The sequence below is a fragment of the Ruegeria sp. CG8 genome (assembly GCF_056537165.1).
On the sequence record NZ_JBQFRA010000006.1, the window covers coordinates 53776 to 106363 of the forward strand.

The following is a 52588-nucleotide window of genomic DNA, read 5'->3' on the forward strand; positions in this document are numbered from 1 at the left end:
CGAGGCCGTGTTCGATTACCTGTCGTTCCGGCGCGACATGGAAGGGTTGGCGGCCGAACGCGCCGCGCGGCTGGGTTCGGACAGCGACCTGAAAGTGATCCAGGCGATTTTCGACAAGATGGAGGCCGCCCATGCCCGCAACGCGGCCGATGACGAGGCCCATCTGGACGCGCAGTTCCACATGGCGATCATCGAGGCCAGCCACAACGTGGTGATGCTGCACATGATGCGGTCGATGTTCGATCTGCTGCGGCAGGGGGTGTTCTACAACCGCCAGATCATGTTCCACCAGCGCACGACGCGAGATGCAATCCTGAACCAGCACAGGGCGATCAACGCAGCCCTTCAGGCCCGCGACCCCGAAGCCGCCCGGCAGTCGGTGGAACAGCATCTTAGCTTTGTCGAACGCTGCATGGAAGACCAGCAGAAGGCCCGGCGCAACGAACTGATCGCGCGGCAGCGGCTGGAACATGAGGTTGGCAACTCGGACGGTTGAGGCCCTCCGCCTCTCACTGTGCCTTCGACCCCAGCGTTTCATAAAGGCGCCTGTACTGCTCGGCCACGATTGGCATCGCGTAGCTCTGCAGGGCATGTTTGCGCGCGGCATTCCCGTCGCGCTTCTGTCCTTGAACGTGGCAGGAACGCTGATCATCGATCACCCCCTTTAGGCAATCCGCCAAGTCCCGCGCATCAAACGGCTCGGCCAGCCGCCCGCACCCGGGGTTCGGGACCAGATCGGGCAATCCGCCGATCTTGAACCCGACGATCGGAATACCGCAAGAAAGCGCCTCGACGCCGGTGTTGGGTAGGTTGTCTTGTCGGGACGGCAACGCAAAAACGTCCGCGCACGCGTAAACAGACCGCAGTTCCTCGGGCACTGAATGTTGTCCAGTGAAATGAGCCGGAAAGGGCAGATCTACCTCATGCGCATCCGCGCCGAATATCAGAACGCGGATATCAGATCTTTCCTGTTTCAGAATCGACAAAGCTTCCTTGAGGTGCCGAAATCCTTTGCGCGGATCGCTGTCGCCCCCCATGGCCCCAAAACCGATGACAGCAGAATCGCGTGGCAGACCCAATCGGTCTCTGGCCGCGTCTCGGTCGGTGGGGCGCCAGACGTCGGTGTCGATTGCGTTGGGAATGACTGAAACGGGCCATTCCTGCGTCAAGGCGCTTTGCCGGGCGCAATCCGCCAGCCAGCGGCTGGGTGCAACAAGATGGAAAGGCCGCGTCCAAAACCGCTGTTTTGTTTTCCAAACACGGCGGTTCAGCCTGCTCGCTCGGCTATCCTGCTCGGTCGCGTAGCCGTTTTTCCAGTCATCGCCCTCAGAGTAATGCTCCACCCCACAGAACGGCCACATGTCATGCATAGTCCATACAACCGGATGAGACAGGTTTCCGATCTCGCGGATCGACATCAGATCCGAATTGACCCAGTGCAGGTTCAGAATTTGCGAGGGCTGTTTGTTCAGGTACTGCGCCAAACCCGAACGGACCTGACCCAGCGAAATCAAACCCGAGAAATCCGCTTCATGCCGGCGCCGGATACTGCGCGCCATTTCCCGTTGGATCATTCGTCCCAGACCCTTGGTCGGCTTGAACGTCGTGATGCCCGGCCCTTCCTGACCTCGCGCAACGGTCATGATCGAATTCACGCCGCTGGCGTTCAGGGCCATATGCAGCCTGTGCGCCGCAATCGCCGCGCCCCCCTCAGAACTACTGAAACTGATGTGATTTACGCGTTCCAACTCTTGTGCCTGAATTGATGCCCCAAATCTGGATTGATCCAACCGACAACGCCGTATTTTTGCGAATTCAGCGGGAACACTTGCAACACTGTCTACTGTGCCGCATAGCAGACACAACCCTTAAGACGCCAAAGTCACTGAATACATGCTCTCGTTTCTAAAACTCATCCGCCGCAAACTGTACATGGCTATCGCCCGTCCGATCGCCAAAAGGCTTCCCTATTCGGACAGAGGCGACAGGTGGTTCTACTGGCACCATTTCTTCACGCAGCACGACCGGTGGCCCGGCAAGCGCATGCTTTTCAACGATGTGCTATACCGCATCAAGTCAGGGCCGGAAATCGTGTCGCCCTTGCGGTTAAAAACAACAGACAAGGAACTGGCAAAGGAATTCATCGCGGAACGTGCAGGAGCGAAATACAACGTCCCCACGATTGCCGTGCTGCGCAACAAGGAAGATATCGACAAATTCGACTTTCCCGAAGAATGCGTCATAAAGCCAACGCATGGTTGCGGCGGCGTGACGATCCTGCAAGGCGGGGCGCAGCCGGACCGGGCCGCGTTGGCAGAACAGCTTATCAGCAACTACTACTATGCTGCGCGGGAACGGAACTATCGCGACTTGACCGGGAAACTGATCGTTGAACCTCTTCTGTTTCAGGGGCATGACGTGCACGACTTCAAAGTCTTTTGCTGGAAGGGCAAGGCTCGCTGTATCCTTTACGTCAACGACCGCAACGTGGCCTTCTATCGTCAGCTCTACGACACCAACTGGTCGCTCCTTCCGATCGAGCTGTCCCCCTACGGGATAGACAAACCCACCGTTGACCGCCCTCTCGTTCTGCAGGAAATGCTGGAGGTCGCGGAAAAGCTCTCGGCGCCATTCGACTTTGTGCGGATCGACTTCTACATCGACGACAAAACCCTACTGGTCGGTGAAATCACCCATTGCCACTGGGGGGCCAACGACAGATTTCTCAGCCTTGACGATGAGAAAGCGCTTTCTCGACTGATTTTCGACGAGACCTGACTGTCAATCGGTTCATTACCCAAACAGCTTGCGGGTAAGTTTTCGCAGCTTTCGGGCAAGACGCCGGTGCAACGAAGGCCTACGGGTATAATAGTCCTTCAACTGCCCCAGCGCCGCGGCGTCTTCAACAGTCTTGGCCGGCCATATCGGATCTATCGAGGTGTTCAGACCCGCTCGGCCATACGAGCTGTTGACCACGCCATGACTGCCAGAGCCGTCAAATCCGATGTTTTCGACGTAGGAGAATTGGGGGGACAAGCAAAGCCCCCTATTGCGGAAGATCGTGGCGTACCAGAACACGGCCCAAGTCTTCAGTTCCCCACTCTTATTGGCAAGAACCTGAGCCCAGAAGTCATTTGCTCCGTCCAGGTTGAAACGGTGGATGTCTTCATCCGTAAACAGACTGACCAACTCGTCCGGATCGCGCGAGTAATGGGTCCATCTATCAGCCCACGTCGCCCAGCCCCAACAACTCATGAACCGCCACAGACTCGCATGGTTCGAGCCTCTGTTCTGCGGAATATCCTCATTGTACCCGGCTATATGCCAGACATCTGGGGTATCCTTGTAACGCTCAAGAGCAAGGTTCATATATTGGAGAAAGGCTGGCGAAGTGAGGATATCATCCTCGAGAATGATCGCACGGCCATGCTCGGCCATCATCTGCGAAACACCCTCCTCGATCGATACGGCCAGCCCTGCATTCCGGTCACGTCGGCGCAGCTCGATACTTGCGAAGCCCTGCTGCGTTTCGGCGACCTGCGCAACAGCGTCGACAATCGGCTTCTCGGCATCATTGCGGGGGCCGTCGATGAATACGGTCAAGGATGTCGACGCGGCCAAGGGCGATTGGGCCAGGGCATCCAACGTCCGCCGCGTGTGTTCGGGTCGGTTGAACGCGAACACGCACACAGGGGCGGGATCAACAATCTTGGTATGTCCGGATGTCATCGTACCTCACCGAAACGCCACAAGCTGACTGCCCTGAATCAACAGACAATGACACGGGCTACAAGCAAAAAAACCCGAAAGCAGGTAGCTTTCGGGTTTTGGAAATTGAGATTGGCTCACGCCGAACAGCTCAGTGCAGCTTGTCACCGACCTCGGAGATCGCCGAGTCAATCAGCTTGTTGGCTTGCGCCGCAGTCATCTGCTTGGCCAGCACGGACTTGGCCGCCGCAACGGCCGCAGTAACAGCCTGGTCGCGCACTTCCTTCACCGCCGAGGCCTCGGCCGATGCGATTTGATCCTGTGCGGCAGCCAGACGACGCGCGATGGATTTCTCCAGATCCGCCTTTGCCTGTTCGGCAGCCAGCACCGAATCTTCCTTCGCCGCGGCCACGATGGCTTCGGCCTGAGTCTGCACTTCGCGCTGCTTGCGTTCGTATGAGGCCAGCAGGCTGCGCGCTTCTTCATGCAGGGCACGGGCCTCGTCCAGCTCGGCCTTAATGCCTTCGGCGCGGTTGTCCAGCGCCCCGCCAATCATCGAGGGAACCTTGAAATAGAACAGGACCGCGATAAAGACGATGAAGCCCAGCGTCACGACGAAATCAGTGTTCGCCAGCGAGAAGAACGGACCGCTTGCGGCCAGCGCCGGGCTGGCGAAGCCTGCGGTCAGGATAAGAGCAAGTGTATTCCGCATGTCACTTATCCTTTCATCTGCGCGCTGATGGCACTGCTGATGGCTTTGGCATCCGCCTCGCCGCCCAGCGCAGTCACCAGTTCGGCCGCCGTATCGTTGGCAACCTGTTGAATGCTTTCCAGCGCTCCGGCACGGATTTCGGCAATTGCCTTCTCCGATTCTGCCGCCTTGGCCGCGATTTCCGCGTCTGCCTTGGCAATCGCGTCATCCAGGTCCGCCTGGATTTCGGCACGCGCTTCGGCTGCGATCCGCTGAGCCTCGGCACGAGCATCGGCCAGCGCCTTGTTATAGGCCTCTTCGGCCTCGACCGCCTTGGCCTTCAGATCTTCGGCCGCAGCCAGGTCATTTGTAATGGTCCCCTGACGCTCGGCCAGGATCGCCGCGATGCGCGGCAGGGCCACGCGGGACAGGACCAGAAAGATGACGACCAGCGTAATGACCAGCCAGAAGATCTGGTTGGGGAACCAATCGAAGCAGAGCTGCGGCATCCCGATGGCCGAGCCATGGGAATCGACGCATTTGCCGACTGCTTCTGCAGCTATGGGTTCTGTCGCCATGATGTCCTCCGTCGGAACGTTGTCTTTACAACAGGTGGGCCGCTATGGCTTGGGCCCACCTGCGCGTAAGGATCAGGTTCCGCAGATTAAACGGCGAACATCAGCAGCAGCGAGACCAGGAATGCGAAGATTCCCAGGGCTTCTGCGAATGCGATACCGATGAACAGGGTTGCGGTCTGCGAAGCAGCCGCCGAAGGGTTGCGCAGAGCGCCGGCCAGGAAGTTGCCGGCCACGTTGCCCACCCCGATTGCGGCCGCGCCGGAACCGATTGCTGCCAGGCCTGCGCCGATGTGTGCGAGATCGCCTTCCATGATGTATCTCCTTACGAATTGGAAGTTTCGATTTTGGGTTATCGTTCCTGTGCTCAGGGTCGCCCCTGATCAGTGATGCGGATGCAGAGCGTCCTTCAGATAAACACAGGTCAGAATGGTGAATACGTAGGCCTGGATGAAGGCCACCAGGACCTCGAGGCCGTACATTGCGGTGATCGCCAGAACGGACACGGGCGAGATCACGGCGACCGCGGCGAAGCCGGCGAAAACCTTGATCACGGCGTGGCCGGCCATGACGTTACCTGCAAGACGAATGGAGTGGCTGACCGGGCGCACGAAGTACGAGATCAGCTCGATGATCGCCAGGATCGGGCGCAGCGCCAGCGGCGCGCTGGACACCCAGAACAGGCTGAGGAACCCAGCACCGTTCTTGACAAAGCCCAGAACGGTCACGGTCAGAAACACGGCCAGCGCCAGCGGAATGGTGACCGCGAAATGCGATGTCGTGGTAAACGAGGTCGGGATCAGGCCGAGGAAGTTCGCGGTGACGATGAACATGAACAGGGTCATGACATAGGGGAAGTATTTGACGCCTTCCTTGCCACAGATGTCTTCCAGCATCTTGTAGATGAAGCCGTAGGCGAGCTCGGCGATCGACTGCATGCGGGTCGGGACGATTGCGCGCTTCGAGGTGCTCAGCACCAGCAGGCCGATGATGGCCAGAACCGCGAAGAACAGCCACAGGGTCACGTTGGTGGGCGTGTACCAAGCCATCTCACCGCCGAAAAGCGGCTTGACGATGAACTGGTCCATCGGATGGAAAACCAGGCTGCTGCCTTCTGCTGCGGTGGTCTCGGTCGCCACGTTCAGTCCCTCTCGTCCTTCTCGGCCTGTGTCGAGGCCGCTTGTTTCTCTTGAGCTTCTTGCGCGCTGCGGAGCATGACCTTCACGCCCGCGACAAGGCCCAGCAATGTGAACAGCACCAGGAAGATCGGGATCGTCCCGAACAGGCTGTCCAGCCCGTACCCGATGCCAAATCCGATCCCCAGACCGGAAACCATCTCGATGACCATCCGCCAGGCCAGTTCGCCCCCGGATATGTCAGCGTCCGCACGAGGTTTCGGCGCTTTGGCCTTTTTTGCCGCGTCGATCTTGGCCTCAAGCTGCGTCAGGCGCTGCTTTGGGTCGTCATCGGTCACGGGCGTTTCCCTCGCACAGTCTTGGCGCAGTTGCTATGCGGCCTCGCGCGCAGAGTCAACGCTGTTGATGACTCCAATTGACGCAGCTCAAACCTTTGTTTTCTAATGTATATTAAGGGAGCACGTTGTCTGCCGATCGGGTCACTGGCAATCCATTCCGCTGGAAGCACCGGATTCCGCATATTCAACCAAATGGTTGACCAAACTTTCCCGCTGTGGTTCAGCGGGATCATGTCCGATGACCTCGATACCGTCTTTGCGGCCCTGGCCGACCCCACGCGGCGCGCCATCCTGGCGATGCTGCTCGAGGATGACATGGCCGTCACCGACGTGGCCGAGCCGTTCGAGATGTCGCTGGCGGCGATCTCGAAACACCTGACGATCCTGACCCGGGCCGGGCTGATCAGCCAGGAAAAGCGTGGCCGGGTGAAATGGTGCAAGCTGGAACCCGACGCGTTGCGCGCGGCCTCGGTCTGGATGCAAGGGTTCGGGCAGTTCGAACCCGTGAATCTGGACGCGTTCGAGCGGTTCCTGGAAAACCAGCTTTCCGCGGGGGACGAGGTCTAGCGCACTACGAAGACCGACATGCTGGCATGTTTGGCCAGATATCCGGCATGGCTGGACAGTATAAAGTCGGTAATCCGCGGCGCATGGGTGCCCACCACGATCAGGTCGGCACCGATCTCTTCAGCGGTGCGGGCCAGGTCACCATCCACTTCGACCGCCACATCCACCGAATGAATGTTGCGGAAATCAACTTGCGCTCCACTGGCTTGGGACAACTCGTCCGCCAGATCGGACAGATGGTCCTTGATCGCGGATTCGGTTTGCGTGGGGTCGCCGGGCTGATTGCTTGTCACGCTGACGATGGTTATCCGCGCCCCCTGCCACCGGGCGACCTGTGCCGCAACCTCGGCCGCCTTGCGCACTTCGGGTGGCAGATGCAGATCGACGGGAAACATTATGTGTTTGAACATCAGTCCCTCCTTTCACGCCGACAGCTTAGCGGGTTTGACACAACCGGCCCTTGATGTGGCTCAACCCAAGAGGATCAGCCTTGCTGGCTGTACTCGACCCCTGTGACCACGCCGCTGGGATCGGCGCGGCACAGCCAGGGTGCCTGAGCGCCGGCCACTGCGACCTGCGTGACGGTTCCCGCCGGTTCGGCAGTTGTAGACAGAGCCTGGACATCCGCGGGGCTCCGGTTTGCCTCAGCAGCCACCAATGCCTCGCAGCTGGCTTGAAGGGTTGAATTGTCGGCGGTGTCCTGCGTACATCCAAAAACCAACATTAGCGTGGCCGAGGCAATCAATCTGTGCATGTTCCGGTCCTTTCGGAGTTTGCCTCACCCTGCCACGAACGGGCGCTTTGGCAAAGGTCAGTCCGGCGCGGTTTGTTGCCGAGCCATCCCTAGGTCATCCCCTTTCAGCAGCAGCACGAGGGCAAGGATCGTCAGCCCTATTCCCACCAGGACCAACAGGCCCGGCGCCGGCTGGCCCAGCGCGATCTGCCAGATGATCACCCAGCTGGGCGTCAGGTAGGTATAGGCCATGACCTTGGCCGATGGCAGCAGCAGCGTGGCGTACTGCAACAGAACGAAGGTGGCCGCGCTGGCGCAGATGGCGACGTAGAACAGGCCGATCCAGACGATCGCCGGCAGGTTGGCCCAGTCGGTCGCGCGGATGTCGGACCAGCCGAACACCGTCAGCACTGCGCACCCGGCCACCAGCGTGCCGAAGGTGAACACGACCGGCGGCTCGCCCCGGTTCAGCTTTCGCACCATGGGCGTATAGATCGCATGGGCCACACAGCCCCAGAAATAGATGATCTCGCCCCGCCCGATCTCAAAGGCGCGAAAGGCCAGCCAATCGGCGCGGAACACCACCCACAGCGCACCAACCGCGCCCACGCTCAGCGCGAGGGCCATGTGCGGGGTGGTGATCTGGCGCAGCAACACCCACCCCGCCACCGCCGACAAGATCGGCGTCAAGGTGAACACCGCCGCCGCGCTGACCGGCGGCGCGGTTTTCAGCCCGTAGAACATCAGCACGAAATAGGCCGAGAACAGCCCGCCCAGCACCAGATAACGCCACGGCGCGCGCGCCGCGCTGCGCGGCAGGCCGGTCGTCATCAGCGCCGCGATGCCGATCACCACGCCGGCAATCGCGAACCGCGCGGCGTTCAACGCCGCCGGCGCGATCTCGTTGGCGATCATCGAACCCAGCGAGAAACTGCCCGCCACCAGCGCCGAAAACACCAGCATGGCCAGATGGCCACGCGCCTGCGGGCTCATGGCAGCCAGTCCTTGGCCTGCTCCTTGAGGAATTTAAGAAAGGTCTGTACCTTGTTGGTGCGGTGCAGATCCACATGGGTCACCAGCCACAGGTTGCCGGCCCATTCCGGCAGCGGCTCCATCACCTCCTGCAACTGCGGATGGCGGGCGGCCTCCCACCGGGCCATGAAGCCGATCCCCGCCCCGGCCAGTACCGCCTCGGCCACGGTGAAGTTGTTGGAACAGCGGAAGGTGATCGCCTCGGCCGGGACATTGGCGCGCAGCCAGCGCGAAAAAGGCGCGCGGCTGTTTTCATCATCCGCCCCGACGAAGGCGTGGTTGGGGAAATCCTCGACGCCCGCGGGCAGGCCGCGCCGCGCGATGTAGTCCTGACTGGCATAAAGCCCCACCTCTTGCGTCATGAAGGGCTGCACCACGTTGTCCGGCTGGTCGGGGGCCGCACCGGCGCGGATCGCCACATGCGCCTCGCCATATTCCAGGCGGAACAGGCGGTCGCCGGTCAGATAGCGCACGATCAGGTCGGGATGGTCCTGCTGGAACGCGGTCAGCGTCGGCACCACCAGCGGCGCCAGCGAGGCCAGCGAGGTCACCACCAACTCGCCCGAGACATCGTCTCCACGCCCCTTCAGCCGCCCGACCAGTTGGTTGAACTGATCCTCGGTGGCCTGAGCCACGCGCAGCAGATCCTCGCCCGCCTCGGTCGGGGTGTAGCCGCGCGCGTGGCGCTGGAACAGCTTGACCTTCAGCCGGGCCTCGATCGCGTCGATATGGCGGATCACCGTGGCATGGTGCACCCCCAGAACCTCGGCCGCGCCGCTGACCGTGCCCATGCGCGCAACCTGATAGGCGGTGCGGACCTCGTCCCAATTGTCCATAACAAAACCAATTCTGTGCAATTTCCAACAATGCCTGTTGATTTATCCCAGTTTCGTTCGCTCACGCAATACTCATATTGGGCTCAGACGCAAAATCCGAACCTTTAGAAGGAGCCATGCCATGACAAAGACCATCCTGCATATCGACGCCTCAGCCCGCCGCACCGGCTCGGCCACCCGCGACCTGTCGGCCCGCATCGTTCGACACCTGGGCGCCAGCCGCATCATCCGCCGCGACCTGGCCACACCCCTGCCCCTGCTGACCGAGGACTGGATCACCGCCAACTTCACCCCCGCCGATCAACGCGACGCCACCCAGCGCGACCTGCTGGCCCTGTCGGACGAGCTGGTCAAGGAACTGCAGCAGGCCGACACGGTGGTGATCGGGCTGCCGATCTACAATTTCTCGGTCCCCGCCGCCTTCAAGGCCTGGATCGACCTGGTCGCCCGTGCGGGCCTGACGTTCTCGTATACCGAGAACGGCCCCAAGGGCCTGCTGGAGGGCAAGCGCGCCATCCTCGCCATCGCTTCGGGCGGTACCGCAGTGGGGTCCGAGATCGACTTTGCAACCGGATACGCCCGCCATGTGCTGGGCTTCATCGGCATCCACGACGTGGATGTGGTGGCCGCCGACCGCATGGCGCTGGACCCGGAAGCAACTCTGAGCAACGCGCAGAAAGCCGTGGCCGAACTGGCCGCCTGATCCGGCCACTGGCCTTCCCCGGTCAAACCGTCCAATCTGCACCCGAACAAGATCGGCAGATTGGACGGTTGTCATGAAGAAGATCGGAATTCTGGGCGGGGTCGGCTGGGCGTCGACAATAGACTATTACCGCGCCATCGCCGAGGGCGCGGGGCGCCATTATGCAGAACGCGGGTACGGATCGCCGCTTCCTGTTCCTCCGATGACCATAGAATCCGTCACCCAGGCTAAAACCCGCGCGCTGCGCGGAACCGCCGGCGACGAAGCAAGCTGGGCCGCGTTCGATGCCGTTTTCCGCGAAGCACTGCTGACGCTTGAGCAGGCGGGATGTGATTTTGGCATCATCGCCTCGAACACACCTCACGCCCGTTTGCATGCGATCCGGCAGGGCGTGACCATGCCGATCCTGAGTATCTTTGATGCAACCGCCATGGCCACCAAAACGACAGGCGCCAAAAGCGCGCTGGTGCTGGGAACCTCGGTCACGATGCAAGCGCGCCACTATGCGGAACGGCTGGCGGCTGAAGGCATCACAGCCAATGACCGACTTCCCGAGGACCAGATCGCGGAAATGCAGGCCATGATCGACACCGAATTCTATGGCGGTGCCTCGGCCAATGCCCGCCACCGTCTGCTGGCATTCTGCAACCGGCACGCCGCCCCCGGAACCGCGATCCTGCTGGCCTGCACCGAATTGCCGCTGGCCTTTCCCCAACATCTTGATGACCCGGTTTTCGAGACCGACGGACACCTGTTCGTCAATCCCTCGGCCGCCCATGTCGCCGCCGCGTTGAAAGAGGCGCTGAGCGAATGATCAGGGCAGCCAGGTGACCTCACACCCGATCCGATCGAAGAAGGCCATCAGGTCGTCGCGCGCCATCGCCACCGTCCGGTCGTTGACCAATGGATGCATATAGATCACGTCCGCGCGCCGCGCCGCGTCGTCCATGAAGAACCGCACATCGTTGCCGACGCCGTTGATCATCGCCAGCGGGCTGACCGCGCCGGGACGGATGCCGAGGTTCTGCATCAGCCGATCCGCCGACCCGAAGGACAGGTTGCCCACCCCCAGTTCGGCGCCCAGCGCCTTGAGGTCGATCTCGCGGCTCTGCTCCAGCGTCACCAGGTAGTTCCGCTTTTTCTTGTCGCGCAGATACAGGTTCTTGAGCCGCAACGCGTTTTCGCCCGGCACCATGAACTGATCCTCAACCGCCTTCGACTCTTCGACCGTCCGCAGCGGGACGTGGCTGTGCAGGCGATAGGGCAGCCCCCAATCGTCCAGCTGCGCCAGCAGTGCATCGGAACTAAGCGGCAATGTGTCCTGAAAGGCGGATGAGGCGTCCATGGTCTTCTCCCGAATATCGCGGCAGTCATGGCCGACGGGGCAAGACGATGCAACCCGGCAAGCGCGGATGGTTGACTCGGGTGGCCAATGGGCCTAAACGCCAACGCAACATCCGGAAGCGTCTGTTCTTCCGGTCCCTTGAGTCGTTCAGGGATCGCCCCCCACCAGCGAGTTTCGCCCGTGGGGGCGTTTGTGCATTGACCCGTCTGCCCCTATCTATGGGGCGCCAACCGAGAACCGGCGAAGGAGGCCGAAGGCATGTTTGAAAATCTATCCGAACGCCTCTCTGGCGTCTTCGACCGGCTGACCAAACAGGGCGCCCTGTCCGAGGAAGACGTCAAAACCGCCCTGCGCGAGGTTCGCGTGGCGTTGCTAGAGGCTGACGTATCGCTGCCGGTGGCGCGTGCGTTCGTCAAGAAGGTGCAGGAACAGGCGACCGGCCAGGCGGTGACCAAGTCGATCACGCCGGGCCAGCAGGTCGTTAAGATCGTGCACGACGCGCTGGTCGATACCCTGCGCGGCGAGGAAGACCCCGGCAAGCTGAAGATCGACAATCCGCCCGCGCCGATCCTGATGGTCGGCCTGCAGGGCTCAGGCAAGACCACAACCACCGGCAAGTTGGCGAAACGCCTGAAAGAAAAAGAGGGCAAGAAGGTCCTGATGGCCTCGCTGGACATCTACCGCCCGGCGGCAATGGACCAGCTGGCGGTGCTGGGCACCCAGATCGGAGTCGACACTCTGCCGATCGTACCGGGGCAGAAACCGGTGGACATCGCCAAGCGCGCCAAACAGCAGGCCACGCTGGGCGGCTATGACGTCTACATGCTGGATACCGCCGGCCGTCTGCATATCGACGAGGTCCTGATGGACGAGGTCGAGCAGGTCCGCAACGTGGTCGACCCGCGCGAGACCCTGCTGGTGGTCGACGGCCTGACCGGTCAGGTCGCCGTCGAGGTGGCCGAGGAGTTCGACGCCAAGGTCGGCATCACGGGCGTGGTCCTGACCCGGATGGACGGTGACGGCCGCGGCGGCGCGGCGCTGTCGATGCGCGCAGTGACCGGCAAGCCCATCCGCTTCGTCGGTCTGGGCGAGAAGATGGATGCGCTGGAAACCTTCGAGCCCGACCGCATCGCGGGCCGGATCCTGGGCATGGGCGACATCGTCTCACTGGTCGAAAAAGCCCAGGAGACCATGGAGCTCGAGCAGACCGAGCGCATGATGAAGCGCATGATGAAGGGTCAGTTCAACATGAACGACCTGAAGATGCAGCTGGAACAGATGATCCAGATGGGCGGCATGCAGGGCATGATGGGCATGATGCCGGGCATGGGCAAGATGGCCAAGCAGATGGATCAGGCCGGGCTGGACGACCGGATCCTGCGCCAGCAGATCGCCATGATCCAGTCGATGACCAAGAAAGAACGCGCCAACCCCGCGTTGCTGCAGGCCAGCCGCAAGAAACGCATCGCGGCCGGGTCGGGCATGGAAGTCAGCGACATCAACAAGCTGCTCAAGATGCACCGGCAGATGTCGGACATGATGAAGAAGATGGGCAAGATGGGCAAAGGCAAGATGCTGAAACAGGCCATGAAAGGCATGTTCGGCAAAGGCGGCCCCTCGCCCGAAGAAATGGCCGCGGGCATGGACCCCAAGGCGCTGGAAGCCGCGGCCAAGGCGATGGGCGGCAAGATGCCCGGCGGCATGCCCGGCATGGGCGGCGGCATGGCCCTGCCCCCCGGCCTGAGCGGATTCGGAAAGAAGAAGTAAGTGACCGCGCCCGTCGCATATCCCTGGGAGGCTCCGGCCACCGGCCCCGCTGCCGCGCTGTCGGCGCGGCTGGCTGCGGACTTGCCGCGGCTGGAGACCGCGCGGCTGGTGCTGCGCGCGCCGCGGATCGGGGATTTCGACACCTATGCCGACATCCTGATGTCGGACCGTGCCAAACACATGGACGGCCCGTTTAACCGGCAGGCGGCCTGGCTGGATTTCTCGCAATACGTCGCGGGCTGGCTGCTGCGCGGCGCGGGAATGTGGGCCATCGAGGACCGCGCGGGCGGTCAGGTTCTGGGTTTCGTGTCGATTGGCATGGAATTCGGCGACCGCGAACACGAGCTGGGCTATCTGCTGACCGAAGCCGCCGAAAGGCGTGGCATTGCAACCGAGGCGGCCGAAGCCGCCCGCGACTTTGCGCTGGGGTCGCAGGCTCTGCCGTCACTGGTCAGCTATGTGGACCCCGACAACGCAGCCTCGGCCCGCGTGGCCGAGCGCCTGGGCGCCCAGCGCGACCTGCAGGCCGAGGCCGGGTTCGACGAGTCGGTTCTGGTCTATCGTCATCTGCCCGGCGACGGCGATGGCGGGATGGAGGCCTACGCATGACGACCTTCGCCATCCCGACCCTTGAGACCGAGCGCCTGATCCTGCGGGCGCCGCATCCGGACGACCTGCCGGCCATGACGGCCTTCTACGCGACCGAGCGCAGCCACATGGTGGGCGGCCCCAAGGATGCGGCGGGCTGCTGGAACGGACTGGCCAACCGTCTGGGCCATTGGGCGCTGCGTGGCTATGGCCTGTGGCACCTGACCGAAAAGGCCAGCGGTACTTTCGTGGGCTGGACCGGCATGATCTATGTGCCGGGCTGGGACGAACCCGAGCTGGGCTGGACCCTCATGGAGCAGGTCGAGGGCAAGGGCCTGGGCTTCGAGGCCGCGCAGGCCGCCCGCGACCATGCGGCGCGCCATCAGGGGCTGAATGGCGTCATCAGCTATATCGCCCACGCCAATGACCGCTCGCGCGCTCTGGCCCAGCGTCTCGGCGCGACCTACGAGCGCGAGGGCGAAGTGCTGGGCAAGTCCGCGCAGATCTGGCGGCACCCGAAACTCGACACGTCAACGACCGATCTGACCACCGAAAGGACCGGCCAATGAACAATCCCGTGACGCGGGCCGCGGCCTTGCTGAAAGACCACCGCGAAAGCATCGACCGGCTGGACGCGATTCTGGTCTATACGCTGGCCGAGCGGTTCAAGCACACGCAGGCCGTTGGCAAGCTCAAGGCCGAACACGAACTTCCCCCGTCCGATCCCTCGCGCGAGGCCGCGCAGATCGCACGGCTTGAAGACCTGGCGAAAGAGGCGGATCTGGACCCCGATTTTGCCAAGGCTTTCCTGAATTTCATCATTCAGGAAGTCATCCGACACCACAAGAAACACCAGAAGTGAACCCGAGGTTCAACAAACACCAGAAATAGCCGGAACATTCCGGCCAACGCCATCCAAAGGAGATACCACAATGGCAATGAAAATTCGTCTGGCCCGTGGCGGCTCGAAAAAGCGCCCCTTCTACCGCATCGTTGCAGCGGACAGCCGCATGCCGCGTGACGGCCGCTTCATCGAGAAGCTGGGCACCTACAACCCGCTGCTGCCGAAAGACAGCGAAGAGCGCGTGAAGATGAACATGGAGCGCATCCAGTACTGGCTGGACCAGGGCGCGCAGCCGACCGACCGGATCGCCCGCATGCTGGAAGCCGCCGGCGCCAAGGAGAAAGCCGAGCGCAACAACCCTCAGAAGGGCACCCCGGGCAAGAAGGCCCAGGAGCGCGCCGAAGAGAAAGCCGCCAAGGCTGCTGAAGCCGCAGAGGCTGCTGCCGCTCCGGCCGAAGAAGAAGCTGCTGCTGCAGAAGAGTAAACAGGCGGGCGCGTGCAGGATCAGGCTTTCACCGAAGACTTCCGCACGCAGTTCGATCTGTTGATGCGGCTCCGGCGCGATGTACGCCGGTTCTGCACCGACGCGGTGGACGAGGCAGTGCTGACGCGCTGCCTCGACGCGTTTCAGCTGGCCCCTTCGGTGGGGCTGAGCGAACCGTGGCGCGTGATCCGCGTCGAAAGCCCAGCGGCCCGGACCGCGGCGCTGGAGAATTTCAAGGCGGCCAATGACGCCGCGCTGGCGGGTTATTCCGGTGACCGGGCGCAGCTGTACAGCCAGCTGAAACTGTCGGGCATGCAGGAGGCGCCGGTGCAGCTAGCGGTGTTCTGCGATGACGCCACCGACAAGGGCCAGGGGCTGGGCGCAGGCACCATGCCCGAGATGCGCCGTTATTCGGTGGTCTCGGCTGTCACTTTGTTCTGGCTGGCGCTGCGCGCGCATGGGCTGGGGCTGGGCTGGGTTTCGATCCTCGATCCCGACCGGCTGGCCCGCGACCTGTCGGTGCCCGAGGGCTGGCGGCTGATCGGCTATTTCTGCGTGGGCTGGCCCGAGGAAAGCTCGGACACGCCCGAACTGGAAACCCATGGCTGGGAGTGCCGCCGCGGCAGCCTGCCGGTGGAAACGCGGTAGGGTGGCATGTTTGGTTTGATACGCCTTCCCATCCTGCTGCTGATCGCCTTTATTGTGGGCGTGTTCTTTGAGCGCAACAATCAACGCGAAGCCTGCGACGAAATCGGTGTCTGGGAAAGTGGAATATGCGTGACAACGGAAATGCCCAATGACTGATCTGATCTGTGTCGGCAGCATCGCCGGGTCCTTCGGCGTACGCGGCGAGGTCCGCCTGAAAAGCTATTGCGCGGTACCCGAGGATATCGAGACCTACTCCCCTCTGACCGACGAGAGTGGCGCCCAGCGCTATCCGCTGATCATCACACGCGCGATCAAGAACGGATTTGCCGCGCGTCTGGGCGGGGTCGAAACCAAGGAACAGGCGGACGCCCTGAAGGGGCTGCGCCTTTATGCCCGGCGCGAGCAGTTGCCATCGCTGCCGGATGACGAATTCTATCACGCCGACCTTTTGGGGCTTGAGGTCTATGACACCGGGGGAACCCTGCTGGGGCGGGTCAAATCGGTGCAGAACCACGGCGCCGACGACCTGCTCGAACTGCACGGGCCCGGGTTGAAATCCACTGTATTTCTGCCATTCACCAAAGCGGCCGTACCCACGGTTGACCTTGAAGCCGGGCGTATCGTCGCCGACCCTCCCGAGGGCCTGCTGTGACGCGGCGCATCCTGCTGCATCTGGGCCTTCACAAGACCGGCACGACCGCCGCGCAATCCTTTCTGTTCGAGAACCGAGCGTTGATCTGGCCGCGCCACGCATTGGTTCTGCCCTATGTCACCCGCAAATCCGGGTTATCCGAAGCCGCCACGCGCCATTCGCTGTATGGGACATTCGGTACGCTGTCCGAATTCGGCAATCGCTGGCGCGAACTTCTGGCGACGCTGGATTTCGGGGAAAAGCGCGGCCTGATCCTGAGCGAGGAGAACTTCTCGGGGCTTCGCCCCAGCCGCAATCTGGTTGTGGGATACGCCGAAGCCCCTGATCTGGCCGCCTGCCTGGTCGATACGCTGCGCAACCGGCTGGTCGGGTCGGAACTGGACATCACCGTATATCTCTCGCTGCGCCAGCGCGGCAGTTGGATCCGCAGTCTCTGGGCCCATGATCTTCAGCGCACGCGGCTGGTGCAGGATTTCGACACGTTCCGCGAGAGGCTCGAAGAGCTCCCTTCGCTGCAGCAGACTGCGGACGCCGTTCGTGATCGGCTACCCTCGGTTCGAGTGCGGACCGAATGGCTGGAAGACCTGCGTGAGCATAGCTTTGGCCCCGGCACACCTTTTGCCGAATTCCTGGACCTGCCGCCCGAGAAGGCCACCCTGCTGGTCAAGCCCACTCGGTCAAACCCGGCATTGCCGCAAGAAGCGCTGTCCGAAATGCTCGAGTTGAACCGATCGGGGCTGGACGAGGCGGCGCTGGTCCGACAGAAAGCCCGCATCGTCGAACGCGCTCAAAACAGTCTGACCACGAACACATGACGGACAAACCTGCAAAGTCATATGGCCGCAAGGCCATTCGCCCCACGCTGAAACCGCGTGAGCTGCTGACGCCCACGCCGGACCTGCATGGCGTGTGGAAGGCCAAGGTGATCACGCTGTTCCCATCTGCCTTTCCCGGCGTCTTGGGCGAAAGCCTGATCGGCAAGGCGCTGCAGGAGGGGCTGTGGCAACTGGAAACGGTCGATCTGCGGCAGTTCGGTGTCGGCAAGCATCGCAATGTCGACGACACGCCCGCAGGCGGCGGTGCCGGCATGGTGTTGCGGCCGGATGTACTGGGGGCCGCCATTGATCACACTATGGATGGGGTACAGGGCAACTGGCCGCTGATTTACCTCAGCCCGCGCGGGCGCCGGATGGATCAGCGCATGATGCAGAACTTGGCCCGTTGCGATGGCATGACCCTGTTGTGTGGCCGCTTTGAAGGCGTTGATGAACGGGTTTTGGAGCACTACGGCATCCAGGAAGTCTCGCTGGGCGATTTCGTCATGACCGGAGGCGAGATTGCCGCGCAGGCGCTGATCGACGCCACCGTGCGACTGCTGCCCGGGGTTCTGGGAAATCAGGCCTCGACCGAGGAAGAGAGCTTTTCGTCCGGCTTGCTGGAACACCCGCAATACACTCGGCCGGCCGAGTGGAACGGGCGCGAGATCCCTCCGATCCTGATGTCCGGACATCATGGACGCATCGCCGAATGGCGTCACCAGATGGCGGTAGAGATTACCCGCACGCGCCGCCCGGACCTGTGGGATGCCTACCTGAAGGCGCGCGGGGAAACCGACGACTAGGGTGCGCCCGCCTTCCATCGCGCCCAGATATCAGGCGAGCCGTTGAAGGCGTTGATGTCCACCCGCCCCTGCACGCCGGGAACCAACCCGGTGCCCGTGTACTGCCAGAACCGCCAGACTGCCTTGGGATAGACATTGCGCGGATGCCCCGCGACCGAGCGCAGCCAGAACTCGGTCTTTGGCAGACGTCCGATACCTGTGTCCTCGTAGAAATCGACCGTGGTGTAGACGATCGGCCGGCGGCCATAATGTCGCTCCAATATGTCGAGGAACCTTTCCGCCTCGGCCCGCACCGTTTTGCCATCGGGGCGCAGGGTGCAGGTCTTGGAATGGGGGGTCCATTCCATGTCCAGCACATGCGGCAGGTCGGCCCCTCGGGGAACGTTGCGAATGAACCAACGGGCCTGTTCGGCCGCGGGGCGGCAGAAGTAGTAATAGTGATATGCACCCCACGGAACCCCCGCCGCCCGGGCGCCCTGACTGTGATCCTGGAACATCGGATCGGCCACGTCGCCCCCTTCGGTCGCCTTAATGAACACGAAACTGACCCCCGAGGCCTTGGCCTGACGCCAGTCGATCGGTCCCTGCCAGCGCGAGACGTCGAGCCCATGCACGGGATAGTGCTCGGGCCGCCGCCGCTCCCAGTCATGCGGGTCGGCATCCGCAAAGGCTGGGTACAGAACCGAAGGTCCGGAAAGTCCCGCGACCACCGGTTGGTCTAAGATTTGGGGCGCCGGCGCACGACGCCCGCAAGACATCAGTGCCAGCGCAAGAACCACGCAGAAAATCGCTTTGCTCATCGTGTTGCTCTGCCTCTAAACCTGCCCTCAAATTATGACCCAGAATGCCCGATCCCCGGCACAAGGCAACGCCGCGGTACGGGTGACGGCGGATTCCCACCAAATCCACCGCGATTTGGCCTGAAAACCGGCGATTTGGGCTTGATATGCTCGTCCGACTTCCCTAAACGGGCGCAATCCGGTGCCGCCTTTGGGGCGACTCCGGTGTTTTGGGTTGATCGCAGGAACGCACCTGCCCTTCTTCGGATCAGGGAAGCTGTGGAATAACCCGGACCAAAAGGAACATTCGACCTGACCTCTGGCGGGCTGCAGATCGCGGGACCCGGAGAAGACCAAGAGCTCTCAGATCGTGCCCAACTTCGTGGACCAACCACGAGCAGATAGGAGTAACTGCGATGGACCTGATCGCACAGCTTGAGGCGGAACAGATTGCCGCCCTCGGGAAAGACATCCCCGACTTCAAAGCCGGTGACACCATCCGTGTCGGCTACAAGGTGACCGAAGGCTCGCGCACCCGTGTGCAGAACTACGAAGGTGTCTGCATCGCGCGTAAAAACGGCGACGGCATCGCCGGATCGTTCACCGTTCGCAAGATTTCGTTTGGCGAAGGCGTGGAGCGTGTGTTCCCGCTGTATTCGACCAACATCGACAGCATCACCGTTGTCCGTCGTGGCCGCGTCCGTCGCGCCAAACTGTACTATCTGCGTACCCGTCGCGGTAAATCCGCCCGTATCGCAGAAGTCACCAACTACAAGCCCAAGGCTGGCGCCGAGGCGTAAGGAGCGGAAAGATGAAAAAAGACATCCATCCCGACTACCACATGATCGACGTCAAACTGACCGACGGCACCGTGATCCAGATGAAATCGACCTGGGGCGCCGAAGGCGATCAGCTGGCCCTGGAAATCGACCCCTCCTCGCACCCCGCGTGGACCGGTGGCTCGTCGCGCCTGATGGACGCCGGCGGTCGCGTGTCGAAGTTCAAAAAGAAATACGAAGGCCTGGGTTTCTGAACCAGCGCCTTTGCGGAATTTCCAAGGCCGTCCCAGAGGGGGCGGCCTTTTTTCGTTGGCCGCTTCTATTGCGCGTCCGGCACGTCTAGGTCAAAGACGACGATCCCGTCGGCACCATTCTGACACAGATCACATAGCTGACCGCCCAACCGGCGGTGTGTCGGGTGTTCGGCGTAAGCCTTCACGGCGGGTCGATCCGCAAAGCGGATCACGAACCCATCGCGATAGTCCTGCGTCTTTCCTTCGAAATCGAGATTTGGGCCGCGTTCAAAGGCCAAGGCCCCGTCCAGATCAGCGCATAGCTCGGCCAAGCCGGTCAGAACGGCGCGGCGCGCGTCCTGCGGTGCATCTGATCGGAAAGTGAAGAACACGCAGTGCAATATCATGATGTCGGTTCCTGGTTGGGCAAAGTCAGATCCAGTAGGCCAAGGCGAGCGGCAGCACCAGGATCGTCGTCAGGGTTGAGACCATGATGTACCCGGCCACTTCCGGGCCATATTCCGGAACATGCTGGTCGATGAACAGGTATGTCGCAACCGAGGACGGCATCAGGCAGCACAGGATCAACGCTCCGCGTTCGACCCCGGTAAAGCCGAACAGCCAGACAAGCGTGGTGGCGATCCCGGTTGCCAGAACGAGATGCAGACATGTCAGAACGACTGCCCGGCCAAGGCTGCCTGTCCGAAGCGTGGCCAGCGTGTGACCCAGTGTCAGCAACATCAGCGGGATCGACAGCCCGCCCAGAATGTCAAAGGATTTGGCGATCGGTTGCGGCAGGGCAAAACCCGTAGCCATCAGCGTCAGCGCGATGACAACCGCATAGATGATTGGAGACGTTGCAAGCTTGCGGGCCGAGAACTCTCCGGCCGGAATCCACATGCCGACCGTGAAAATGCTCACCAACACCACGACGACAAAAGCCATCGTATAGGCCATGCCCGCATCGCCCAGTGCCAGCAGAGTGACCGGCAATCCGATATTGCCCACATTGCCATGCATCAGCGGGGTCAGAAACGCCCGCACCGGCCAGCGCAACAGCCGCAACGCCAAAAATCCGAGCACGCCGAATGCCGCAATGGCGAGGGCAGCAGCCGCCATCGTGTCCAGAAACGTGGCAATCTGGATCTTGGTGGCGGACAGATGAGAGATGATCAGTGTCGGATATCCCACCTTCGAGACAATCCCGCCAATCACCTTGTTGTCGAACGGTGCGCGCGCGACCGCCAGCCCGTACCCCACACCGGCACAGATCAGCACCGGCAGAACGATGTTCAATACGTTCAGGAATACGTGCTCCAAGCCGGGTCCTTGCGTCCAAGTCAGTTTGCAGACTGTGGCGGCGCACGCCCCGTTTGGCAACAACCAAGCGTCAAGCTGCGGGTATCGCGAAAAAATCCAATTTAGACACTGATATTGTCCCGCAGACCCTACAGGACCGCTTTTCTTCGCGGATCACACAACATATAGTGGGTTCAAACAACGTGTAGGCAAACACGGCGCGACTTGGGAATACAGGTATGGCACATATCATCGTTGTGGGGAACGAAAAGGGCGGCGCAGGCAAGTCGACGGTTTCCATGCATGTTGCAACCGCGCTTGCGCGTTTGGGCAACAAGGTCAGCACCCTGGATCTGGACCTGCGGCAGCGCAGCCTGGGCCGCTATTTCGAGAACCGCCGCAATTTCCTGTCCACGGAAAAGCTGGAGCTGCCCAGCCCGCGTCACCATGACCTGCCCGAGATCGACGCTAGCAAGCTCAAACCCGGCGAGAACATCTATGACCACCGTCTGTCCGCCGCCGTGGCCGAGTTGGAGAGCGACAGCGATTTCATCCTGATCGACTGCCCCGGCTCGCACACAAGGCTGAGCCAGGTGGCACATTCGCTGGCCGACACGCTGATCACGCCGCTGAACGACAGTTTCATCGATTTCGACCTGCTGGCCCGGATCGACTCGAAGGGCGAAAAGATTCTCGGCCCCTCGGTCTATTCCGAGATGGTCTGGAACGCGCGGCAATTGCGGGCGCAGGCCGGGCTGAAACCGATCGATTGGGTGGTGGTGCGCAACCGCGTGGGCACCCAGCGCATGGTCAACAAGGAAAAGATGCAGCGCGCCATCGAGATGCTGTCGCAGCGCATCGGCTTCCGCGTCGCCTCGGGCTTTTCCGAGCGTGTGATCTTTCGCGAGCTTTTCCCGCGCGGGCTGACCCTGCTGGATCTCAAGGATATCGGGGTGAAACAGCTCAACATTTCGAACATCGCTGCCCGTCAGGAGTTGCGCGACATGATGCGCGAACTGAACCTGCCTGGGGTCGAGATCGACTTCTAGGCCGTCGGCGCGTAGATCGTGAACAGCTCTTTGGGTTCGGGCACGCCGCGCAGCATATAGCGCCCGACCGAGATCAGGTCCTGTTCGCAGGGCTGAGCGGCGCGGGCCACGTCATCCGAGATCAAGATACGCCGGTCCAGCGAGCGGTGCATGCCTGCGATACGCGCGGCCTGGTTCACCGCCGGTCCGATCACAGTGAAATCCAGCCGGCTTTCAGCACCGATATTGCCATAAAGGATCTCGCCCGAATGCAAGGCAAGTGTGAAATTGGCGACCGGCAGGCCGGCGGCGGCCCGTTCCGCGTTGAGCTCGGCCATACGCGTCTGCAGAACACCAACGGCGGCCAGCGCGGCGCGGGCGTCCTCGTCGATCTCGCCCACGTCGAACATGGCCATCAGCCCGTCGCCCATGAATTTCAGGATATTGCCGCCACAACCCTGAACGACCTCGACCGCCACGGCCAGATAGTCGTTCAGCATGGCGATGATGTCCGACCCGGGAAGGCGTTCGGCCAGGCCGGTAAAGCCCTCGAGGTCGAAGTTCCAGATCACGGCGTCGATCTGCTGCAACGATCCGCGCCGGATTTCCCCCGACAGCACGCGCCGACCCGCATCCCGCCCCAGATAGACGCGCAGCAGATCCTGCGCCATTTTCCGGTTCGAGGCCGATTTCAAGGCCAGCCCCAGATGCGGCAGAGCATATCGGATCAGATCCAGGTGAATGTCGTCGAACCCCTCGGCATGGTCCGTCGTCCACGACATCAAGACCCCCTCGGGCATCTGATCCAGGGCAATCCGGTTTTCGGGCTCGACCTTCTGCAGAACCAGACCGGATGCAAAGTAGTCGGTGGCACCTTTCTGATGCAGCTCGTTCAAAAACGGAAATCGGCTGGGTTCGTTCTGGTCTTTCAGCCTTTCACGCAGCTCCTTCGCGCCGGACTGCAGCATCGCATAGAGCGGGCTGGAAACCCACTGATCAGGCAATTCCTCGCGGTGCTCATAATTCTCGACACTGCCCCCTTCGTCCCGGTACCAGTTGAAGCCGGTGCCGCCGTAAGTGGGGTGATAGGCGCTCTGGGCGGCGTGAAACCGCATCAGAGGAACGCCCGCATCCACAAGCCGCAGGCAATAGCCTTCGAGTATTTCCGACTGTTCCGCCCCTTCCAGCCCTCGGTCCAGCAACCATCCAATCAGGTCATCGGCGCGGGATTTGGGGTCGGTGGATGGCATCTTGGGGCTCCGTCTGGTCTGCACCCCACTTGGGGGCTGCGGGGCCAGATTACCAGAGGTCAGTCCATCCCGGCCAGCCGCCGCAGCATCATCCTCAACAGCGCCGCCTCGCCCGTCGTGAACATGCCCGCCAGCCGGGCGTCATAGTCGCGGGCGATGTCGCGCAATTCGCGGTACACCGTCAGACCGGCGGGGGTCAGGGTCAGCCGCTCCATCCGGCGGTCGTTTTCATCGCGGGTGCGCCGCAGGTATCGGCGCTGTTCCAGCTTGTGCACCGCGCGGCTGATCTTGGTCTTGTGCATCTTGGCACGTTCCCCGATCTGCTTGGCGGTCATCTCTCCGTAATTGCCAAGGTGGAACAACACGCGCCATTCGGTGCGCAGCATCCCATAGCGGTTCTTGTAAACCTTCTGGAAATCCAACGAGCTTTCCTCGGCCGCCTGGTTGAGCAGGAAGGGCAAGAAATTTCGCAGGTCGAAGTCATCTTTTTCGGCGGAATCTGGCTGTGTCATGGTTGTTAGTTACAAAATCAACTATTATCCGACAAGCAGCAAACGGAGGAACCCCGATGAATCGTCCGACTGACCCGCACGCTCTGACCCAAGCCAGCACGCCCGTTGGCACCCATGCAGGCTATATGCCCGGCTTTGGCAATGACTTTGAAACCGAGGCGCTGCCCGGCGCGCTGCCGCAGGGCATGAACAGCCCGCAGAAATGCAACTATGGCCTATATGGCGAACAGCTTAGCGGCACCGCCTTCACCGCCAACCCGCCCGAGCGCACCTGGTGCTATCGCATCCGGCCGTCGGTCAAGCATTCGCACCGCTATGAAAAGATCGACCTGCCCTATTGGAAAAGCGCCCCGAATGTCGATCCGGACGTGATCAGCCTGGGCCAGTACCGCTGGGACGCGGTGCCCCATTCCGACCAGCCGCTGACCTGGCTGACCGGCATGCGCACCATGACCACCGCCGGCGACGTGAACACCCAGGTCGGCATGGCCAGCCACATCTATCTGGTCACCGAATCGATGGTGGACGACTATTTCTTCTCGGCCGATTCCGAGCTGCTGGTGGTGCCACAGGAAGGCCGCCTGCGCTTTGCGACCGAGCTGGGCATCATCGACCTGGAACCCAAGGAAATCGCCATCATCCCGCGCGGGCTGGTCTACCGCGTCGAGGTGCTGGAAGGCCCCTGCCGCGGTTTCGTCTGCGAGAATTACGGCCAGAAATTCGAGCTGCCGGGCCGCGGCCCGATCGGCGCGAACTGCATGGCCAACCCGCGCGACTTCAAGGCGCCCGTGGCGGCCTTCGAAGATCGCGAGGTGCCCTCGACCGTGACGATCAAGTGGTGCGGCCAGTTCCACACCACCAAGATCGGCCACAGCCCGCTGGACGTGGTGGCCTGGCACGGCAACTACGCGCCCTACAAATACGACCTGCGCACCTACTGCCCAGTCGGGGCGATCCTGTTCGACCACCCGGATCCGTCGATCTTCACCGTGCTGACCGCGCCTTCGGGCGTGCCGGGCACGGCCAATATCGATTTCGTGCTGTTCCGCGAACGCTGGATGGTGATGGAGGACACGTTCCGCCCGCCGTGGTACCACAAGAACATCATGTCCGAGCTGATGGGCAATATCTACGGCCAGTATGACGCCAAGCCGCAGGGCTTCGTGCCGGGCGGCATGAGCCTGCACAACATGATGATCCCGCATGGCCCCGACAAAGAAGCCTTTGAAAAGGCGTCCAACGCCAATCTGGGGCCGGACAAGCTGGACAACACCATGTCCTTCATGTTCGAGACCCGCTTTCCGCAGCACCTGACCGCCTTTGCCGCGAACGAGGCGCCGCTGCAGGATGACTACATCGATTGCTGGACGGATCTGGAAAAGAAATTCGACGGCACGCCCGGCAAGAAATGACACCGGTGGCCCCACGGCCACCGCACCGCACAAGGAAACGCAATGCCTTTGATGAAATCCTGGGTGGCCTCGGCCAATGACGCGAACCACCCGTTTCCGCTGAACAACCTGCCCTATGGCGTCTTTTCGACCGCAGGGTCCGAACCGCGCTGCGGCGTGGCCATCGGGGACATGATCCTCGACGTGTCCGCCGCCGAGGCCGAAGGGCTGATCACGCTGGGCGACGAGCCGCTGTTCGACCTGCCCTTCTGGAACCCGTTGATGGAACAGGGACCGGCCGTCTGGGCCGCGCTGCGCGAGCGACTGACTGCCCTGCTGGCCAAAGGATCAAAAGAACAGGACAAGGTCGAACCGCTGCTGGTTCCGCAGGCCGAGGCCCAACTGCACATGCCCTTCGCCGTCAGCGAATACACCGATTTCTACGCGGGCAAGCACCACGCCACCAATGTGGGCACCATGTTCCGCGGCCCGGAAAACGCGCTGCCACCCAACTGGCTGCACATCCCCATCGGCTACAACGGACGGGCCTCGTCGGTGGTGGTTTCGGGCACCGATATCCGCCGCCCGTGGGGGCAGTTGAAATCGCCCGACCATGACCGACCCGCCTTCCTGCCCAGCCGCCGCTTCGACATCGAGCTGGAGATGGGGGCCATCGTCGGCACCCCGTCCGACGGCCCGATCACCGTGCAGGAGGCAGACGACCACATCTTTGGCTATGTCCTGCTGAACGACTGGTCGGCGCGCGACATCCAGGCCTGGGAATATCAGCCGCTGGGCCCGTTCCAGGCCAAGGCCACCGCCACCTCGATTTCGCCCTGGATCGTGACCAAGGCCGCGCTGGACCCGTTCCGCTGCGACACGCCCCCGCGTGAGGTCGAGTTGCTGGACCACCTCAAGGACTGCGGCCCGATGCTCTATGACATCGAGCTCGAGGTGACGATGGCGCCCGAGGGCAAACCGGCGTCCACCATCGCCCGCACCAACTACAAGGAAATGTATTATTCCTCGGCGCAGCAACTGGCGCATCACACCACCTCGGGCTGCCCGATGAACGTGGGCGACCTGCTGGGTTCGGGCACGATTTCGGGTCCGACGAAAGCCAGCCGCGGCTCGCTGCTGGAACTCAGCTGGGGCGGCAAGGAACCGATCACGCTGGACACCGGCGAAACCCGCAGCTTCATCGAAGACGGCGACACGCTGACCCTGAAGGGCGCGGCCCGGGGCGACGGCTACACGATCGGGTTCGGCGACTGCACCGGCACGGTGCTGCCTGCCCTCGAAGACCCATACGCACGATAAGGAGCGCCAAATGGCCAAGGCATTCGCGTCCCAGGGGGACATGACCGAAAAGAAGATCTCGTTCACCGAGGTGGGCGAAGGGCTTTATGCCTTCACTGCCGAAGGCGACCCGAACTCGGGCGTGATCATCGGCGATGACAGCGTGATGGTGGTCGAGGCCCAGGCCACGCCGCGCCTGGCGCAGAAGGTGATCGACTGCATCCGGTCCGTTACCGACAAGCCGATCACCCATGTGGCGCTGACCCATTTCCACGCGGTCCGCGTGCTGGGCGCCAGCGCCTTCGGCGCGCAGCAGATCGTCATGTCGGACATGGCCCGCGCCATGGTCGTCGAACGCGGGAAAGAGGACTGGGACAGCGAGTTCCAGCGCTTCCCGCGCCTGTTCGAAGGGCATGAGAGCATCCCCGGCCTGACCTGGCCCACCACCACCTTCAACGACACGATGACGATCTATCTGGGCAACCGCCGGGTCGATCTGATGCATCTGGGCCGGGCGCATACGGCCGGTGACATCGTCATCCACGTGCCCGACCAGAACGTGATGTTCACCGGCGACATCGTCGAATATCACTCGGCCTGCTATTGCGGCGACGGGCATTTCAGCGACTGGGGCGATACGCTGGATCAGATCCAGTGGTTCGACGTCGACGCCATCGCGCCGGGGCGCGGCGATGCACTTGTCGGCAAGGAAATGGTGAACGCCGCCATCGAGAACACCCGCGATTTCGTCGAAAGCACCTATCGCCCGGCGGCCAAGGTGGCGGCACGCGGCGGCAGCCTGAAAGAGGCCTGGGACGCGGTGCGTGCGGAGTGCGATCCGAAATTCTCGGACTACGCCATCTATGAACACTGCCTGCCCTTCAACGTGGCCCGCGCCTATGACGAGGCGCGCGGCATCGACACCCCGCGCATCTGGACCGCCCAGCGCGACCTGGAGATGTGGGAGGCCCTGCAGGGCTGAGAAATAGCCCGGCAACTTGATCCAGATCGTGTTGCCGGCCTGAAAACGATGCAACCATGGAGGAGAGCCATCGGCGCCCCGCGCCGGTGGGCAGGGAATGTGCGCCCGGCGCACAGAACTTGGGGAGAGAGCCCATGAACAAGATTTTTGAACAGCCGCTCTATGCCTATGCCCGCAGCCCCGATCAGGATGCCCCCGCCCCGGTGCGGCATCAGGTGATCGTGATCGGTGCGGGCCCGGTCGGGCTGGCCGCCGCCATCGACCTGGCCCAGCAAGGCGTCGAAGTGGTGGTGCTGGACGACAACGACAAGGTCAGTTTCGGCAGCCGCGCCATCTGTTTCGCCCAGCGCACGCTGGAAATCGCCGACCGGCTGGGGTGTGCCCGGCCTATGGTGGACAAGGGCGTGCTGTGGAACACCGGCAAGGTGTTTTTTGACGACCGCAAGGTCTATGAATTCAACCTTCAGCCCGATGAGGGCTATGCCCATCCGGCCTTCATCAACCTTCAGCAATACTACTTTGAGCAGTTCATGGTCGAACGGGTCCGCGCGTTGCAGGCCCAGGGCGCGCCGATCGAGATCCGTGGCCGCAACAAAGTCGAGGCGATCGGTACCCATGACGACCACGTCAAACTCGAGGTGGAAACGCCCGAGGGGTCGTACACCGTCGAAGCCGACTGGCTGATCGCCTGCGACGGGGCCAATTCGCCCACCCGCCGGATGCTGGGGCTGGATTTCGTGGGCCGGGTGTTCGAGGACAACTTCCTGATCGCCGACGTGATCATGGAGGCCGATTTCCCGTCCGAGCGCTGGTTCTGGTTCGACCCGCCCTTCAACCGCGGCCAGTCGGCGCTGCTGCACAAACAGCCCGACAATGTCTGGCGCATCGACCTGCAACTGGGCTGGGATATCGACAAGGAACGGGAAAAGCGCCCCGAAAACGTGATCCCACGCCTCAAGGCGATGCTGGGCGCGGATGTCCAGTTCGAGCTGGAATGGGTCAGCATCTATACCTTCCAGTGCCGCCGGATGGAGAAATTCCGCCACGGCCGCGTCCTGTTTGCCGGCGACAGCGCGCATCAGGTCAGCCCCTTCGGCGCGCGCGGGGCCAATTCGGGCCTGCAGGACACCGACAACCTGTGCTGGAAGCTGAAGATGGTCCTTGACGGCACCGCGCCCGACAGCCTGCTGGACAGCTGTGATGTCGAGCGCATCCACGGCGCGGACGAGAACATCCTGAACTCGACCCGCTCGACCGATTTCATCACGCCGAAATCGGAAATGTCACGCATCCTGCGCGACGCGGTTCTGGACCTGAGCGAACATTACGACTTCGCCCGCCCGCTGGTGAATTCCGGGCGGCTGAGCGTGCCCTGCACCTATGGCGGATCGCCGCTGAATTCGGCGGATGCGCTGGGCGGCCCGGCCGAAACGCGCCCCGGTTCGCCCTGCCCCGATGCGCCGCTGGGGGATGAATTCCTGTTGCCCAAGCTGGCAGGCAAGTTCACCCTGCTGACCATCGACGCCGACGCCCCGGAAACGATTGAGGAAGAGGGCGTGACGGTCGAGCGGCTGGCGCTGTCGGTCAAGGACGACCGGACGCTGGCACTGAAGCGGCGGTATCTGGGCGACGCGGAAGGTGCGGTCTATCTGATCCGGCCCGATCAGCACGTGGCGGCACGGCGCGACAGCTTTGAAGACAACGCGTTCCGGCATGCGATCCGCCGGGCCATCGGCAAGGAGTAGGCACAATGGATGAACTGATCCTCACCCCGAATATCGACGGCGCGGATGATTTCTATGCCGATCTGCTGGCCGCGCACGACGGCTTGGACAAGGCCGAAAGCGATGCGCTGAATGCGCGGCTGGTGCTGGTACTGGCCAACCACATCGGCGACCGGACCATCCTGAAACAGGCGATCGACGCGGCCAAAGCCCGATGAGTGACGTCGTCCTGTATGACTATTGGCGATCCTCGGCCAGCTACCGGGTGCGCATCGCGCTGAACCTGGCCGGGATAGACTATCGGGCGCTGACCGTCGATCTGGTCAAGGGCGAGCAGACCGCGCCCGCACATCTGGCGCGCAACCCGCAGGGCTTTGTGCCCGTGCTCGAGATCGACGGCGTGCAATTGACCCAGTCGCTGGCCATTCTGGACTATCTCGACCGGACGCGGGGTCTGAACCTGCTGCCGGAAGAGCCGGTTGCGCGGGCCAGGGCGCAGGCGCTGGCCCATGCCATCGCGGTGGATCTGCACCCGGTCTGCAACCTGAAGGTCGCCCGCCACGCCACGCAGTTGAGCGGCGGAAAGGGCGACATGCCCGGCGACTGGATGCGCCATTTCATCCGCCCCGGTCTGCTGGCCTTCGAGGCAATGCTGGACGGGTTCGAGCAAGCCCCCTATTGCACGGGATCGGCGCCCGGTTTGGCCGATCTGTGCCTGATCCCACAGATGTACAACGCCCGGCGCTGGCAGGTCGATCTGTCGGACATGCCGCGCATTCTGGCGGTCGAGGCGGCCTGCGCCGACCACCCTGCCTTTGCAGCGGCCCACCCGGACACCCACGCGCCGGGCTGAGCCGCGCACAGGGTCTGTGTGCCGATGCGTCTGTGCACCGGCGCCGATCGGGCCTAGCCTTGTGCCGGAAATCACCGCACGAGGCCCCCGATGCCACAGATCACCGGCTATCACGCCCATGTCTATTTCGACGCCGAAACGCAGGAGACCGCCCGCCGTGTCTGCGAAGAGGCTGCCCGCCTGTTCCCCGTCCAGATGGGCCACATGCACAGCCGTAATGTCGGCCCCCACCCGCGCTGGAGCTGCCAGCTGAGCTTTGCCGCCGATGCCTTCGACAAGGTGATCCCATGGCTGATGCTGAACCGGCAGGGACTGACTGTGTTCACCCACCCCGAAACCGGCGAGCACCTGCCCGACCACCGCGACAGGGCGATCTGGATGGGCGAAATGCTGGACCTGGACCTGTCGATCTTTGACCGGCTGGGCGCCTAGCCCAGCGCCCGCGCCTGTTCCCTAAGCTTGAATTTCTGGATCTTGCCCGTGGACGTCTTGGGCAGCGGCCCGAACACCACCGTCTTGGGCGCCTTGAAATGGGCCATGTGGTCGCGGCAGAACGCGATCAAATCGGCCTCGGTCGCTTCGGCGCCCGGCTTCAACTCGACAAAGGCGCAAGGCGTCTCACCCCACTTCTCATCCGGTTTGGCGACCACGGCGGCCTCCATCACGGCGGGGTGCTTGTAGAGGATATCCTCGACCTCGACCGACGAGATGTTCTCGCCCCCCGAGATGATGATGTCCTTTGACCGGTCCTTCAGCGCGACATAGCCGTCGGGATGCATCACCCCCAGATCGCCCGAGGCGAACCAGCCGCCGCGGAACGCTTTCTGCGTGGCCTCGGGGTTCTTGAGATACCCTTTCATCACGATGTTGCCCTGCATGAAGATCTCGCCCATGGTCTCGCCATCGGCCGGCACCGGCTCGAGAGTTTCGGGATCAGCCACCATCAGCCCCGACAGGGCAACGTATTTCACCCCCTGCCGCACCTTGAGCGCGGCGCGTTCCTCGGCGGGCTTGTCGTTCCATTCGTCCTTCCAGGCGCACACGACCGACGGCCCGTAGGTCTCGGTCAGGCCATAGACATGGGTGACCTCGATGCCCATTCCCTCCATCGCGGCGATCACCGCGGCAGGCGGCGGGGCGCCTGCGGTCATCACCTTGATTTCATGATCGAAATCTCTGAGGTGATCGGGCGCGTTGGCCAGCATGTTCAGCACGATGGGCGCGCCGCAGAAATGGGTGACCTTCTCATCCCGGAACGCCTTGTAGATCGGCTCGTCCCGCACCGCGCGCAGGCAGACGGACGTGCCCGCGTTCGCGGCCATGGTCCACGGAAAACACCAGCCGTTGCAGTGAAACATCGGCAGCGTCCACAGATAGACCGAATGCTGCGGCATGCCCCAGGTCAGGATGTTCGAGGTGGCGTTCAGCGCCGCGCCACGGTGGTGATAGACGACACCCTTGGGGTTGCCCGTGGTGCCCGAGGTATAGTTCAGCGTGATCGCGTCCCATTCATCGGCGGGCAGAGACCAGTCGAATTCCGGGTCGCCCTCGGCCAGCAGGTCGTCATAGGTCAGCGCGCCCAGCTTCTCGCCGCCGTCGAAACTCGGGTCCTCGATGTCGATCACCAGAATGTCGTGATCCACCTGCTCCAGCGCCTGATTCACCACGCCCGAGAATTCGGGATCGACCAGCAGCACCTTGGATTCGGCGTGGTTCAGGATGAAGGCGATGATCGGGGCATCGAGCCTTGTGTTGATGGTGTTCAGCACCGCGCCTGCCATGGGCACGCCGAAATGCGCCTCGTACATTTCGGGGATGTTGGCGGCAATGATCGACACCGTATCGCCCACACCCACCCCACGCGCAGCCAGCGCGCTGGCCAACCGGCGGCAGCGAGCATAGGTCTGCGCCCAGCTATGGCGCCGGTCGCCATAGACCACGGCCGGATAGTCAGGGTAAACGGCCGCCGTCCGCTCGATATAACTAAGCGGGGACAGGGCCGTGAAATTGGCCCGGCCTTTGTCCAGATCGCGCTGATAAATGCTGTGGGTCGCCATCCGCCTCTCCTCCCCAATTCGTCGGATTTTTCGTATTGAGCACAAAGGTTGCCGCAAAACAAACCCGTAAAAATACGCGAGGCGAATATACTGGAGCTACGCGATCGGGTAATCTGGCCCTACTGCGTACCGGGCTTTCGGGCTGATCTGCGGTATCTGGTTCATCCGCGCCTGCCGGGCATCGTGATTCCCGCGCGTCGCGTCTTACTGAAAGGACATGTCATGGACGGCACGTTCAACGAAAACGATCTTTCCCGCGTGGTCGAGGCCGACCGCGCCCATATCTGGCACCATCTGATCCAGCACAAGCCGTTTGAGACGAACGATCCGCGCATCATCGTCGAAGGCAAGGGCATGCGCGTCTGGGATCAAAAGGGCAAGGAACACCTGGATGCCGTCTCGGGCGGCGTATGGACGGTGAACGTGGGCTATGGCCGCGAATCCATCTGCAAGGCGGTTTACGACCAGTTGATGAAGCTGTGCTATTTTGCGAACTCGGCGGGCTCGATCCCCGGGGCGCTGTTTGCCGAAAAGCTGATCGAGAAGATGCCGGGCATGAGCCGGGTCTACTACACCAACTCGGGGAGCGAGGCGAACGAGAAGGCGTTCAAGATGGTCCGCCAGATCGCCCACAAGAAATACGGCGGCAAGAAGACCAAGATCCTGTATCGCGACCGCGATTATCACGGCTCGACCCTGGCGGCGATGTCGGCGGGCGGTCAGGATGAGCGCAACGCGCAATACGGCCCCTTTGCGCCGGATTTCGTGCGCGTTCCGCACTGCATGGAATACCGCAAGCACGAACTGGACGGCGCGCCCGACGAGAACTTTGGCGAATGGGCCGCCGATCAGATCGAAGCGGTGATCCTGCGCGAAGGTCCCGACACCGTAGGCGCGCTGTGCCTTGAGCCGGTGACCGCCGGCGGCGGCGTGATCGAAGCGCCTGAAGGCTACTGGCAGCGCGTGCAGGAGATCTGCAAAAAGTACGACATCCTGCTACATATCGACGAGGTCGTCTGCGGCGTTGGCCGCACGGGTACCTGGTTCGGGTACCAGCAATACGGCGTGAAACCCGATTTCGTGACCATGGCCAAAGGCGTGGCCTCGGGGTATGCCGCGATTGCCTGCATGGTGACCACCGAGGAAGTCTTTGACATGTTCAAAGACGATGCCGCGGACCCGATGAACTATTTCCGCGACATCTCGACCTTTGGCGGCTGCACCGCCGGGCCGGCGGCGGCGATCGAGAACATGCGCATCATCGAAGACGAGAACCTGCTGGGCAATTGCGCAGCGATGGGGGATCGCATGATGGGCAACCTGCAGGCACTGATGGACAAGCACAAGGTCATCGGCGACGTGCGCGGCAAGGGCCTGTTCCTGGGTGCCGAACTGGTCGCGGATCGGGCGTCCAAAGAACCGGTGGATGAAAAGCTGGCCCAAGCGGTCGTGGCCGATTGCATGGCGCAAGGGGTAATTATCGGTGTCACCAACCGCTCGGTCCCCGGCCGCAACAACACGCTATGCTTCTCTCCGGCTTTGATCGCCACGGCGGACGACATCGACCAAATCACCGATGCGGTTGATGGCGCACTGGGGCGTGTGTTCGGGTAAACCCAGCGCGGGATAAAAGACCAAGTGAAGCCGGCGTTCTTCGCGCCGGTTTCTTTTTTTAGCTCCATTTGCTCAGGCAATAGCCTTTGTTTGAGTCAATCAGCGCATCCAGACCAAAGTCTAGGATTTGCGCCCGCTGATGACAAAATGAGTTAGCGAAAAGAAAAACCGGCCCCTCGCGGCCAAGGATCTCTGCTCATCCGCCCATTCCTTGGCTTCCTGATCCGGAACGAGCTTGTTGGACTCGGCAAACCTTTTCATCAGGGTGATCATCATATTGGCCAGCCCATCTGGCCGGAGTTCGTTATCGCAAATCGTGATCGGCGTGATGCTTTCCACAGTGAAACCCGCGTCTCTCAATATCGGTGGCAGTCGTGCGGGCACGTCTCTCCCGACAAAGTGCTCGTCCCAGGCTTTTATCATCTGATCCATTCTTGCCGGATCATCACTGTACCAAACCAGACTGTCGAAATGGATGTCGCCCACGACAAGCAGACCAGCCGTCCTGAGACAGCGATGGGCCTCCGCCACCGCGGCGGAAATGTCGTCTAAATACTCGTAAACCTGAACCGATACCGCCTTGTCGAGTGACGCATCCTCGACCGGAAGTTGGCCTGCCTCACCCTCCATGATCTGGACCCAGTCATATTCATGGCAGCGGTTTTTGGCGGAACTCCGCATCGCCTCACTTGGATCGATCCCCAAAACACGCCCGGTCGGACCAACCGCCCGCGCGAGCTCTGCTGTCAAAAGACCGTTGCCGCATCCAACGTCCGCAATGGTATCACCCGGGGCTGGTCGCAACGCGTCAAAAGACCCTCGCCGCCGCCGGGTGACATCGGCACCTTGATACACGCTATCGAGTAGACGCGTTGTTGCTGCATCAAATTCAAGCATGGCACTCGCAAAACCAATGTTAGTCAATTCAGCACGTGCAAGCCTAGCGGTTTTTGGTCTAATTGTCTGCCTGCGCAAAAAAGCAGGCACTCAGGCATCAAAAAAAGCCGCCCCTTGTAGCGCGGCCTTTCTTTCACTGTTTACTGAATGAGGAGGCCAGAGGGGCAAGTACCCTAGAAACCACCCCACCAAGCAGCTCCAGTTCGTGCAACCTGCGTTTTTGTGCGTCAGTTCGCCCTTTTGATTTCGACTTCATCAAATTCGAAACGGCCAGTTCCAAAGGCTGCCAGGCCTATCCCCGCACGAGCGCCCTGGCTGGAGTTCGTGGACGTTCGCTTTGAGAACAGCGTTTGAACGACCTTGGTCCCGTTGGCAAAGAAAACCACATGCGCCCCACGGACCTGGAAGGTCAGCTTGTTCGGGGCGCCGACACGTATCGCGTCATGTCTGTCCGCGTGTACCAGCCGCAATTGGCGACCGTCCTTTTGCAGTACGTGATAGCGCCCTTTGTCGTCCACAGTGAACGCCACATACTTCCCGGACTTTCCGCTGCCAACCAGAATGCCCACACCGCTTTTGCCGCTGAACTCTCCGTCCACCACGGCAGAGATTACCATGTCCTGCGTGCTCTCCAACGAATCCGAGCCGGGAAACTTCACCCACGCCACATCGTTGAACTGAAGGCTACGCGCATCCTGTCTGTTCTCCATGACGAATTTTTCATCGGCCACATAAACAGCCCAGGGCGGCTTGGCCGATTGAAAGTCGATCTGCCCACCCAGCATGAGCGTCGTGTCGTCGCCATCAAAGGTTTCAACCAAAACGTCAGGAAGGTCAGGTTCGGTGATCGTGTCCTGTGATCTTGCCACTGTCGGGTGGCAAATCGCCACTGCCGTCAAGACAAGAAGGGCTTGTGTAAGCCTTTGGCAAATAGGCATTTCAGTATTCCGCATTCAATTCATCAGTGAAACTCAGTAGATGATTACATCAAATGCGTGTAGTGACCATGACGGAATCCAATACTTGGTTTATGCGAAATCCAATCTGGTCGATCCAAAGAAAAAAGCCGCCCCGAACGGGACGGCCTTTCTTTCACTGTCTCTCGAAAGAGGATCAGGCGGTCAGAGCGGCCTGTGCCTTGGCGACGATCGCGCCGAACGCTTCCGGTTCGTGCACGGCCAGATCGGCCAGGACTTTGCGGTCCACTTCGATACCGGCCAGGTTCAGGCCGTTGATGAAGCGGGAATAGGTCAGAGCTTCGTCATGCGAACGAACAGCGGCGTTGATGCGCTGGATCCACAGGGCGCGGAAGTTGCGCTTGCGGTTCTTGCGGTCGCGGGTTGCGTACTGGTTGGCCTTGTCGACGGCCTGACGGGCAACCTTGAAGGTGTTCTTGCGGCGGCCATAGTAACCTTTGGCGGCCTTGATGACCTTCTTGTGACGGGCGTGAGTTACGGTTCCACCTTTAACGCGGGACATATCGGTATCTCCTCTTAGCGGTCGTAGGGCATGTAGCCCTTGACGATCTTGGCGTCGGGGGCGGACAGGGTGGTGGTGCCACGGGCGTCGCGGATGAACTTTTTGGTCCGCTTGATCATGCCATGCCGCTTGCCGGCCTGAGCCGACATGACCTTACCGGTCGCGGTCACCTTGAAGCGCTTCTTGGCGCTCGATTTGGTCTTCATCTTGGGCATTTCCGTCTCCTTTCAGGGTTCGGTACGAAACGCGACTCGGCATGCCACATCGGCCGGTCGCGCGATCAGATGCGCCGTTTACGCAAGTTCGGTCATGCTGGCAAGGGGTTTTTGACCCGTTCGGGTGCTTTTTGCACCGGGGTCGGGAACCGGGGCAGCGGTGCCGCCCCGGTTGGTGTCATCAGTCGGCGAACTTGCGGATTTCGCCGCTTTTCAGTCGCGCGCTGTACGAGGCCAACTCCTGGCGCACCACTTTCATCAGGAAGTAGAGCGCAAAGACGTTGACCACGGCCATGGCAAAGATCGCCGCGTCCGAGAAGTCGATGACCGGACCCAGGTTGGCCGCAGCCCCGATCACCACGAAGACGCAGAAGATCAGCTTGAACGCCAGCTCCTTGGTGTGGCCCTCGCCGAACAGATAGGTCCAGGCCTTGAGGCCATAGTAGGACCAGCTGATCATGGTCGAGAAGGCGAACAGGATCACCGCGATGGCCAGGATGTAGGGGAACCAGCTGAAGGCGCTGCCGAAGGCGGCCGAAGTCAGGCTGACGCCCGAGTTGCCATCCACGGTTGCGATCGCCGTGCCCGCTTCGTTCAGCACGTACAGGCCGGTTGCCGGGTCGATCACCAACTGCTGGGTGATGATGATCACCAGCGCGGTCATGGTGCAGATCACCACGGTGTCGATGAACGGCTCAAGCAGCGAAACAAAGCCCTCGGTGATCGGTTCCTTGGTGCGGACGGCCGAGTGTGCAATGGCCGCCGAGCCAACGCCTGCCTCGTTCGAGAAGGCGGCGCGCTTGAATCCCTGGATCAGAGCACCGACCATGCCGCCGGCGACACCCAGACCGGTGAAGGCACCAGCGAAGATCTGACCGAAGGCCCAGCCGATCATGTCGGCGTTCATGATGATGATGACCAGAGCAGTGGCGACATACAGGATGCCCATGAACGGCACGACCTTCTCGGTCACGCGGGCGATCGACTTCAGGCCGCCCACGATGACCATGAACACCACGGCCGCGAAGACCAGGCCGGTGATCCAACCGGGATAGTCACCGACAATACCCGCGATCTGCTGGTGCGCCTGGTTGGCCTGGAACATGTTGCCCCCGCCCAGCGCGCCAAGGATACAGAAGATCGAGAACAGGACCGCCAGGATCTTGCCGCCGGGCAGACCCAGCTCGGCAAAGCCCTTGGACATGTAGTACATCGGGCCGCCCGAAACGGTGCCGTCTTCGTACTCGTTGCGGTACTTCACACCCAGCGTACATTCGGTGAATTTCGACGCCATGCCCAGAAGGCCGGCGAGGATCATCCAGAAGGTCGCACCGGGTCCGCCGATGCCGACCGCCACCGCGACGCCCGCGATGTTGCCCAGGCCGACGGTACCGGACAGGGCCGTTGCCAGCGCCTGGAAGTGACTGACCTCGCCCGCATCGTTGGGGTCGGAATAGTCACCTTTGACCAGGCTGATCGCATGGCTGAAGAACCGCATCTGCACAAAGGCGAAATACAGCGTGAACACCGTCGCGGCCACGACCAGCCACATCACGATCCAGGGAAAGCTCGTCCCCGGAAAAGGTGCGAAGATGAAGCTGACGAAGGGGCCCGTCAGATTCGCGAAGGCCTGGTTGATCTTTTCATCCAGACCGGGGGCCTCCTGCGCAAATGCGGGGTTGGCCAGCAGGGCCGCGGCCGCACCGGACAGGCCCAGGGTTTTGATCGATTTCATGTCTGCTCCTCCCGTCAGTTCACGACTGTGACCGGAACGTCGGCGTGCATGACCAAATTCTGGGTCGAACTGCCGAAGATTCGCTTTTTGATGCCGTCAGCCGAGGATCGTCCCACGACGATCTGCGATCCGCCGTTTTCGACCGTGATCGCGTTCAGCGTTTCGGCCACATCGCCATGGCGGACAATACCGCGGGCGCTGAAGCCTGCGGCCTTCAGGGCCTCGACGGCGGGTTCCACCACGCGGTTGGTGGCAAGCGCGATCTCCTCCTCGCGCCGCTTGTGCCGCAGGGCGTTTTCCTCGGGAGTTTGGAAAGTATAGGGCGACCATTCGATGACATAGGCAACCAGCAGTTCACACGATCCAATCCGACTTGCCAGATCTTTGGCAAAGCCGACCGCGCGATCCCCGGTTTCTGTCCCGTCCAGTCCTATGACAATTTTCGTTGTCATCTCGTTCCTCCGTTTTTGTTGATTTGGCCGGGGCCCGTGCCCCCGGCAGGGCAGCCGGAACCTGGAACTCGTTTTACAAGACTGCCCTTCGGTCAAGTATCAGGAAAAATCACTAGGAAAAGGAGATTTTTTCGGTCTATTTTCAGGAAAATATGCCGCCAGACCTCAAAAACGCAGGGAAATTGCCTGATGGACAGGGATTTGGATAAGATCGATCAACGGATATTGGCCGAGCTTGAGGCCAATGGACGCCTGCCAATAGTCGAACTGGCGGCCCGAGTAAACCTGACCAACACGCCGTGTTCGGAGCGGGTGAAACGGCTGGAAAAGAGCGGGTACATCACCGGCTACAGCGCGGTGATCGACAAGGAGAGGCTGGGACTGGGGCATTTGACGGTGGTGCAGGTTTCGCTGACGGCCACAGCCGAACACTCGCTGGATCGTTTCAACGAGGCCGTGCGACGGGTACCTGAAATCGAAACCTGCCTGATGGTCGCCGGATCATTCGACTACATGCTGACCGTGCGGACACGCGACATCACGCATTTCCGAACGGTTTTGGGCGACAAGATCAACAAGCTTCCGGGGATACACCAGACAAGCTCTTTCACGGTGATGGAGACCGTAAAAGAACCCGTCGGCGCCAAAGCAAGACCCGGCGGACCGGGTGGCTGATCCTATTCGGGATCCGTCGAGTAGATCAGACGCTCGTCGCAGGGGGCAACGCGCAGGATGTTTGTCGAGCCTGGCACGTTGAACGGGACACCGGCGGTCACCACGATCTGATCCGAGGCGCCGGCAAATCCGCTGGCACGCGCCGCGCGCGCCGCATTGACCACGGCGCTTTTGAACCGCTCGAGCTCGGGCGTCATCACGCAGTGACAGCCCCAGCTGAGGCACAGACGCCGCGCGGTACCCCGCAGAGACGTCATGGCGATGATCGGGACACCGGGACGCTCGCGGGCGGTGAGCAGTGCGGTGGTGCCGCTTTGAGTAAAGCAGCAGATCGCCTTGATGTCGGTCTTTTCGGCAATTTCACGGGCTGCGGCCACGATGCCGTCGGCAACGGTCGTTCCCTTGGTCTGGCGCGAGGCGTCGATGATCTGTTTGTATGTTGGGTCGGCTTCGACCTCGATCGCGACCTTGTTCATGGTCTGAACGGCCTCGATCGGATACGAGCCCGCGGCCGACTCGGCGCTCAGCATGATGGCGTCGGTTCCCTCATAGATGGCGGTGGCGACGTCCGACACCTCGGCGCGGGTGGGCATCGGGCTTTCGATCATGCTTTCCAGCATCTGGGTGGCAACGATCACCGGCTTGGCGGCGGCGCGGCACTTGCGGACCAGTCGCTTTTGAATCGGAGGCACGGCCGAGACCGGGAGTTCGACCCCCAGATCGCCACGGGCGACCATGATGCCGTCCGATGCGTCGAGAATTTCGTCGAACGCCTCGACCGCGGCGGGTTTTTCGATCTTGGACAGGATGGCGGCGCGGCCGTCGGCCAGGGCGCGCGCTTCGTACACGTCCTTGGCCCGCTGCACGAAGCTTAGCGCAAGCCAGTCGACACCCAGCTGGCAAACGAACTCCAGATCGTCCCGGTCCTTCTCCGACAGGGCCGCCAGCGGCAGTACTACGTCGGGCACGTTCACACCCTTGCGGTTCGAGATGGTCCCGCCGATTTCAACTTTGCAATCCGCGAAATCGGGGCCGCATTTCTCAACCACAAGCCGGATCTTGCCGTCGTTGACCAGCAGATGCGCCCCCGCTTCCAACGCCTGAAAAATCTCGGGATGCGGCAGGCAGACCCGGCTCACATCGCCCGGAGTTTCGTCCAGATCCAGACGGAACGCGGCACCTTCGACCAACTCTTCTGCATCATTCGCAAACACACCGACCCGCAGTTTCGGGCCCTGAAGGTCAGCCAGAATGGCGATCGGACTGTCGAGATCCTTTTCGATCTGACGAATGATCCGGTGGCGTTCACGGATTTCGTCGTGGCTGCCATGGCTCATGTTCAGGCGGAAAACATCGGCGCCGGCCTCGTGCAGAGCACGGATCATATCATAGTCGTTGGACGCCGGGCCCAGCGTCGCCACGATTTTCACATTTCTCAGGCGTCGCATCGATCTTGCTCTCCTTGATGGTCGAATGTTACCGCAAACAATGGTCGGTTTGCTTATTGCGCAATTCCCTTTCCGAGGCAACTGTCCTACACCTGCGGCAAACTAGATGACAGGCTCATGACATACACTCCGTTTTATGTGCACGGGGCGGATCGCCCGACCCGCTGGCTGATCACGTGCGACCATGCCACCAACACCGTACCGCCGCAGATCAATGGCGGCGACCTTGGCCTCCCGCGCGAGGACATGGAGCGCCACATCGCCTATGACGTGGGCGCCTACGAGGTGTCGAAACATCTGGGCGAGATCCTGAACGCGCCGGTGATCGCGGCCAATTTCTCGCGGCTGGTGATCGACCCGAACCGGGGCGAGGACGACCCGACCCTGCTGATGAAACTGTATGACGGGTCGATCATTCCGGCCAACCGTCACGCCGACGCCGCCGAGCGCGAACGGCGCCTGAACCTGTGCTATCGCCCCTATCACGAGGCGCTGGCCAAGATGGCCGCTCTGCCCCACGCCGTTGTCGTGTCGATGCATTCCTTCACCCGCCAGTTGCGGGGCCGCCCGCCGCGCCCCTGGCATGTCGGCATCCTGCACACCGCGGACGAGCGGTTCTCGGCCCCGCTGATCGACCGGCTGCGGGCCGAGGAGGATCTGTGCGTTGGCGTCAACGAACCCTATACCGGCGTGCTGCCGGGGGATGCGATCGACCGGCACGCCACCGCCTTTGGTCGCCCCAACGCGCTGATCGAGCTTCGCAACGACCTGATCGCCGATCATGCCGGGCAGCGCGCCTGGGCCGAGCGGCTGGCCCCAATCCTGAACGATGCGCTGGCCGCAAGCGGGCTGTAACGCTGGAAAAATCCGCGACCAAACGACGCCCGCGCCCTTGCGCGGCCCACGGGCAGCCCCCATTTTCCGGGGTGAAAGGAGGCCGTCATGACACCTGAAACCCTGACAGCCTTTTTTGGCTGGATGACCGTTCTGAACTTTGCGGTCCTGCTGCTGTCGACTCTGATGGTGGTGGCCCTGCAGGACCGCATCGCCGCCATTCACGGCCGCATGTTCCAGATGGACAAGGCCGAGGTCAGAAAGGCTTATTTCAAGTATCTGGCGAACTACAAGATCCTGACCCTGATCTTCTGCCTCATGCCCTGGATTGCCCTCAAGCTGGTCTGAACCGGCGCGCGTTGTGCAATGGCCCCGCGCTTGCTAGGTCTGGACCAAATCCCTTCAAACCGGAGCCCGCCCATGGACCGCCAGACCGAGATCGAACTTCAGGCCGCCGCTTTCCGCCGTCTGCAGAAACACCTGATGCAGGACCGCACCGACGTTCAGAACATCGACATGATGAACCTGGCCGGGTTCTGCCGAAACTGCCTGGCGCGGTGGTATCAGGAGGCGGCCAATGAAAAAGGCATCGAAATGGGCAAGGACGAAGCCCGCGAGATTTTCTATGACATGACCATGGATGAGTGGAAATCCAAATACCAGACCGAGGCCAGCCCCGAGAAACAGGCCGCCTTCAAGGTCGCGTTCGAAGAGAACGTGGGCAAAACAGACTGACGCCTTAACGAAAAGGCCCGCCAGATCGGCGGGCCTTTGCATTCAGATCGCTGCCTTCAGGCTTTCGTCCAGATAGATCTCGCGCAGCCGCGTGGCGATCGGGCCCGGCGTGCCGTTGCCCAGCACCACGCCGTCGATCTCGACCACAGGCATTACGAACGCGCTGGCCGAGGTGGTAAAGGCCTCGTCGGCTTCTTTTGCTTCGTCGATGGTGAACAGGCGCTCCTCGACTTCCATCTGCGCCTCGGCCGCCATTCGCAGTACCGCCTTGCGGGTAATCCCGTGCAGGATGTCGTTCGACAGCGGGCGGGTAACGATCTTGCCGTTCTTGACGATATAGGCGTTGTTGCTGGTGCCTTCGGTCACATACCCGTCTTCGATCATCCAGGCATCATCGCATCCTGCGGCCTTGGCCATCATCTTGCCCATGGAGGGGTACAGCAGTTGCACCGTCTTGATGTCGCGCCGGCCCCAGCGGATATCCTCGATCGAGATGATCTTGGCCCCTTTCTTCGCCGCCGGGTTGTCAGCCAGCCCGGGCTTGTTCTGGGTGAACAGCACCAGCGTCGGCTTGGTGTCTGCCGAAGGGAAGACAAAATCGCGGTCCCCATCGCTGCCGCGGGTGACCTGCAGATAGACCAGCCCCTCGTTGATACCGTTCAGCTCGACCAGCTTGCGGTGGATTTCGAGCAGCTCGTCCTTGGTGCAGGGTTCGGCCATCTGTAATTCGTCCAGAGACCGCTTCAGGCGCACCGCGTGACCCTCGAAGTCGATCAGCTTGCCGTCCAGCACGCTGGTCACCTCATAGACGGCATCCGCCATCAGAAAGCCTCGGTCGAAGATCGAGACCTTGGCTTCGGTCTCGGGCAGGTATTCGCCGTTCACGTAAACGGTGCGGGTCATGTCATATCCTTCTCGTCCTTGGTCTGCGCCCATTCCTCGCCTCAGCGCGTCACCCCCAGAGCGCCGCCTGCGGCGGGTGTACTCCGGCCTCGTCGAAAACCAGCGGGGTGTCGCGGTCTTCGGCCAACAGAAGCGGGCCGTCAAGGTCCGTCACCAGCGCACCCTGCGCCACCAGTGTCGCAGGTGCCATCGCCAAAGAGCTGCCGACCATGCAGCCTACCATGATGCCATAGCCCTCGGCCTGCGCTGCGCGGCGCAGTTCCAGCGCCTCGGTCAGACCGCCGGTCTTGTCCAGCTTGATGTTGATCACGTCATATTTGCCCTTCAGACCGGGCAGGCTGGCGCGATCGTGGCAGCTCTCGTCGGCGCAGACCGGCACCGGGCGATCGAGTCCGATCAGCGCCTCGTCATCGCCGGCGGGCAGCGGCTGTTCGACCAACGCGACGCCTAAACGCACCAGATGCGGCGCCAGATCGGCATAGACCTCGGCCGACCAGCCCTCGTTGGCATCCACGATGATCTTTGCATCCCGTGCCCCGGCTCGCACGGCCTCGAGCCGCGGCATGTCGTCGGGCGTGCCCAGCTTGATCTTCAACAGCGGACGATGCGCGTTCTTCGCCGCCTGCGCCCGCATGGCGTCGGGCGTGTCCAGCGACAGGGTATAGGCAGTGATCTCGGGTTTGGGCGCGGGCAGGCCGGCCAGTTCCCAAGCGCGCTTGCCCGCCCGCTTGGCCTCAAGGTCCCACAGGGCGCAATCGACCGCATTGCGCGCGGCACCGGCGGGCAGCAGGTCCATCAGCGACTGGCGCGTGAAGGCCTCTGGCAAACCGCGGATCTCGGCCTCGACCGACTCCAGCGTTTCGTCATACCGGGCATAGGGCACACATTCACCCCAACCCTGATGCGTCCCATCCGTCAGGCGCACCGTCAGTACTTTGGCCTCGGTCCGCGACCCGCGCGAGATGGTGAACACCTGCGCCAGCCGGAACACATCACGAGAGACGTCGATCTGCACGCGCGCCCTCCTTTGTTTTTGCAGTTTCCAGCGCCGGAGGCAGGTATCCCCGCCATCGGCGCCCCGGTTGGATCACATCGCGGCCAGCGCGTCCACCAGCTTGCCCGCGCCGAACCGGTACGGATCCGTGGTCGGCAGGCCCATCTCGGCCTCGACCTTGGCGATGTAGGCTTTCGCGTCCTCCTCGCTCAGGTGCTGCGTGTTGATCGACACACCCGCGACCTGACAGGCGGGGTTCGCCACGCGCGCCAAAGGCAGAGCCGTGTCGCGCAGTTGTTCCAGCGTCGGCAAGGAGTATTCCGGCAGACCGCGCATATGGGTGCGTGTCGGTTCGTGGCACAGAACCAGAGCATCCGGCTGACCGCCATGGATCAAAGCCATGGTCACGCCGGAATACGAGACATGGAACAGCGACCCCTGCCCCTCGATGTGATCCCAGTGATCGGGATCGTTCTCGGGCGTCAGGTATTCTACGGAACCGGCCATGAAGTCGGCCACCACGGCGTCAAGCGGAACGCCCTGCCCGGTGATCAGAATGCCGGTCTGGCCGGTTGCGCGGAAGGTCGATTTGTTGCCGCGCTTGCGCATCTCGGCATCCATCGACATGGCCGTGTACATCTTGCCCGCCGAACAATCGGTGCCCACCGCCAGACAGCGCTTGCCGCTGCGCTTGCGCCCGTTGGCGATCGGGTAGCCCACCGTGGGCACGCGAACGTCATGCAGCGTGCAGCCATGGGTCTGGGCCGCGGCCACCAGATCGCCTTCGTCGCGCAGCAGGTTGTGCAGGCCCGAGGCCAGGTCATAGCCCATTTCCAGCGCGGCGATCAGGACCTCTTTCCAGGCCTGGCTGATGACGCCACCGCGGTTCGCGACACCGATCACCAGAGTCTTGGCGCCGGCCGCCTTGCCTTCGGCCAGGGTCATGTCGGTCAGGCCCAGATCGGCCTTGCAGCCCTCCATCCGCAGCTGACCCACGGCGTTTTCCGGGCGCCAGTCCCGAATGCCGATCGCGACCTTGGCGGCCAGTTGGTCGGGGGCATCGCCCAAAAACAGCAGATACGGTGTCTCGATCATCGCGCACTCTCCTTTTCTTCCGCCCCAACCTATTGAAGGCCGTCAACGAGCGTTTCTCGTTTTCCTCCGACCTCCTGCATCTCGACCGGAGAATTTTGCAAGATTCCCCCGAACGGCGCAAAAAGCTTCGAAATTTTCAAAACGATGAAACTTTGACCCCCGCGTTCCGGGGGTTGCGCACAGCTTTCTGCAACAGCATTGCCGCAACTGCACAATCAGGCTTGCGCAGGGTCGCGCAATTTAATACCCAATTGCCAACTGAAATCGCAATTTCATTACCCAGCGAGGTGCCGATGAGCTTTCGTATCCAACCCGCCGCCCCGGCGCGACCAAACCGCTGCCAACTGTTCGGCCCCGGATCAAACACCAAGCTGTTCCCCAAGATGGCCGCCTCGGCCGCGGACGTGATCAACCTCGACCTCGAGGATTCGGTGGCCCCGTCCGACAAGGACACCGCCCGCGCCAACGTGATCGAGGCGCTGAACACCGTGGACTGGGGCAACAAGTACATGTCGGTGCGCATCAACGGGCTGGACACGCCCTATTGGTACCGCGATGTCGTTGACCTGCTGGAACAGGCCAGCGACCGGCTGGATCAAATCATGATCCCCAAGGTGGGCTGCGCCGAGGATGTCTATGCGGTTGACGCTTTGGTCACTGCGATCGAACGCGCAAAGGGCCGCACCAAGCCCATCAGCTTTGAAGTCATCATCGAATCCGCCGCCGGCATCGCCCATGTCGAGGACATCGCGGCCTCCTCTACACGCCTGCAGGCCATGAGCCTGGGCGCGGCCGATTTCGCCGCCTCGATGGGGATGCAGACCACGGGAATCGGCGGCACGCAGGAAAACTATTACATGCTGCGCGAGGGCCAGAAATACTGGTCGGACCCGTGGCACTGGGCGCAGGCTGCCATCGTGGCGGCCTGCCGCACCCATGGGGTGCTGCCGGTCGACGGTCCGTTCGGCGACTTCTCGGACGACGAAGGCTATATCGCGCAGGCGCGCCGTTCGGCGACGCTGGGCATGGTCGGCAAATGGGCGATCCACCCCAAGCAGATCGCGCTGGCCAATGAGGTCTTCACCCCGTCGGACGAGGCGGTGGCCGAAGCGCGCGAGATCCTGGCCGCGATGGAGCAGGCCAAGGCCAATGGCGAAGGCGCCACGGTCTACAAGGGGCGGTTGGTCGACATCGCCTCGATCAAGCAGGCCGAGGTAATCGTGGCGCAAGCCGAACTGATTGCCGCAAACGGCTGATGGGGAATTATGAGAAAAGGCGCCCGTTTTGTGCGCCTTTTCCTGACTTCGGTTGGCCTCAGCGGCCGAACACGTTGTTTGGGGTCCAGGTAAACTTCTCACCCTGCTTGCCGGATTTCATCATCAGGCAGGACGTTCCCAGCTTCTGGAAATAGATGATCTTCAGAGGGTACCAGCCCGCCTTTGGAACTTCGACTTCCGTGCGCTGGTTGGCTTCACACCCCTGGATCCCAGTGACTCGACCGATCTGCTGGCCACCGACATAGGCCTCGATCCCGTCATTGGACCAGGTTTCAAGCTCGTAAATTCCCGGAGAATCAAAGCGCATGTACCCGGTGATTTCAGCGGCAACATTGTAGGGGTCCGTGAATGTCAAAACCGGCTCGCCCTTGTTGGTGTCGGCATAGTCCAACCCGCGCAGTGGCTTGCCCGGCTTGGCCTTGGACAACACGCTTTTGGCCTGGCTCAGATCGCGGATCTTTCTCTGAGTACCCTGCCCCACATATTTCACGTTCAACCCCGCCTTGGGATTGGGCTGCGGGTTGGCGGGCTGCAATTTCAAAGGCGCGGCAAATGCGGCACCGGCGACAATCGCCATCACGGTCGCCAATGCGCCTGTCCGAACAAAACTCATGATCGTGTCTCCCTGACATCGCGCCCTGTTCGATCTGGTGCCGAATTTCTGGCGCTTTCAGGCTGACGATATTCCGGGATACATATGCCTGCAAGGTCCTTGCGGCAGTGGGCTCAAGCTCAGGCCCGCAGGTCTTTCGGGGATCCCATGACCACGTAAGACGTGATCGAAGTGACATGGGGCAAGGTGCCCAATACGTCGGTATGGAAGGTCTTGTAGGCCGACAGGTCGGCGCATTCCACCCGCAACAAGTATTCGATCGTACCGGTGATGTTGTGGCATTCGACCACTTCGGGCGCCAATTGCACCGCTTTTTCAAAACCTTCCTGGGCGGTCTTTGTATGCTCACCCAGTCCGACGCCGATATAGGCGACAAAACCGACACCCATCGCCGCAGGGTTCAAAACGGCGCGATACCCGCTGATAATGCCCGACCGCTCAAGCTCTTGAACCCGGCGCAGACAGGCTGACGGCGAAAGCCCTACGCGGTCCGCCAGTTCAAGGTTGCTGATCCGGCCATTCCGGGCCAGCTCTTGCAATATTTGCTGATTCTTGAGGTCAATATTCGCCATTTGTTGCAAGCTTTATGCAATCGAGCGCGAAATCGCAATTTCATTTGAGAAAACCTGGGCGATCTTTGCGCCATGACTTACGACATTCTACTTGCGCTGGTCGCCTTTGCCTTTGTCTCGTCCATCACGCCGGGACCGAACAATCTGATGCTTATGGCCTCAGGGGCGAATTTCGGGTTCCGGCGGACAATCCCCCATATGCTGGGTATCGGCCTGGGTTTCATGCTGATGGTTTTGTTGGTCGGCGCAGGGTTGGTGCAGGTGTTCGAAGCCTATCCCGTCAGCCACGTGATCCTCAAAATCGCGTCGGTGGCCTATCTGCTATTCCTCGCGTGGCGAATTGCCAATGCGGCTCCTGCCAAGGGCCCGGGACACGCCGGACGACCCATGACGTTTCTGCAGGCGGCGGCGTTTCAATGGGTGAACCCCAAAGCCTGGGCCATGGCGTTGACGGCAACGACCGCCTATGCCCCGGGCCAGACCCTGCAAGCCATTGCGCTGGTTGCCATTGTATTCGGCTGCGTGAATCTGCCATCTGTCAGCACCTGGACGGTTCTAGGCCAGCAGATGGCGCGCGTGCTGACCAACCGGCGACGTCTGACCGTGTTCAACTGGTCGATGGCGGTTCTTCTGGTGATTTCCTTGTACCCGGTGCTGTGGCCAGACTGAGGTCGCCTGACCGCGTACCTTTTCGCCACGCGCGGGAAACGCACCCCGACATGCGGTGCCGAGTTGCATCCGGGGCGACCTCGGGTCATATAGCGGAGAACTTTCGCGTTGAGAGGCGTCATGACCCAGTATCTGGATTTCGAAAAACCGCTGGCCGAGATTGAAGGCAAAGCCGAAGAGCTGCGCGCCCTGGCCCGCGCCAACGAAGAGATGGACGTTGCGGACGAAGCCGCAGCGCTGGACGCCAAGGCGGCCAAGCTGCTGGACGAGTTGTACAAGGACCTGACGCCCTGGCGGAAATGCCAGGTGGCCCGCCATCCCCAACGTCCGCACTGCAAGGATTATGTCGAGGCCCTGTTCACCGAATTCACCCCGCTGGCTGGCGACCGCAATTTTGCCGACGATCTGGCGGTCATCGGCGGCCTGGCACGGTTCAACGACCAGCCGGTGATGGTGATCGGCCATGAAAAAGGCTCGGACACCAAATCGCGGATCGAGCGCAACTTCGGCATGGCCCGCCCCGAAGGCTATCGCAAAGCCGTGCGCCTTATGGAAATGGCTGGTCGGTTTGGTCTGCCGGTGATCACCTTGGTGGATACCGCCGGCGCGTATCCGGGCAAGGGCGCGGAAGAACGCGGGCAATCCGAAGCGATCGCCCGTTCAACCGAGATGTGTCTGAAAATCGGTGTGCCGCTGGTGTCTGTCATCATCGGCGAAGGCGGCTCGGGCGGCGCGGTGGCCTTTGCCACGGCCAACCGGGTGGCGATGCTGGAGCACTCGATCTATTCGGTGATTTCGCCCGAGGGCTGCGCGTCGATCCTGTGGAAAGATGCCGAAAAAATGCGCGAGGCCGCCGAGGCGCTGCGCCTGACCGCGCAGGACCTTCAAAAGCTGGGCGTCTGCGACCTGATCATCCCCGAACCCAAAGGTGGCGCGCATCGCGACCGCCCGGCCACGATCGAATCCGTGGGCAAGGCGATCGCCAAGATGCTGAAGGATCTGAACGGCAAGGATGCCGCCGCGCTAATCAAGGACCGGCGTCAGAAGTTTCTGGACCTCGGATCCAAAGGACTGGCGGCCTGATCCGTCAACCACCCAAAGAGCGCAACAAGCTGACCGAGGGCACGCCCGTAACGGGCAGGCCCTTGGCTTGCTGATACGCGGTTATGGCCGCGGTGGTATTCTTGCCAATCACCCCATCAGCGCCTTGCGTGTCATACCCGGCAGCAGTCAGACGACGCTGCAACTCTTTGCGATCTTCCAGCGTCAGGCCGGTTTCGTCGGGCCCGAAAGACGCCTGAAAGGGTGCGCCACCGGCGATCCGATCCGACAGGTGCCCAACCCCGATCGCGTAGCTGTCCGAGTTGTTGTAGCGTTTGATCACCTGGAAATTGCGAAACACCGCTATGCGCGGCCCGGGTTTCTGCGGCTGCAGAATTGCAACCGGTGTGCCCGAATTTGCCGCTGCAGATCCGACTTCACCTCCCCAAGGCTGGCCCCGCACCCAACCCGCCCGCGACAGGTAGGCAGCCGTCGAAGCCAGCGAGTCCGTCGGATCGTCGGACCAGATGTCGCGTCGGCCGTCTCCGGTGAAATCCACTGCGTAGGCCAGATACGAGGTCGGGATGAATTGCGTATGCCCCATGGCACCGGCCCAGCTGCCGGTCATGTTCGCCGGCGACGTGTCACCGTTCTGAAGGATCTTCAACGCCGCAATCAGCTGGCTTTCGAAGAACGCCCCGCGACGCCCGTCATAGGCCAGCGTGGAAAGGGCCGAAATCACGGGCACATCGCCCCGCCGCTGCCCATAGCGGCTTTCCAGCCCCCAGACCGCCACCACGACCTCTTTGTCGACGCCATAGCGCGACTCGATCTGCGTGAGGGTGGCGTTGTGGCGTTGCAGCATCTGCTTGCCGGTACTGATCCGCTCGTCTGACGCGGCGATGGCCAGATAGTCTTCGAGCGAGCGCTTGAACTCGACCTGGTTGCGGTCGCGTTCGATCACATCTGGCAGGTAACCGGCCCCCTGAAACGCCCGGTCGATCGTCGCTTGCGAAATACCCTGCCCCGCCGCGCGCGCCTTGAAACTTGCAACCCAAGAATCCCAGCCGGCATTGGGCACTGCCCGCATTCGCGACGCAGTTGTTCCGGTTGGCGCGGACCCGCCCGCGCAGGCGCTCAGGAAACCTGCACCGAGGCCCAGTGAGAATGTGCGTCGATTGATCATGGCTGAAATCTGCTCTTGTTTGTTGTTGGCAGCAGCGTAGCGCAGCAAATGCCTTGAGGCTAGCTTCGCAACCGCCGCCCGTTTGGATTTCACACTTTGAGCAAAGGCCCGCTCAGCTGACCAGCAGGCGCAGACCCTGGGTCACATCCGATCGCACCGCCAACCGCAAACCCGGTTCGTCCCCCGCCTTCAGAGCGGCGATGATCAGCTTGTGGTAATGCGGCGGCTCGGTCCGTCGCAGGCGGCCATAAAGAGCCCGCATGGTCGGACCAAGCTGCAGCCAGACTGTTTCGGCCATCGCAAGCATGGCCGGAGCCTGCGCCCGCAGATAAAGCGTGCGGTGAAACTCGAGGTTCGTTCGGATGTAGCCGACCGCATCGCGCTTGGTCACCATTTCGGCCACGGTCATGTTGATGCTCTGCAACCGGTCGATCAGAGCCATATGCGCCCGAGGCAGCGCACGGCTGGCCAGCTCGACCTCCAGCAGGGCCCGCAGCGCGGCCAATTCTTCGATCCGGTCGTTGCTGAGTTCGGGCGTGGAGACCCGACCCGAGTTGGACAGAAACAGCGCCCCTTCGGCGGCCAGACGGCGAACGGCTTCGCGCGCCGGCGTCATGGACACACCGAACTCCTTGCCGATGCCGCGCAAGGTCAGCGCCTGACCGGGCGGGATTTCTCCATGCATGATTCGAGACCGCAGGGCGCGGTATACCTGATCATGGGTCGCGATCTGGGAGTCGGAGCTGCGGGTGGTCAACATCCCCTCATGTGATCACAAATCCCCGCGACGTCAACCGGCGGGCGCATCGAACCTGTAACGGTGCAGTTCGGCCCCATTGTCGCGCAGCCAGTGCCGGGCCGCTTTGTACGGCCCGAACAGGCGCTCGACCTGCGCCCAGAACGCCGCCGAATGGTTCATCTCGGCCAGATGCGCAACCTCATGAGCGGCGACATAGTGCAGGATTTCGGGGGGCGCCAAGATCAGCCGCCACGAAAACATCAAACCTCCCGCTGCACTGCACGACCCCCACCGCGACCGTGTATCGCGCATCGTCAGGCTAGAGTAGCCCCGCCCCAGCATGGCCGCATAGTCGTCGCAGGCTTCGGTCAGGCGATCACGCGCCAACTCTTTCAAAAAGCGGGCGAGGCGCCGCGCCTCGGCCCCTTCGGGCACCGCAACCTGATCGGCGTGTAAACTGACCCGGCGCCCCTCCGCCGGTACGATTCGCCTTGGCACACCTTCGACCGGCAGGGTTTCCCCGAAGCCGACCGACGCCGGAACGGGCCGCGCGCCAAGATGCTGGCGGATCCAGTCCTCCTTTGAGCGCGCAAAGCCGATCGCCTCGGATTCGGACACACCCTGCGGATAAGTCAACGTAACCCGGCCATCCAACTGGGAAATCCGCAGGCTTATGCGGCGTGCCCGCGCCGATTTGCGCAAGGTCAGCGCAACGGGAGGCTGTCCGGGCAATGAATGTCGCCCCATGGTGCGATCTCCTTGGCGCAAAGGCTTTGACAGTACCCGCCGCATGTGGCAGGTGACCTGAATCGTTGATACGACTCACCTGATATCAAGGGGAATTGACATGCCCAAGGAAGAATGGGGCGTAAAGCGCGTTTGTCCGACCACTGGCAAGCGGTTTTATGACCTGAACAAGGACCCGATCATCAGCCCCTACACCGGCGAGATCGTGGAATTG

67 protein-coding genes (2 of these 67 running past the window's edge) are annotated in these 52588 nt (G+C 61.9%); 34 read left to right on the forward strand and 33 right to left on the reverse strand.

The window, feature by feature from the left end; genetic code table 11:
- On the forward strand, positions 1 to 496 hold the 3' portion of the coding sequence (locus ACR0EF_RS17150) for an FCD domain-containing protein (protein WP_170343398.1). It extends 281 nt beyond the left edge of the window; 496 of the gene's 777 nt are visible here — the last part of the coding sequence; its start codon lies off the left edge, out of view; its stop codon occupies positions 494 to 496.
- A 13-nt stretch (positions 497 to 509) separates the two neighbouring features.
- On the opposite strand, the gene ACR0EF_RS17155 is transcribed toward ACR0EF_RS17150, so the two are convergent.
- Entirely contained in the window at positions 510 to 1865 is a 1356-nt protein-coding gene (locus ACR0EF_RS17155; RefSeq protein ID WP_367646429.1) for a glycosyltransferase, read from the reverse strand.
- 67 nt (positions 1866 to 1932) lie between these two features.
- On the opposite strand from ACR0EF_RS17155, the gene ACR0EF_RS17160 reads away from it, so the two are divergent.
- Positions 1933 to 2778: an ATP-grasp fold amidoligase family protein gene (locus ACR0EF_RS17160; protein ID WP_170372691.1), complete on the forward strand. Its 846-nt coding sequence runs from the start codon at positions 1933 to 1935 to the stop codon at positions 2776 to 2778.
- A 15-nt stretch (positions 2779 to 2793) separates the two neighbouring features.
- Here the strand turns inward: ACR0EF_RS17160 and ACR0EF_RS17165 are convergent, their stop codons facing one another.
- The 6 genes from ACR0EF_RS17165 to ACR0EF_RS17190 form a co-directional block, all read right to left on the reverse strand.
- Positions 2794 to 3729: a glycosyltransferase family protein gene (locus tag ACR0EF_RS17165; RefSeq protein ID WP_170343395.1), complete on the reverse strand. Its 936-nt coding sequence runs from the start codon at positions 3727 to 3729 to the stop codon at positions 2794 to 2796.
- 130 nt (positions 3730 to 3859) lie between these two features.
- The gene (locus tag ACR0EF_RS17170) at positions 3860 to 4420 is read right to left on the reverse strand and encodes a F0F1 ATP synthase subunit B (protein ID WP_093965218.1); all 561 of its coding nucleotides are present in this window, start codon (positions 4418 to 4420) and stop codon (positions 3860 to 3862) included.
- A gap of 5 nt (positions 4421 to 4425) precedes the next feature.
- Complete coding sequence (locus ACR0EF_RS17175; protein ID WP_093965216.1) at positions 4426 to 4977, reverse strand: F0F1 ATP synthase subunit B'; 552 nt, start codon at positions 4975 to 4977, stop codon at positions 4426 to 4428.
- 86 nt (positions 4978 to 5063) lie between these two features.
- Positions 5064 to 5288, reverse strand: coding sequence for a F0F1 ATP synthase subunit C (locus ACR0EF_RS17180; RefSeq protein ID WP_005981269.1), 225 nt, complete (start codon positions 5286 to 5288; stop codon positions 5064 to 5066).
- A 69-nt stretch (positions 5289 to 5357) separates the two neighbouring features.
- Positions 5358 to 6113, reverse strand: a complete 756-nt coding sequence (locus ACR0EF_RS17185; RefSeq protein WP_093965215.1) for a F0F1 ATP synthase subunit A — start codon at positions 6111 to 6113, stop codon at positions 5358 to 5360.
- Positions 6114 to 6115: 2 nt separating this feature from the next.
- Positions 6116 to 6448 (reverse strand): AtpZ/AtpI family protein, encoded by a 333-nt coding sequence (locus tag ACR0EF_RS17190; protein ID WP_093965213.1) that lies wholly within the window; start codon positions 6446 to 6448, stop codon positions 6116 to 6118.
- Positions 6449 to 6679: 231 nt separating this feature from the next.
- Here ACR0EF_RS17190 and ACR0EF_RS17195 point away from each other — a divergent pair, with 231 nt between their 5' ends.
- A complete protein-coding gene (locus ACR0EF_RS17195; RefSeq protein ID WP_170361571.1) occupies positions 6680 to 7015 on the forward strand; it encodes an ArsR/SmtB family transcription factor in 336 nt (111 codons plus the stop codon).
- Here ACR0EF_RS17195 and ACR0EF_RS17200 read toward each other — a convergent pair.
- The 4 genes from ACR0EF_RS17200 to ACR0EF_RS17215 form a co-directional block, all read right to left on the reverse strand.
- Positions 7012 to 7425, reverse strand: coding sequence for a universal stress protein (locus ACR0EF_RS17200; RefSeq protein WP_170361483.1), 414 nt, complete (start codon positions 7423 to 7425; stop codon positions 7012 to 7014). The two genes, ACR0EF_RS17195 and ACR0EF_RS17200, sit on opposite strands and share 4 nt — an antisense overlap.
- Positions 7426 to 7499: 74 nt before the next feature.
- Positions 7500 to 7769, reverse strand: a complete 270-nt coding sequence (locus ACR0EF_RS17205; protein ID WP_141138530.1) for a hypothetical protein — start codon at positions 7767 to 7769, stop codon at positions 7500 to 7502.
- 57 nt (positions 7770 to 7826) lie between these two features.
- Positions 7827 to 8741 carry a DMT family transporter gene (locus ACR0EF_RS17210; RefSeq protein WP_170373297.1) on the reverse strand — a complete coding sequence of 305 codons (915 nt, stop codon included), beginning with the start codon at positions 8739 to 8741 and terminating at the stop codon, positions 7827 to 7829.
- Entirely contained in the window at positions 8738 to 9616 is an 879-nt protein-coding gene (locus ACR0EF_RS17215; RefSeq protein WP_170367906.1) for a LysR family transcriptional regulator, read from the reverse strand. Before ACR0EF_RS17215 ends, ACR0EF_RS17210 begins: the two co-directional genes overlap by 4 nt.
- A 121-nt stretch (positions 9617 to 9737) precedes the next feature.
- On the opposite strand from ACR0EF_RS17215, the gene ACR0EF_RS17220 reads away from it, so the two are divergent.
- Both ACR0EF_RS17220 and ACR0EF_RS17225 read left to right on the forward strand, forming a co-directional pair.
- Positions 9738 to 10319, forward strand: coding sequence for an FMN-dependent NADH-azoreductase (locus ACR0EF_RS17220; protein ID WP_170373298.1), 582 nt, complete (start codon positions 9738 to 9740; stop codon positions 10317 to 10319).
- Between the two features lie 73 nt (positions 10320 to 10392).
- Entirely contained in the window at positions 10393 to 11133 is a 741-nt protein-coding gene (locus ACR0EF_RS17225) for an aspartate/glutamate racemase family protein (RefSeq protein ID WP_170373299.1), read from the forward strand.
- Here ACR0EF_RS17225 and ACR0EF_RS17230 read toward each other — a convergent pair whose 3' ends face one another.
- Complete coding sequence (locus ACR0EF_RS17230; protein WP_170373300.1) at positions 11134 to 11664, reverse strand: prolyl-tRNA synthetase associated domain-containing protein; 531 nt, start codon at positions 11662 to 11664, stop codon at positions 11134 to 11136.
- 258 nt (positions 11665 to 11922) lie between these two features.
- Between ACR0EF_RS17230 and ffh the strand changes: the two genes are divergently transcribed.
- From ffh to trmD, 10 genes are all read left to right on the forward strand, one after another.
- A complete protein-coding gene (gene ffh / locus ACR0EF_RS17235; RefSeq protein ID WP_170372681.1) occupies positions 11923 to 13431 on the forward strand; it encodes a signal recognition particle protein in 1509 nt (502 codons plus the stop codon).
- Positions 13432 to 14040 (forward strand): GNAT family N-acetyltransferase, encoded by a 609-nt coding sequence (locus tag ACR0EF_RS17240; RefSeq protein WP_170373301.1) that lies wholly within the window; start codon positions 13432 to 13434, stop codon positions 14038 to 14040. It begins immediately after the preceding gene.
- The gene (locus ACR0EF_RS17245; RefSeq protein WP_170372678.1) at positions 14037 to 14588 is read left to right on the forward strand and encodes a GNAT family N-acetyltransferase; all 552 of its coding nucleotides are present in this window, start codon (positions 14037 to 14039) and stop codon (positions 14586 to 14588) included. The genes ACR0EF_RS17240 and ACR0EF_RS17245 overlap by 4 nt, the downstream gene beginning before the upstream one ends.
- Positions 14585 to 14881, forward strand: a complete 297-nt coding sequence (locus tag ACR0EF_RS17250) for a chorismate mutase (RefSeq protein WP_170342735.1) — start codon at positions 14585 to 14587, stop codon at positions 14879 to 14881. The genes ACR0EF_RS17245 and ACR0EF_RS17250 overlap by 4 nt, the downstream gene beginning before the upstream one ends.
- Before the next feature lie 70 nt (positions 14882 to 14951).
- Positions 14952 to 15347: a 30S ribosomal protein S16 gene (gene rpsP / locus ACR0EF_RS17255; protein WP_093965193.1), complete on the forward strand. Its 396-nt coding sequence runs from the start codon at positions 14952 to 14954 to the stop codon at positions 15345 to 15347.
- 12 nt (positions 15348 to 15359) lie between these two features.
- Positions 15360 to 15995, forward strand: a complete 636-nt coding sequence (bluB, locus tag ACR0EF_RS17260) for a 5,6-dimethylbenzimidazole synthase (protein ID WP_170372676.1) — start codon at positions 15360 to 15362, stop codon at positions 15993 to 15995.
- A 6-nt stretch (positions 15996 to 16001) separates the two neighbouring features.
- Positions 16002 to 16151: a hypothetical protein gene (locus ACR0EF_RS17265; protein WP_170372674.1), complete on the forward strand. Its 150-nt coding sequence runs from the start codon at positions 16002 to 16004 to the stop codon at positions 16149 to 16151.
- Positions 16144 to 16647: a ribosome maturation factor RimM gene (gene rimM / locus ACR0EF_RS17270; RefSeq protein WP_093965189.1), complete on the forward strand. Its 504-nt coding sequence runs from the start codon at positions 16144 to 16146 to the stop codon at positions 16645 to 16647. Before ACR0EF_RS17265 ends, rimM begins: the two co-directional genes overlap by 8 nt.
- Complete coding sequence (locus ACR0EF_RS17275; RefSeq protein ID WP_170372673.1) at positions 16644 to 17462, forward strand: hypothetical protein; 819 nt, start codon at positions 16644 to 16646, stop codon at positions 17460 to 17462. Before rimM ends, ACR0EF_RS17275 begins: the two co-directional genes overlap by 4 nt.
- Positions 17459 to 18268: a tRNA (guanosine(37)-N1)-methyltransferase TrmD gene (gene trmD / locus ACR0EF_RS17280; protein ID WP_170372671.1), complete on the forward strand. Its 810-nt coding sequence runs from the start codon at positions 17459 to 17461 to the stop codon at positions 18266 to 18268. Before ACR0EF_RS17275 ends, trmD begins: the two co-directional genes overlap by 4 nt.
- On the opposite strand, the gene ACR0EF_RS17285 is transcribed toward trmD, so the two are convergent.
- Positions 18265 to 19068: a glycoside hydrolase family 25 protein gene (locus ACR0EF_RS17285; protein WP_170367885.1), complete on the reverse strand. Its 804-nt coding sequence runs from the start codon at positions 19066 to 19068 to the stop codon at positions 18265 to 18267. The two genes, trmD and ACR0EF_RS17285, sit on opposite strands and share 4 nt — an antisense overlap.
- Positions 19069 to 19463: 395 nt before the next feature.
- On the opposite strand from ACR0EF_RS17285, the gene rplS reads away from it, so the two are divergent.
- Together rplS and rpmE are read left to right on the forward strand one after the other, a co-directional pair.
- Positions 19464 to 19847 carry a 50S ribosomal protein L19 gene (rplS, locus tag ACR0EF_RS17290; RefSeq protein WP_093965183.1) on the forward strand — a complete coding sequence of 128 codons (384 nt, stop codon included), beginning with the start codon at positions 19464 to 19466 and terminating at the stop codon, positions 19845 to 19847.
- An 11-nt stretch (positions 19848 to 19858) separates the two neighbouring features.
- Entirely contained in the window at positions 19859 to 20080 is a 222-nt protein-coding gene (gene rpmE, locus ACR0EF_RS17295) for a 50S ribosomal protein L31 (RefSeq protein WP_093965180.1), read from the forward strand.
- Positions 20081 to 20145: 65 nt separating this feature from the next.
- Here rpmE and ACR0EF_RS17300 read toward each other — a convergent pair whose 3' ends face one another.
- Both ACR0EF_RS17300 and ACR0EF_RS17305 read right to left on the reverse strand, forming a co-directional pair.
- On the reverse strand, positions 20146 to 20466 hold the full coding sequence (locus tag ACR0EF_RS17300) for a Dabb family protein (RefSeq protein ID WP_170372669.1): 321 nt from the start codon (positions 20464 to 20466) through the stop codon (positions 20146 to 20148).
- A 25-nt stretch (positions 20467 to 20491) separates the two neighbouring features.
- Positions 20492 to 21379, reverse strand: coding sequence for an AEC family transporter (locus tag ACR0EF_RS17305; RefSeq protein ID WP_170373302.1), 888 nt, complete (start codon positions 21377 to 21379; stop codon positions 20492 to 20494).
- Positions 21380 to 21597: 218 nt separating this feature from the next.
- On the opposite strand from ACR0EF_RS17305, the gene ACR0EF_RS17310 reads away from it, so the two are divergent.
- A complete protein-coding gene (locus ACR0EF_RS17310) occupies positions 21598 to 22407 on the forward strand; it encodes a division plane positioning ATPase MipZ (RefSeq protein ID WP_093965175.1) in 810 nt (269 codons plus the stop codon).
- On the opposite strand, the gene ACR0EF_RS17315 is transcribed toward ACR0EF_RS17310, so the two are convergent.
- The gene (locus ACR0EF_RS17315; RefSeq protein ID WP_170343374.1) at positions 22404 to 23636 is read right to left on the reverse strand and encodes an adenylate/guanylate cyclase domain-containing protein; all 1233 of its coding nucleotides are present in this window, start codon (positions 23634 to 23636) and stop codon (positions 22404 to 22406) included. The genes ACR0EF_RS17310 and ACR0EF_RS17315 overlap by 4 nt on opposite strands.
- Positions 23637 to 23695: 59 nt before the next feature.
- On the reverse strand, positions 23696 to 24148 hold the full coding sequence (locus ACR0EF_RS17320; protein WP_093965172.1) for a MarR family winged helix-turn-helix transcriptional regulator: 453 nt from the start codon (positions 24146 to 24148) through the stop codon (positions 23696 to 23698).
- A gap of 56 nt (positions 24149 to 24204) precedes the next feature.
- Between ACR0EF_RS17320 and hmgA the strand changes: the two genes are divergently transcribed.
- The 7 genes from hmgA to ACR0EF_RS17355 all read left to right on the forward strand — a co-directional run bounded on the left by hmgA (position 24205) and on the right by ACR0EF_RS17355 (position 30829).
- The gene (hmgA, locus tag ACR0EF_RS17325; protein WP_149776335.1) at positions 24205 to 25560 is read left to right on the forward strand and encodes a homogentisate 1,2-dioxygenase; all 1356 of its coding nucleotides are present in this window, start codon (positions 24205 to 24207) and stop codon (positions 25558 to 25560) included.
- Between the two features lie 42 nt (positions 25561 to 25602).
- Positions 25603 to 26859 (forward strand): fumarylacetoacetase, encoded by a 1257-nt coding sequence (gene fahA / locus ACR0EF_RS17330; protein WP_170372665.1) that lies wholly within the window; start codon positions 25603 to 25605, stop codon positions 26857 to 26859.
- Positions 26860 to 26869: 10 nt separating this feature from the next.
- Positions 26870 to 27820, forward strand: a complete 951-nt coding sequence (locus ACR0EF_RS17335) for an MBL fold metallo-hydrolase (RefSeq protein ID WP_170373303.1) — start codon at positions 26870 to 26872, stop codon at positions 27818 to 27820.
- A 134-nt stretch (positions 27821 to 27954) separates the two neighbouring features.
- Positions 27955 to 29565 carry an FAD-dependent oxidoreductase gene (locus ACR0EF_RS17340; RefSeq protein ID WP_170372662.1) on the forward strand — a complete coding sequence of 537 codons (1611 nt, stop codon included), beginning with the start codon at positions 27955 to 27957 and terminating at the stop codon, positions 29563 to 29565.
- 5 nt (positions 29566 to 29570) lie between these two features.
- Positions 29571 to 29762: a DUF2783 domain-containing protein gene (locus tag ACR0EF_RS17345; protein WP_149776332.1), complete on the forward strand. Its 192-nt coding sequence runs from the start codon at positions 29571 to 29573 to the stop codon at positions 29760 to 29762.
- Entirely contained in the window at positions 29759 to 30397 is a 639-nt protein-coding gene (maiA, locus tag ACR0EF_RS17350; RefSeq protein WP_170372660.1) for a maleylacetoacetate isomerase, read from the forward strand. The genes ACR0EF_RS17345 and maiA overlap by 4 nt, the downstream gene beginning before the upstream one ends.
- 90 nt (positions 30398 to 30487) lie before the next feature.
- A complete protein-coding gene (locus tag ACR0EF_RS17355) occupies positions 30488 to 30829 on the forward strand; it encodes a DOPA 4,5-dioxygenase family protein (protein ID WP_170372658.1) in 342 nt (113 codons plus the stop codon).
- On the opposite strand, the gene ACR0EF_RS17360 is transcribed toward ACR0EF_RS17355, so the two are convergent.
- Positions 30826 to 32454 carry an acyl-CoA synthetase gene (locus ACR0EF_RS17360; protein WP_170372656.1) on the reverse strand — a complete coding sequence of 543 codons (1629 nt, stop codon included), beginning with the start codon at positions 32452 to 32454 and terminating at the stop codon, positions 30826 to 30828. The two genes, ACR0EF_RS17355 and ACR0EF_RS17360, sit on opposite strands and share 4 nt — an antisense overlap.
- 222 nt (positions 32455 to 32676) lie before the next feature.
- On the opposite strand from ACR0EF_RS17360, the gene ACR0EF_RS17365 reads away from it, so the two are divergent.
- Complete coding sequence (locus ACR0EF_RS17365; RefSeq protein ID WP_170361432.1) at positions 32677 to 34068, forward strand: aminotransferase family protein; 1392 nt, start codon at positions 32677 to 32679, stop codon at positions 34066 to 34068.
- Between the two features lie 120 nt (positions 34069 to 34188).
- Here the strand turns inward: ACR0EF_RS17365 and ACR0EF_RS17370 are convergent, their stop codons facing one another.
- The 6 genes from ACR0EF_RS17370 to ACR0EF_RS17395 all read right to left on the reverse strand — a co-directional run bounded on the left by ACR0EF_RS17370 (position 34189) and on the right by ACR0EF_RS17395 (position 38846).
- Complete coding sequence (locus ACR0EF_RS17370; protein WP_170373304.1) at positions 34189 to 34965, reverse strand: methyltransferase domain-containing protein; 777 nt, start codon at positions 34963 to 34965, stop codon at positions 34189 to 34191.
- Positions 34966 to 35192: 227 nt separating this feature from the next.
- Positions 35193 to 35834, reverse strand: coding sequence for a hypothetical protein (locus ACR0EF_RS17375; protein WP_170361428.1), 642 nt, complete (start codon positions 35832 to 35834; stop codon positions 35193 to 35195).
- 244 nt (positions 35835 to 36078) lie between these two features.
- Positions 36079 to 36444, reverse strand: a complete 366-nt coding sequence (rplT, locus tag ACR0EF_RS17380) for a 50S ribosomal protein L20 (RefSeq protein WP_170344760.1) — start codon at positions 36442 to 36444, stop codon at positions 36079 to 36081.
- Between the two features lie 14 nt (positions 36445 to 36458).
- Positions 36459 to 36659 (reverse strand): 50S ribosomal protein L35, encoded by a 201-nt coding sequence (rpmI, locus tag ACR0EF_RS17385; protein WP_039523697.1) that lies wholly within the window; start codon positions 36657 to 36659, stop codon positions 36459 to 36461.
- Positions 36660 to 36840: 181 nt separating this feature from the next.
- Positions 36841 to 38394 carry an alanine/glycine:cation symporter family protein gene (locus ACR0EF_RS17390; RefSeq protein WP_170343362.1) on the reverse strand — a complete coding sequence of 518 codons (1554 nt, stop codon included), beginning with the start codon at positions 38392 to 38394 and terminating at the stop codon, positions 36841 to 36843.
- A 14-nt stretch (positions 38395 to 38408) separates the two neighbouring features.
- Positions 38409 to 38846: a universal stress protein gene (locus ACR0EF_RS17395; protein WP_170372650.1), complete on the reverse strand. Its 438-nt coding sequence runs from the start codon at positions 38844 to 38846 to the stop codon at positions 38409 to 38411.
- 189 nt (positions 38847 to 39035) lie between these two features.
- On the opposite strand from ACR0EF_RS17395, the gene ACR0EF_RS17400 reads away from it, so the two are divergent.
- A complete protein-coding gene (locus ACR0EF_RS17400) occupies positions 39036 to 39521 on the forward strand; it encodes an Lrp/AsnC family transcriptional regulator (protein ID WP_170372648.1) in 486 nt (161 codons plus the stop codon).
- Positions 39522 to 39523: 2 nt separating this feature from the next.
- On the opposite strand, the gene pyk is transcribed toward ACR0EF_RS17400, so the two are convergent.
- Positions 39524 to 40969 carry a pyruvate kinase gene (gene pyk, locus ACR0EF_RS17405; RefSeq protein ID WP_170361425.1) on the reverse strand — a complete coding sequence of 482 codons (1446 nt, stop codon included), beginning with the start codon at positions 40967 to 40969 and terminating at the stop codon, positions 39524 to 39526.
- 117 nt (positions 40970 to 41086) lie between these two features.
- Between pyk and ACR0EF_RS17410 the strand changes: the two genes are divergently transcribed.
- From ACR0EF_RS17410 to ACR0EF_RS17420, 3 genes are all read left to right on the forward strand, one after another.
- Positions 41087 to 41824, forward strand: coding sequence for an N-formylglutamate amidohydrolase (locus ACR0EF_RS17410; protein ID WP_170373305.1), 738 nt, complete (start codon positions 41087 to 41089; stop codon positions 41822 to 41824).
- An 87-nt stretch (positions 41825 to 41911) separates the two neighbouring features.
- On the forward strand, positions 41912 to 42151 hold the full coding sequence (locus ACR0EF_RS17415; RefSeq protein ID WP_093965143.1) for a DUF6868 family protein: 240 nt from the start codon (positions 41912 to 41914) through the stop codon (positions 42149 to 42151).
- A 72-nt stretch (positions 42152 to 42223) separates the two neighbouring features.
- On the forward strand, positions 42224 to 42538 hold the full coding sequence (locus ACR0EF_RS17420) for a DUF1244 domain-containing protein (RefSeq protein WP_170373306.1): 315 nt from the start codon (positions 42224 to 42226) through the stop codon (positions 42536 to 42538).
- 42 nt (positions 42539 to 42580) lie between these two features.
- Here the strand turns inward: ACR0EF_RS17420 and ACR0EF_RS17425 are convergent, their stop codons facing one another.
- The 3 genes from ACR0EF_RS17425 to dgcN form a co-directional block, all read right to left on the reverse strand.
- Positions 42581 to 43441, reverse strand: a complete 861-nt coding sequence (locus tag ACR0EF_RS17425; RefSeq protein WP_170343360.1) for a D-amino-acid transaminase — start codon at positions 43439 to 43441, stop codon at positions 42581 to 42583.
- Positions 43442 to 43490: 49 nt separating this feature from the next.
- Positions 43491 to 44456, reverse strand: a complete 966-nt coding sequence (dgcA, locus tag ACR0EF_RS17430; RefSeq protein WP_170343359.1) for an N-acetyl-D-Glu racemase DgcA — start codon at positions 44454 to 44456, stop codon at positions 43491 to 43493.
- A gap of 72 nt (positions 44457 to 44528) precedes the next feature.
- Complete coding sequence (dgcN, locus tag ACR0EF_RS17435; protein WP_170373307.1) at positions 44529 to 45530, reverse strand: N-acetyltransferase DgcN; 1002 nt, start codon at positions 45528 to 45530, stop codon at positions 44529 to 44531.
- 293 nt (positions 45531 to 45823) lie between these two features.
- Here dgcN and ACR0EF_RS17440 point away from each other — a divergent pair, with 293 nt between their 5' ends.
- Positions 45824 to 46786: an L-malyl-CoA/beta-methylmalyl-CoA lyase gene (locus tag ACR0EF_RS17440; protein WP_170373308.1), complete on the forward strand. Its 963-nt coding sequence runs from the start codon at positions 45824 to 45826 to the stop codon at positions 46784 to 46786.
- A gap of 58 nt (positions 46787 to 46844) precedes the next feature.
- Here the strand turns inward: ACR0EF_RS17440 and ACR0EF_RS17445 are convergent, their stop codons facing one another.
- Positions 46845 to 47420 carry a PA14 domain-containing protein gene (locus ACR0EF_RS17445; protein WP_170361412.1) on the reverse strand — a complete coding sequence of 192 codons (576 nt, stop codon included), beginning with the start codon at positions 47418 to 47420 and terminating at the stop codon, positions 46845 to 46847.
- 119 nt (positions 47421 to 47539) lie between these two features.
- Positions 47540 to 47992, reverse strand: coding sequence for an Lrp/AsnC family transcriptional regulator (locus tag ACR0EF_RS17450; protein WP_170373309.1), 453 nt, complete (start codon positions 47990 to 47992; stop codon positions 47540 to 47542).
- A gap of 72 nt (positions 47993 to 48064) precedes the next feature.
- On the opposite strand from ACR0EF_RS17450, the gene ACR0EF_RS17455 reads away from it, so the two are divergent.
- Both ACR0EF_RS17455 and ACR0EF_RS17460 read left to right on the forward strand, forming a co-directional pair.
- Positions 48065 to 48661: a LysE family translocator gene (locus ACR0EF_RS17455; RefSeq protein ID WP_170373310.1), complete on the forward strand. Its 597-nt coding sequence runs from the start codon at positions 48065 to 48067 to the stop codon at positions 48659 to 48661.
- A gap of 120 nt (positions 48662 to 48781) precedes the next feature.
- Positions 48782 to 49744 (forward strand): acetyl-CoA carboxylase carboxyltransferase subunit alpha, encoded by a 963-nt coding sequence (locus ACR0EF_RS17460; protein WP_170372615.1) that lies wholly within the window; start codon positions 48782 to 48784, stop codon positions 49742 to 49744.
- A gap of 4 nt (positions 49745 to 49748) precedes the next feature.
- On the opposite strand, the gene ACR0EF_RS17465 is transcribed toward ACR0EF_RS17460, so the two are convergent.
- The 3 genes from ACR0EF_RS17465 to ACR0EF_RS17475 all read right to left on the reverse strand — a co-directional run bounded on the left by ACR0EF_RS17465 (position 49749) and on the right by ACR0EF_RS17475 (position 52374).
- Positions 49749 to 50888 carry a lytic murein transglycosylase gene (locus tag ACR0EF_RS17465; protein WP_170361404.1) on the reverse strand — a complete coding sequence of 380 codons (1140 nt, stop codon included), beginning with the start codon at positions 50886 to 50888 and terminating at the stop codon, positions 49749 to 49751.
- Positions 50889 to 51000: 112 nt separating this feature from the next.
- Entirely contained in the window at positions 51001 to 51648 is a 648-nt protein-coding gene (locus ACR0EF_RS17470) for a GntR family transcriptional regulator (RefSeq protein ID WP_093965127.1), read from the reverse strand.
- Between the two features lie 30 nt (positions 51649 to 51678).
- Positions 51679 to 52374 carry a M48 family metallopeptidase gene (locus tag ACR0EF_RS17475; RefSeq protein ID WP_254429025.1) on the reverse strand — a complete coding sequence of 232 codons (696 nt, stop codon included), beginning with the start codon at positions 52372 to 52374 and terminating at the stop codon, positions 51679 to 51681.
- A gap of 100 nt (positions 52375 to 52474) precedes the next feature.
- Here ACR0EF_RS17475 and ACR0EF_RS17480 point away from each other — a divergent pair, with 100 nt between their 5' ends.
- A protein-coding gene (locus ACR0EF_RS17480) for a TIGR02300 family protein (RefSeq protein ID WP_170342794.1) crosses the window boundary here: on the forward strand, positions 52475 to 52588 show its beginning. Its footprint extends 207 nt past the window's final position; 114 of the gene's 321 nt are visible here — the first part of the coding sequence; the start codon lies at positions 52475 to 52477; its stop codon lies off the right edge, out of view.

What these genes read in the sequence shown, in the direction of transcription:
- ACR0EF_RS17160 (WP_170372691.1), top strand. Translation starts at nt 1,933, where the DNA reads ATGGCTATCGCCCGTCCGATCGCCAAAAGGCTTCCCTATTCGGACAGA.
- ACR0EF_RS17165 (WP_170343395.1), bottom strand. Translation starts at nt 3,729, where the DNA reads ATGACATCCGGACATACCAAGATTGTTGATCCCGCCCCTGTGTGCGTG.
- ACR0EF_RS17170 (WP_093965218.1), bottom strand. Translation starts at nt 4,420, where the DNA reads ATGCGGAATACACTTGCTCTTATCCTGACCGCAGGCTTCGCCAGCCCG.
- ACR0EF_RS17175 (WP_093965216.1), bottom strand. Translation starts at nt 4,977, where the DNA reads ATGGCGACAGAACCCATAGCTGCAGAAGCAGTCGGCAAATGCGTCGAT.
- ACR0EF_RS17180 (WP_005981269.1), bottom strand. Translation starts at nt 5,288, where the DNA reads ATGGAAGGCGATCTCGCACACATCGGCGCAGGCCTGGCAGCAATCGGT.
- ACR0EF_RS17195 (WP_170361571.1), top strand. Translation starts at nt 6,680, where the DNA reads ATGTCCGATGACCTCGATACCGTCTTTGCGGCCCTGGCCGACCCCACG.
- ACR0EF_RS17200 (WP_170361483.1), bottom strand. Translation starts at nt 7,425, where the DNA reads ATGTTCAAACACATAATGTTTCCCGTCGATCTGCATCTGCCACCCGAA.
- ACR0EF_RS17205 (WP_141138530.1), bottom strand. Translation starts at nt 7,769, where the DNA reads ATGCACAGATTGATTGCCTCGGCCACGCTAATGTTGGTTTTTGGATGT.
- ACR0EF_RS17210 (WP_170373297.1), bottom strand. Translation starts at nt 8,741, where the DNA reads ATGAGCCCGCAGGCGCGTGGCCATCTGGCCATGCTGGTGTTTTCGGCG.
- ACR0EF_RS17215 (WP_170367906.1), bottom strand. Translation starts at nt 9,616, where the DNA reads ATGGACAATTGGGACGAGGTCCGCACCGCCTATCAGGTTGCGCGCATG.
- ACR0EF_RS17220 (WP_170373298.1), top strand. Translation starts at nt 9,738, where the DNA reads ATGACAAAGACCATCCTGCATATCGACGCCTCAGCCCGCCGCACCGGC.
- ACR0EF_RS17225 (WP_170373299.1), top strand. Translation starts at nt 10,393, where the DNA reads ATGAAGAAGATCGGAATTCTGGGCGGGGTCGGCTGGGCGTCGACAATA.
- ACR0EF_RS17230 (WP_170373300.1), bottom strand. Translation starts at nt 11,664, where the DNA reads ATGGACGCCTCATCCGCCTTTCAGGACACATTGCCGCTTAGTTCCGAT.
- ffh (WP_170372681.1), top strand. Translation starts at nt 11,923, where the DNA reads ATGTTTGAAAATCTATCCGAACGCCTCTCTGGCGTCTTCGACCGGCTG.
- ACR0EF_RS17245 (WP_170372678.1), top strand. Translation starts at nt 14,037, where the DNA reads ATGACGACCTTCGCCATCCCGACCCTTGAGACCGAGCGCCTGATCCTG.
- ACR0EF_RS17250 (WP_170342735.1), top strand. Translation starts at nt 14,585, where the DNA reads ATGAACAATCCCGTGACGCGGGCCGCGGCCTTGCTGAAAGACCACCGC.
- rpsP (WP_093965193.1), top strand. Translation starts at nt 14,952, where the DNA reads ATGGCAATGAAAATTCGTCTGGCCCGTGGCGGCTCGAAAAAGCGCCCC.
- ACR0EF_RS17265 (WP_170372674.1), top strand. Translation starts at nt 16,002, where the DNA reads ATGTTTGGTTTGATACGCCTTCCCATCCTGCTGCTGATCGCCTTTATT.
- rimM (WP_093965189.1), top strand. Translation starts at nt 16,144, where the DNA reads ATGACTGATCTGATCTGTGTCGGCAGCATCGCCGGGTCCTTCGGCGTA.
- trmD (WP_170372671.1), top strand. Translation starts at nt 17,459, where the DNA reads ATGACGGACAAACCTGCAAAGTCATATGGCCGCAAGGCCATTCGCCCC.
- ACR0EF_RS17285 (WP_170367885.1), bottom strand. Translation starts at nt 19,068, where the DNA reads ATGAGCAAAGCGATTTTCTGCGTGGTTCTTGCGCTGGCACTGATGTCT.
- rplS (WP_093965183.1), top strand. Translation starts at nt 19,464, where the DNA reads ATGGACCTGATCGCACAGCTTGAGGCGGAACAGATTGCCGCCCTCGGG.
- rpmE (WP_093965180.1), top strand. Translation starts at nt 19,859, where the DNA reads ATGAAAAAAGACATCCATCCCGACTACCACATGATCGACGTCAAACTG.
- ACR0EF_RS17300 (WP_170372669.1), bottom strand. Translation starts at nt 20,466, where the DNA reads ATGATATTGCACTGCGTGTTCTTCACTTTCCGATCAGATGCACCGCAG.
- ACR0EF_RS17310 (WP_093965175.1), top strand. Translation starts at nt 21,598, where the DNA reads ATGGCACATATCATCGTTGTGGGGAACGAAAAGGGCGGCGCAGGCAAG.
- ACR0EF_RS17315 (WP_170343374.1), bottom strand. Translation starts at nt 23,636, where the DNA reads ATGCCATCCACCGACCCCAAATCCCGCGCCGATGACCTGATTGGATGG.
- ACR0EF_RS17320 (WP_093965172.1), bottom strand. Translation starts at nt 24,148, where the DNA reads ATGACACAGCCAGATTCCGCCGAAAAAGATGACTTCGACCTGCGAAAT.
- hmgA (WP_149776335.1), top strand. Translation starts at nt 24,205, where the DNA reads ATGAATCGTCCGACTGACCCGCACGCTCTGACCCAAGCCAGCACGCCC.
- fahA (WP_170372665.1), top strand. Translation starts at nt 25,603, where the DNA reads ATGCCTTTGATGAAATCCTGGGTGGCCTCGGCCAATGACGCGAACCAC.
- ACR0EF_RS17335 (WP_170373303.1), top strand. Translation starts at nt 26,870, where the DNA reads ATGGCCAAGGCATTCGCGTCCCAGGGGGACATGACCGAAAAGAAGATC.
- ACR0EF_RS17340 (WP_170372662.1), top strand. Translation starts at nt 27,955, where the DNA reads ATGAACAAGATTTTTGAACAGCCGCTCTATGCCTATGCCCGCAGCCCC.
- ACR0EF_RS17345 (WP_149776332.1), top strand. Translation starts at nt 29,571, where the DNA reads ATGGATGAACTGATCCTCACCCCGAATATCGACGGCGCGGATGATTTC.
- maiA (WP_170372660.1), top strand. Translation starts at nt 29,759, where the DNA reads ATGAGTGACGTCGTCCTGTATGACTATTGGCGATCCTCGGCCAGCTAC.
- ACR0EF_RS17355 (WP_170372658.1), top strand. Translation starts at nt 30,488, where the DNA reads ATGCCACAGATCACCGGCTATCACGCCCATGTCTATTTCGACGCCGAA.
- ACR0EF_RS17360 (WP_170372656.1), bottom strand. Translation starts at nt 32,454, where the DNA reads ATGGCGACCCACAGCATTTATCAGCGCGATCTGGACAAAGGCCGGGCC.
- ACR0EF_RS17365 (WP_170361432.1), top strand. Translation starts at nt 32,677, where the DNA reads ATGGACGGCACGTTCAACGAAAACGATCTTTCCCGCGTGGTCGAGGCC.
- ACR0EF_RS17370 (WP_170373304.1), bottom strand. Translation starts at nt 34,965, where the DNA reads ATGCTTGAATTTGATGCAGCAACAACGCGTCTACTCGATAGCGTGTAT.
- rplT (WP_170344760.1), bottom strand. Translation starts at nt 36,444, where the DNA reads ATGTCCCGCGTTAAAGGTGGAACCGTAACTCACGCCCGTCACAAGAAG.
- rpmI (WP_039523697.1), bottom strand. Translation starts at nt 36,659, where the DNA reads ATGCCCAAGATGAAGACCAAATCGAGCGCCAAGAAGCGCTTCAAGGTG.
- ACR0EF_RS17390 (WP_170343362.1), bottom strand. Translation starts at nt 38,394, where the DNA reads ATGAAATCGATCAAAACCCTGGGCCTGTCCGGTGCGGCCGCGGCCCTG.
- ACR0EF_RS17395 (WP_170372650.1), bottom strand. Translation starts at nt 38,846, where the DNA reads ATGACAACGAAAATTGTCATAGGACTGGACGGGACAGAAACCGGGGAT.
- ACR0EF_RS17400 (WP_170372648.1), top strand. Translation starts at nt 39,036, where the DNA reads ATGGACAGGGATTTGGATAAGATCGATCAACGGATATTGGCCGAGCTT.
- pyk (WP_170361425.1), bottom strand. Translation starts at nt 40,969, where the DNA reads ATGCGACGCCTGAGAAATGTGAAAATCGTGGCGACGCTGGGCCCGGCG.
- ACR0EF_RS17410 (WP_170373305.1), top strand. Translation starts at nt 41,087, where the DNA reads ATGACATACACTCCGTTTTATGTGCACGGGGCGGATCGCCCGACCCGC.
- ACR0EF_RS17415 (WP_093965143.1), top strand. Translation starts at nt 41,912, where the DNA reads ATGACACCTGAAACCCTGACAGCCTTTTTTGGCTGGATGACCGTTCTG.
- ACR0EF_RS17420 (WP_170373306.1), top strand. Translation starts at nt 42,224, where the DNA reads ATGGACCGCCAGACCGAGATCGAACTTCAGGCCGCCGCTTTCCGCCGT.
- ACR0EF_RS17425 (WP_170343360.1), bottom strand. Translation starts at nt 43,441, where the DNA reads ATGACCCGCACCGTTTACGTGAACGGCGAATACCTGCCCGAGACCGAA.
- dgcN (WP_170373307.1), bottom strand. Translation starts at nt 45,530, where the DNA reads ATGATCGAGACACCGTATCTGCTGTTTTTGGGCGATGCCCCCGACCAA.
- ACR0EF_RS17440 (WP_170373308.1), top strand. Translation starts at nt 45,824, where the DNA reads ATGAGCTTTCGTATCCAACCCGCCGCCCCGGCGCGACCAAACCGCTGC.
- ACR0EF_RS17445 (WP_170361412.1), bottom strand. Translation starts at nt 47,420, where the DNA reads ATGAGTTTTGTTCGGACAGGCGCATTGGCGACCGTGATGGCGATTGTC.
- ACR0EF_RS17450 (WP_170373309.1), bottom strand. Translation starts at nt 47,992, where the DNA reads ATGGCGAATATTGACCTCAAGAATCAGCAAATATTGCAAGAGCTGGCC.
- ACR0EF_RS17455 (WP_170373310.1), top strand. Translation starts at nt 48,065, where the DNA reads ATGACTTACGACATTCTACTTGCGCTGGTCGCCTTTGCCTTTGTCTCG.
- ACR0EF_RS17460 (WP_170372615.1), top strand. Translation starts at nt 48,782, where the DNA reads ATGACCCAGTATCTGGATTTCGAAAAACCGCTGGCCGAGATTGAAGGC.
- ACR0EF_RS17465 (WP_170361404.1), bottom strand. Translation starts at nt 50,888, where the DNA reads ATGATCAATCGACGCACATTCTCACTGGGCCTCGGTGCAGGTTTCCTG.
- ACR0EF_RS17470 (WP_093965127.1), bottom strand. Translation starts at nt 51,648, where the DNA reads ATGTTGACCACCCGCAGCTCCGACTCCCAGATCGCGACCCATGATCAG.
- ACR0EF_RS17475 (WP_254429025.1), bottom strand. Translation starts at nt 52,374, where the DNA reads ATGGGGCGACATTCATTGCCCGGACAGCCTCCCGTTGCGCTGACCTTG.